General features: G+C 61.1%; 42 protein-coding genes and 1 riboswitch. Of the genes, 2 read left to right on the top strand and 40 right to left on the bottom strand.

Features of this window, described 5'->3' with window-relative positions; genetic code table 11:
• Nucleotides 1–191: 191 nt before the first annotated feature.
• The 34 genes from ACTQ3V_RS04540 to cbiQ form a co-directional block, all read right to left on the bottom strand.
• On the bottom strand, nucleotides 192–1,190 hold the full coding sequence (locus ACTQ3V_RS04540; protein WP_441466458.1) for an anti-sigma factor family protein: 999 nt from the start codon (nucleotides 1,188–1,190) through the stop codon (nucleotides 192–194).
• Nucleotides 1,187–1,789: an RNA polymerase sigma factor gene (locus ACTQ3V_RS04545; protein ID WP_441466459.1), complete on the bottom strand. Its 603-nt coding sequence runs from the start codon at nucleotides 1,787–1,789 to the stop codon at nucleotides 1,187–1,189. Before ACTQ3V_RS04545 ends, ACTQ3V_RS04540 begins: the two co-directional genes overlap by 4 nt.
• Nucleotides 1,790–1,821: 32 nt before the next feature.
• Nucleotides 1,822–2,793 (bottom strand): tRNA dihydrouridine synthase DusB, encoded by a 972-nt coding sequence (dusB, locus tag ACTQ3V_RS04550; protein ID WP_441466460.1) that lies wholly within the window; start codon nucleotides 2,791–2,793, stop codon nucleotides 1,822–1,824.
• Nucleotides 2,794–2,921: 128 nt separating this feature from the next.
• On the bottom strand, nucleotides 2,922–3,431 hold the full coding sequence (locus ACTQ3V_RS04555; protein ID WP_441466461.1) for a DedA family protein: 510 nt from the start codon (nucleotides 3,429–3,431) through the stop codon (nucleotides 2,922–2,924).
• Between the two features lie 170 nt (nucleotides 3,432–3,601).
• The gene (rd, locus tag ACTQ3V_RS04560) at nucleotides 3,602–3,760 is read right to left on the bottom strand and encodes a rubredoxin (protein ID WP_441466462.1); all 159 of its coding nucleotides are present in this window, start codon (nucleotides 3,758–3,760) and stop codon (nucleotides 3,602–3,604) included.
• Nucleotides 3,761–3,866: 106 nt separating this feature from the next.
• Nucleotides 3,867–4,124 carry a hypothetical protein gene (locus ACTQ3V_RS04565; RefSeq protein ID WP_441466463.1) on the bottom strand — a complete coding sequence of 86 codons (258 nt, stop codon included), beginning with the start codon at nucleotides 4,122–4,124 and terminating at the stop codon, nucleotides 3,867–3,869.
• 51 nt (nucleotides 4,125–4,175) lie between these two features.
• A complete protein-coding gene (locus ACTQ3V_RS04570; protein WP_441466464.1) occupies nucleotides 4,176–6,524 on the bottom strand; it encodes a SpoIIE family protein phosphatase in 2,349 nt (782 codons plus the stop codon).
• Between the two features lie 171 nt (nucleotides 6,525–6,695).
• Entirely contained in the window at nucleotides 6,696–7,475 is a 780-nt protein-coding gene (locus ACTQ3V_RS04575; RefSeq protein WP_441466465.1) for a sirohydrochlorin cobaltochelatase, read from the bottom strand.
• A 1-nt stretch (nucleotide 7,476) separates the two neighbouring features.
• Complete coding sequence (locus ACTQ3V_RS04580) at nucleotides 7,477–8,115, bottom strand: precorrin-8X methylmutase (RefSeq protein ID WP_441466466.1); 639 nt, start codon at nucleotides 8,113–8,115, stop codon at nucleotides 7,477–7,479.
• On the bottom strand, nucleotides 8,109–8,639 hold the full coding sequence (locus ACTQ3V_RS04585) for a cob(I)yrinic acid a,c-diamide adenosyltransferase (protein ID WP_441466467.1): 531 nt from the start codon (nucleotides 8,637–8,639) through the stop codon (nucleotides 8,109–8,111). Before ACTQ3V_RS04585 ends, ACTQ3V_RS04580 begins: the two co-directional genes overlap by 7 nt.
• Nucleotides 8,636–10,138: a cobyric acid synthase gene (locus ACTQ3V_RS04590; RefSeq protein ID WP_441466468.1), complete on the bottom strand. Its 1,503-nt coding sequence runs from the start codon at nucleotides 10,136–10,138 to the stop codon at nucleotides 8,636–8,638. Before ACTQ3V_RS04590 ends, ACTQ3V_RS04585 begins: the two co-directional genes overlap by 4 nt.
• A complete protein-coding gene (locus ACTQ3V_RS04595; protein ID WP_441466469.1) occupies nucleotides 10,138–11,199 on the bottom strand; it encodes a pyridoxal phosphate-dependent aminotransferase in 1,062 nt (353 codons plus the stop codon). The genes ACTQ3V_RS04590 and ACTQ3V_RS04595 overlap by 1 nt, the downstream gene beginning before the upstream one ends.
• 14 nt (nucleotides 11,200–11,213) lie before the next feature.
• On the bottom strand, nucleotides 11,214–12,182 hold the full coding sequence (cbiB, locus tag ACTQ3V_RS04600) for an adenosylcobinamide-phosphate synthase CbiB (protein ID WP_441466470.1): 969 nt from the start codon (nucleotides 12,180–12,182) through the stop codon (nucleotides 11,214–11,216).
• On the bottom strand, nucleotides 12,173–12,508 hold the full coding sequence (locus tag ACTQ3V_RS04605) for a bifunctional adenosylcobinamide kinase/adenosylcobinamide-phosphate guanylyltransferase (protein ID WP_441466471.1): 336 nt from the start codon (nucleotides 12,506–12,508) through the stop codon (nucleotides 12,173–12,175). The genes cbiB and ACTQ3V_RS04605 overlap by 10 nt, the downstream gene beginning before the upstream one ends.
• The gene (locus tag ACTQ3V_RS04610) at nucleotides 12,505–13,293 is read right to left on the bottom strand and encodes an adenosylcobinamide-GDP ribazoletransferase (RefSeq protein WP_441466472.1); all 789 of its coding nucleotides are present in this window, start codon (nucleotides 13,291–13,293) and stop codon (nucleotides 12,505–12,507) included. The genes ACTQ3V_RS04605 and ACTQ3V_RS04610 overlap by 4 nt, the downstream gene beginning before the upstream one ends.
• On the bottom strand, nucleotides 13,290–13,820 hold the full coding sequence (locus tag ACTQ3V_RS04615; RefSeq protein WP_441466473.1) for a bifunctional adenosylcobinamide kinase/adenosylcobinamide-phosphate guanylyltransferase: 531 nt from the start codon (nucleotides 13,818–13,820) through the stop codon (nucleotides 13,290–13,292). Before ACTQ3V_RS04615 ends, ACTQ3V_RS04610 begins: the two co-directional genes overlap by 4 nt.
• A gap of 22 nt (nucleotides 13,821–13,842) precedes the next feature.
• Nucleotides 13,843–14,901, bottom strand: coding sequence for a nicotinate-nucleotide--dimethylbenzimidazole phosphoribosyltransferase (gene cobT / locus ACTQ3V_RS04620; protein WP_441466474.1), 1,059 nt, complete (start codon nucleotides 14,899–14,901; stop codon nucleotides 13,843–13,845).
• Between the two features lie 6 nt (nucleotides 14,902–14,907).
• Nucleotides 14,908–16,248 carry a cobyrinic acid a,c-diamide synthase CobB gene (locus ACTQ3V_RS04625; protein WP_441466475.1) on the bottom strand — a complete coding sequence of 447 codons (1,341 nt, stop codon included), beginning with the start codon at nucleotides 16,246–16,248 and terminating at the stop codon, nucleotides 14,908–14,910.
• Nucleotides 16,238–17,431, bottom strand: a complete 1,194-nt coding sequence (gene cbiE, locus ACTQ3V_RS04630; RefSeq protein WP_441466476.1) for a precorrin-6y C5,15-methyltransferase (decarboxylating) subunit CbiE — start codon at nucleotides 17,429–17,431, stop codon at nucleotides 16,238–16,240. Before cbiE ends, ACTQ3V_RS04625 begins: the two co-directional genes overlap by 11 nt.
• A 122-nt stretch (nucleotides 17,432–17,553) precedes the next feature.
• Nucleotides 17,554–18,834 (bottom strand): glutamate-1-semialdehyde 2,1-aminomutase, encoded by a 1,281-nt coding sequence (gene hemL, locus ACTQ3V_RS04635; RefSeq protein WP_441466477.1) that lies wholly within the window; start codon nucleotides 18,832–18,834, stop codon nucleotides 17,554–17,556.
• The gene (hemB, locus tag ACTQ3V_RS04640) at nucleotides 18,834–19,820 is read right to left on the bottom strand and encodes a porphobilinogen synthase (protein ID WP_441466478.1); all 987 of its coding nucleotides are present in this window, start codon (nucleotides 19,818–19,820) and stop codon (nucleotides 18,834–18,836) included. Before hemB ends, hemL begins: the two co-directional genes overlap by 1 nt.
• On the bottom strand, nucleotides 19,821–21,305 hold the full coding sequence (gene cobA, locus ACTQ3V_RS04645) for a uroporphyrinogen-III C-methyltransferase (RefSeq protein WP_441466479.1): 1,485 nt from the start codon (nucleotides 21,303–21,305) through the stop codon (nucleotides 19,821–19,823).
• A complete protein-coding gene (gene hemC / locus ACTQ3V_RS04650) occupies nucleotides 21,302–22,165 on the bottom strand; it encodes a hydroxymethylbilane synthase (protein ID WP_441466480.1) in 864 nt (287 codons plus the stop codon). The genes cobA and hemC overlap by 4 nt, the downstream gene beginning before the upstream one ends.
• Nucleotides 22,162–23,367 carry a precorrin-6A reductase gene (cobK, locus tag ACTQ3V_RS04655; protein WP_441466481.1) on the bottom strand — a complete coding sequence of 402 codons (1,206 nt, stop codon included), beginning with the start codon at nucleotides 23,365–23,367 and terminating at the stop codon, nucleotides 22,162–22,164. Before cobK ends, hemC begins: the two co-directional genes overlap by 4 nt.
• Complete coding sequence (gene cobJ / locus ACTQ3V_RS04660; RefSeq protein WP_441466482.1) at nucleotides 23,364–24,092, bottom strand: precorrin-3B C(17)-methyltransferase; 729 nt, start codon at nucleotides 24,090–24,092, stop codon at nucleotides 23,364–23,366. The genes cobK and cobJ overlap by 4 nt, the downstream gene beginning before the upstream one ends.
• On the bottom strand, nucleotides 24,089–25,294 hold the full coding sequence (hemA, locus tag ACTQ3V_RS04665) for a glutamyl-tRNA reductase (protein ID WP_441466483.1): 1,206 nt from the start codon (nucleotides 25,292–25,294) through the stop codon (nucleotides 24,089–24,091). Before hemA ends, cobJ begins: the two co-directional genes overlap by 4 nt.
• Nucleotides 25,291–26,340: a cobalt-precorrin 5A hydrolase gene (locus ACTQ3V_RS04670; RefSeq protein ID WP_441466484.1), complete on the bottom strand. Its 1,050-nt coding sequence runs from the start codon at nucleotides 26,338–26,340 to the stop codon at nucleotides 25,291–25,293. The genes hemA and ACTQ3V_RS04670 overlap by 4 nt, the downstream gene beginning before the upstream one ends.
• Nucleotides 26,337–27,092, bottom strand: a complete 756-nt coding sequence (cobM, locus tag ACTQ3V_RS04675; RefSeq protein ID WP_441466485.1) for a precorrin-4 C(11)-methyltransferase — start codon at nucleotides 27,090–27,092, stop codon at nucleotides 26,337–26,339. The genes ACTQ3V_RS04670 and cobM overlap by 4 nt, the downstream gene beginning before the upstream one ends.
• Complete coding sequence (cobI, locus tag ACTQ3V_RS04680; RefSeq protein ID WP_441466486.1) at nucleotides 27,089–27,781, bottom strand: precorrin-2 C(20)-methyltransferase; 693 nt, start codon at nucleotides 27,779–27,781, stop codon at nucleotides 27,089–27,091. The genes cobM and cobI overlap by 4 nt, the downstream gene beginning before the upstream one ends.
• On the bottom strand, nucleotides 27,778–28,908 hold the full coding sequence (gene cbiD / locus ACTQ3V_RS04685; protein ID WP_441466487.1) for a cobalt-precorrin-5B (C(1))-methyltransferase CbiD: 1,131 nt from the start codon (nucleotides 28,906–28,908) through the stop codon (nucleotides 27,778–27,780). Before cbiD ends, cobI begins: the two co-directional genes overlap by 4 nt.
• Before the next feature lie 69 nt (nucleotides 28,909–28,977).
• Complete coding sequence (locus ACTQ3V_RS04690) at nucleotides 28,978–29,310, bottom strand: energy-coupling factor ABC transporter substrate-binding protein (RefSeq protein WP_441466488.1); 333 nt, start codon at nucleotides 29,308–29,310, stop codon at nucleotides 28,978–28,980.
• Nucleotides 29,307–30,056 (bottom strand): energy-coupling factor ABC transporter permease, encoded by a 750-nt coding sequence (locus tag ACTQ3V_RS04695; protein WP_441466489.1) that lies wholly within the window; start codon nucleotides 30,054–30,056, stop codon nucleotides 29,307–29,309. The genes ACTQ3V_RS04690 and ACTQ3V_RS04695 overlap by 4 nt, the downstream gene beginning before the upstream one ends.
• A gap of 147 nt (nucleotides 30,057–30,203) precedes the next feature.
• Nucleotides 30,204–30,397, bottom strand: a riboswitch (cobalamin riboswitch).
• 160 nt (nucleotides 30,398–30,557) lie between these two features.
• On the bottom strand, nucleotides 30,558–31,391 hold the full coding sequence (locus ACTQ3V_RS04700) for an energy-coupling factor ABC transporter ATP-binding protein (RefSeq protein ID WP_441466490.1): 834 nt from the start codon (nucleotides 31,389–31,391) through the stop codon (nucleotides 30,558–30,560).
• A 20-nt stretch (nucleotides 31,392–31,411) separates the two neighbouring features.
• Nucleotides 31,412–32,200, bottom strand: coding sequence for a cobalt ECF transporter T component CbiQ (gene cbiQ, locus ACTQ3V_RS04705; protein ID WP_441466491.1), 789 nt, complete (start codon nucleotides 32,198–32,200; stop codon nucleotides 31,412–31,414).
• Between the two features lie 213 nt (nucleotides 32,201–32,413).
• On the opposite strand from cbiQ, the gene ACTQ3V_RS04710 reads away from it, so the two are divergent.
• Entirely contained in the window at nucleotides 32,414–33,961 is a 1,548-nt protein-coding gene (locus ACTQ3V_RS04710) for a nitrite/sulfite reductase (protein WP_441466492.1), read from the top strand.
• Between the two features lie 84 nt (nucleotides 33,962–34,045).
• Here ACTQ3V_RS04710 and ACTQ3V_RS04715 read toward each other — a convergent pair whose 3' ends face one another.
• From ACTQ3V_RS04715 to uxaC, 6 genes are all read right to left on the bottom strand, one after another.
• A complete protein-coding gene (locus ACTQ3V_RS04715) occupies nucleotides 34,046–35,665 on the bottom strand; it encodes a mannitol dehydrogenase family protein (RefSeq protein WP_441466493.1) in 1,620 nt (539 codons plus the stop codon).
• Nucleotides 35,666–35,755: 90 nt separating this feature from the next.
• Complete coding sequence (locus ACTQ3V_RS04720) at nucleotides 35,756–37,057, bottom strand: TRAP transporter large permease (RefSeq protein WP_441466494.1); 1,302 nt, start codon at nucleotides 37,055–37,057, stop codon at nucleotides 35,756–35,758.
• Between the two features lie 3 nt (nucleotides 37,058–37,060).
• The gene (locus tag ACTQ3V_RS04725) at nucleotides 37,061–37,555 is read right to left on the bottom strand and encodes a TRAP transporter small permease (protein WP_441466495.1); all 495 of its coding nucleotides are present in this window, start codon (nucleotides 37,553–37,555) and stop codon (nucleotides 37,061–37,063) included.
• A gap of 15 nt (nucleotides 37,556–37,570) precedes the next feature.
• Complete coding sequence (locus ACTQ3V_RS04730; protein WP_441466496.1) at nucleotides 37,571–38,599, bottom strand: TRAP transporter substrate-binding protein; 1,029 nt, start codon at nucleotides 38,597–38,599, stop codon at nucleotides 37,571–37,573.
• A gap of 60 nt (nucleotides 38,600–38,659) precedes the next feature.
• Nucleotides 38,660–39,709 carry a mannonate dehydratase gene (gene uxuA, locus ACTQ3V_RS04735; protein ID WP_441466497.1) on the bottom strand — a complete coding sequence of 350 codons (1,050 nt, stop codon included), beginning with the start codon at nucleotides 39,707–39,709 and terminating at the stop codon, nucleotides 38,660–38,662.
• 20 nt (nucleotides 39,710–39,729) lie between these two features.
• Nucleotides 39,730–41,136: a glucuronate isomerase gene (gene uxaC, locus ACTQ3V_RS04740; RefSeq protein WP_441466498.1), complete on the bottom strand. Its 1,407-nt coding sequence runs from the start codon at nucleotides 41,134–41,136 to the stop codon at nucleotides 39,730–39,732.
• 184 nt (nucleotides 41,137–41,320) lie between these two features.
• Between uxaC and ACTQ3V_RS04745 the strand changes: the two genes are divergently transcribed.
• The gene (locus tag ACTQ3V_RS04745) at nucleotides 41,321–42,181 is read left to right on the top strand and encodes a helix-turn-helix domain-containing protein (protein WP_441466499.1); all 861 of its coding nucleotides are present in this window, start codon (nucleotides 41,321–41,323) and stop codon (nucleotides 42,179–42,181) included.
• Nucleotides 42,182–42,834 lie beyond the last annotated feature (653 nt).

Raw genomic sequence — 42,834 nt, forward strand, 5'->3', positions numbered from 1 at the left:
TGGCAGCAATCTCCGGCATCATCGCGTTTCACCCGCTTTCGCAGGTGCCTTTATAGATTACTACAAGCATTTCCCAAAGTCAAGCGTTTACACAAATTTTTTGCAATTTTTTTGTGAAACCCTCCGAAAATTCCGCGGTGCAGAAAAGCGGTTCGGAAGCGATGCCTTCCAAACCGCCTTTATCTGCGTGTTTACGATACTGTTTGAACAATCAGCAGCCACGAAGTCGCCTTGCTGTCGATGGTCAAGCCTACGTTCTCGTATGCCGAAACCGTAAAGCCGGCATCCTCGAACCGCGCGAGCGTGTCCTGCAAAGTAGACATGGTGTTATCCAGCAAAAACCACGAAATCCCATCTATTGTGGCAACCAATTGCCCATTGATATCCGGTATCTCTTTTCCACCGCCGGCAAAATAGCAATGCGCCACACTGGTACCGCTCAGCGAACCGGGCAGTTTGAGTACCGGCTGCGCTTCAGCCAGCGCGATATTCTCCCGCGGCTCGACTTGCTCCGCGCCATCGCCCGCTGCATTCTTTGTATTCGGCTGAAGTTCATCCCAAGCCTCGCCGTCGGCTGGCGCGGCCGGTACACTCCCGCCTGTCGCCCGTTCCAGCGCGCTTTCCGCGCTGTCGTTCGGTACGGAAGCATCGCTCTCCGGCACGCTGTTGCGCGGCTGCACGGCCTGACCACCCTCAGGTGGCACAGCCTGTGCGCCTGCGTTTTGCTGACTGCCTGCTGTCAGTCCTGCGTCCTCCGCGGCGTCCGCCACCGACTGACCGGCCGCCGCATCGGCGGCTGCGACCCCGTCCGATCCCGCGGACGTATTGGTGTTGCCGGTGCTGTCCACCGTACTGAACGCAGGCATCAGCCCGCCGCCGAGCACCACCAGCACCACAACGGCAGCGGCCGCCACCATTGTGAACACCGGCATGCGGCGCGCCGGCTTTTCCGGCTGCACCACGCGCAGCTTGGTTTCCTGCTCCAGCCGCTGCATGATGCCCTCGTGCAGACCTTCGGGCAGCTCGGTCTCTTCGGTAAGCCATGCCCGCATCTGCTCCAAATCCTGTTTCAGCGCGGCGCACGAGGGGCACTCCGCCAGATGCTCTTCCAGCTTTTCCCGCTCGGAATCGGTCAATGTGCCGTCCAGACTGTTGGACACCAACTGCTCAAAATATTCTTCATCGCTCATGCGTCCCCGCCTCCTTTCGATAGGTTAGACGCGACAGACAGAAAAAGGTTCCCTCTGCGCAGCAAAACCTTGCGCAGCGCAATGCGTGCGCGCGAGAGCCGGGACTTGACCGTGCCTTCGCTGATCTCCAGCACCTCCGCGATCTCGGTATAGCTCATGCCGGACACATCGCGCAGCAGTATAATGCGGCGATGCTCCTCGCTGATTTCCTCCAAAGCCGCCGCCAGTTCGCGCCCCAACTCGCGGTTTTCCAGATGCTCCTCGGGTGTCGGTGCGGGATCCGGCATCGGACGCTCATTTTCCTCCTCGTCCACAATGGACTGCGTTTGCGGCTGGGTATGCTTGTGACGGGCAAAATCCACACACATATTCATCGTGATGCGAAACAGCCAGGTGGAAAAGCCGCTGTCCCCGCGGAAAGACTCGATTGACCGCCAGGCACGCAGAAATACCTCCTGCACAATGTCGGCGGCATCCTCCGGACTGCCGGACGAGCGCAGCGCAACCGCGTATACCCGCTTCTCATACCGGCGCACCAGCTCTTCAAAGGCATCCAGCTCACCGCGCTTGGCCCGCGCCAGAATATGCTTTTCGTCCACAGCTTCCGCCTCCTTCTGATGTCAAATATCCTTCAGCAACCGGCAGCGCGCTTCATCTCCTCGGCCAAAGGATAAAGCTGCTCGAGCCGTTCGAGTGCACAGATACGCATTTTGAATGTCTTCAGACCGCTCTGGCCCTTGAGATACCAGTTAACATGGCGGCGCGCCTCCAGCATCGCCACACGCTCACCCTTTTGCTCTGCCGCCAGTTCGATTTGCCGGACTGCCGTGTCAATCCGCTCGGCGAAGGGCGGCAGCGGCGGGCATACGCCGGTCTCCAGCAGCGCGTTTGCCCGTTCGAATATCCACGGGTCGCCCAACGCCCCGCGCCCAATCATCACCGCGTCCGCGCCGGTATGCTCCAAGATGCGCGCCACGTCCTCCGGCACGGCCACGTCGCCGTTTGCAATCACCGGAATGGATACTGCCTGCTTGACCGCGCGGATTGCGTCCCAGTCCGCGATACCGCTGTACTGCTGCGCGCGCGTGCGGCCATGCAGCGCAACTGCCGCCGCACCAGCCTGCTCGGCCATGCGCGCAAATGCCACAAAGTTGACGCTTTTCTCATCCCAGCCCTTGCGGAATTTGACCGTCACCGGCACATCCACCGCACGGCTGACCGCCTCAATCACCCGCGCGGCAAGCGCCGGGTCGCGCATGAGCGCTGAGCCGTCGCCGTTATTGACAATCTTGGGCGCAGGACACCCCATATTGATGTCAATGATGTCGCAGCCGGACACCGCACGCGCAATCTTTGCGCCTTCCGCCATGGTTTCCGGCTCGTGGCCGAAAATCTGCGCCGCTGCGGGATGCTCGTTTTCCGCCAGCGCCAGCAGACCCGGCGTTTTTTTATCCCCATAGGTCAGCGCCTTGGCAGAGACCATTTCGGTCACCGTCAGCGCCGCGCCGTGCTCGCGGCAAATCTGCCGAAAGGCACGGTCGGTCACGCCGGCCATCGGCGCGAGCACCATCCGTCCGGCAAGCGTTACGTTCCCGATTTGCATCAATCTCCCCCTCTGCGCATAATTTAACGCTGTATATTGTAACATACAGCCCTACTGATTGCAACTTGCAAAGTGGTGACAAAATCACATCGCGCCCGAAACGCGAAAAGCTCCCTTACGGGAGCTTTTTATAACACCATGGTCAATATTTTTTCACTGAAGAAATAGCCAAACGAAATCAGCACGGTGTTCCACGCCGCAATGCCGAGCGCCGACCAGCCGACAAACCACTTGACCGGCATGCGGATCAGTCCCGCCGGGATGGATACAATCGTGCGCAGAACCGGAATAATGCGGCACAGCGCCAGTCCGCGACCATGCTGCGCATCGATATACGCATGGCAGCGTGTGACAAACGAGCGGAATTTTTCGCTTTTGCCGAACAGCTTTTCCATAATGGGCTCACCGCCCCAATAGCACAGACCGTAGATCACCAGACTGCCCAGCACGCCGAACACCACGCTCAGTACAAGCGTCAGCACGAGCGACAGCTCACTCTGCGCAATCAGCACGCCGATAGACGGCATGATCACGCCCGCCGGAAAGCCCGGCAGATTCATATATTCGCAGAAAATCACCGCACAGACCAGAATCAAGCCATACTGGTGAAACAACTGAAAAAATAATTCGGCGGTCATACGCCAAGCCACCTCTACCGTTTTCAGACTGCGCCCGGTTTGGCGCGTCTTACTGTTTGCCTTTAGTATAACAAGCCCACCGCGACAAAACAAGGGCGCGCGCCCGCAATTTGCAATCTGTTCACAAAAAGGGGCCGCTTATACAGCGACCCCCTTTGTTATCCTTGCAGTTACGCCGGCTCAAACTCGTCCTTGCCGACTGCGCACAGCGGGCAAAGCCAATCCTCCGGCAGGTTTTCAAACGCCGTTCCGGGCGCGACACCGTTATCCGGATCTCCTTGCGCAGGATCATAAATATAACCGCAAACCTTGCATACATACTGGCTCATTTGGCTATCTCCTTTTATTATGAATATTTGATATTAATATACCGTATTTATCATTTAATTTCTATCGGAATACTATACAATATTGTCGCGGCTTTTTCGCTCTTTTTCAGACGAGCAGCCAAAGCACAGCCCAAATCCCGCTTGCCGCCACCGCGCCGAGCGCAAATGCAATCGCCGGACGCAGCCATGACGAGCGCCTGTGGGAGCCGCGCCCCACCAGATAGCGGTTTGCAATGCGGCAGGCCTCGCGCACCGCATCGCTGCGCGGCACGGTGCAGTCCCGCACCAGAAAAATCGCCTGCTCAAATACCCCGTGCTCATCCGGCCGCACCACCACCACACGACGGCTGATTCCTTTTACCATAGCAAATCCCTCCCTTTTGCAGCAAGTATTGCCAAAAAGGGAGGGATTTAATCATCCCATTTTTTCAACGCGCATCACCAGCGCCGTGCGGTCGTCATCATGCCCGCGGCCCACCGCGCCCGTGACCAAACGCATCGCCAGCTCCTTGGGACTGTCCTCCGCATGCGCAAGTAGGGTCTCCCGCACCCAGCCGTCATCCATGCCGTCCGAAATACCGTCGGACAGCAGAATACACAGGTCGCCGTCTCCAAAACGCAGCGGCACCGGCGCACCCAGTGCGTCCTCCTCGGCCAAGCCGATGGGCAGCGCCTTGCTGGTCAGCATCTTCCACTGGCCGCCCATGCGCAGGTAGGAGGGCGCTGCGCCGCACTTGAGGCTTTCCGCCTGTCCTGTAAACAGGTCAAGCGTAAGCGCGTCGAGCGTGGTAAACCGCGTCCCGTCTGAGCGCAGCCGCAGCGCGGGAGACACCGCTTTCAGCGCATCCGCGATCGTGATGCCCGCGCGCAGGAAACGCTCGAGCGAGGTAATCAGCATGCGGCTGTCCTGCTGCGCAGCCGTGCCCGACCCCATGCCGTCGGACAGCAGCAGGCAGGCAATGCCCGCATCGGTCAGGAAGTAACAGCCGCTGTCGCCGGAGACCGCGGATTCCTCCTTCTGCTGTCGGCCGATGCCGACAATCGCGCGAAAAGGCGCGCGCTCACGCATTTCCACATGCGGACCAAGCTCGTCCTCCACCCGTTTGGGGGCAGTCAGCGTCACACCGAGCAACGCGCTCAGCCCCGCGGAAAAGCCCTCGCCCTGCCGCAGCACATCCTCGATGCCCTCGCCATACAGCTCGATTGCCAGCCGGCCTTGCGCGTCCCGCACCGCGCACACGCGGTCAATCCAGCCGAACGCCGCCGCATACCGCCGAATCTGCCGCTCCATCATGGGCTGGGCTGTCAAATCCTGCGTCGCCTCCGCGCCCAGTTGACGAAGAATATCCGTAATGCCCGCATATTGGCGCGCAAGCAGGCTCTGGTTTTCCTCCTGCTGTCGCCGAAGGCTTTGGCGCTCGCGCAGCGCAAACAACGCGCTGTTGATAGCGCGCATCAGCTCGGGCAGATGCACGCAGCGCGAGGCAAAGTGATAGGGAAAGTCGGAAAGTTCCGCCCGTCCGCGTTTGAGCATGGGCTGAGTCACATCGTTGAGCGCGGCCAGCGTCGTCACATAGTCGCGCTGCCAGCACTGGGAGCACAGCACACAGTTTTTGCACACCCGGTCGCTCGCGCGGTCGAACACCGCGCGCACATTCTGGTCGCCCGCTGCCTTGCCCTCGCTAATGCCGTTCAGCATCGCCAGATACAGCTCGTAAAACGCCTGCGCCGCTTCGGTGGCGCACTTGCTCGCCGTCTGCCGCACCGTGCGGTGCGCCGCCTCGCCCATGAGCGTGTCGGGCAGAAAGCTGTGGCGCATCGCATCCCATACCAGCGGCGGCATGACGGCGAACCCCGCTACCGCACAGATGAGTTCGAGAATCATCGGCACAAACAGCACATGCTCCACGCCCAGCATCGCCGCACACAGTCCGGAGCCCAGCGCGCACAGCGCAAACCAGCCGCGTCCGCTGTCCCGGAACAGACCCGCGACCAGCGCGCACAAGCCGTAACAGCAGGTAAACAGCGCGCCGTAGCCGCAGGCGATATCCATCGCGGCGCCCAGCGCCACGCCGGTCGCCGCGCCGGGCGCCGCCCCGCCGAGATAGGCTGCCGCAAGCGTCAGCAGGAGCGCTGCCACACGGGCAGGCGAGAGCAGAGCAAACAGGCTCAAATCGGACAGCGACAGCAGCACAGTGGCCACCAGCACCAGCAGCGTCGCCGGTCGCCGCCAGTCATTTTCGTCCCGCGGCGGCGAGAGGGCCGCGCCATAGACGCGGCATGCCCCGAGCGTCAGCAGCTGCACGGCGGCAAACGGGAGCAGCGCCGAAAGGGTAAGCGCCGCGCCCGACGGCAGAAACACGAAGGTACACGCCGCCCCTGAAAGCGCCGCTACGACCGGCGCAAACCACGCCGTGCGCACGATGCGCAGACCTGCGCACACGCTCATCACGCACAGAACCAGCAGCACCGCCGCAATGTACACGCCGCTTTTCATCCCGCCGCCCAGCAGCATCAGCCCGCAGACTACGCCGCCAACCGCACTCAGTCCCGCGCCGCGTGCCATCAGCGCCGCCGCCATCGCAAGCCCGAACGGCGCATAGCCGCCAAACACCGTGCCTCGTGCGAGCACCGCGCACAAAATAAACCGCTGCACACCGGTGATTAAGATGTGCAGATGCTCTTCGTTCCACAGCCGCGCCAGCCATGCCGCCGCGCGGCCCAGCACAAGCGGCGCAGCCCGCTTTGTTTTTTGCTTGTCCATTTTCGCTCTGCCTCCCTTGTTTTCCCAGTATAGCCCAAAGAATTTGCGGGCTTTGCCGGAAAATAAGGGCGGGAATAGAGCTTTTACAGTTTTTCTATGCGTCGCCTCGGTTATGACAAAAAACACGGCGGGTGACCGCATGCACCCGCCGTATTCCCGTATCCATTTCCATTACATTGTCTCCGCGGCGCGGCAATGGTCGGCGAAAATATCGCCGACGGCATCCATCTCGCCGAGCCCGCGCAGATGGGTTTCGACCGTATAGTCCTCGCCCTCCAGACGGCTCTTCCAGCTATCCTCTTCTTCACCGGCAAGGTCGTTGTGCGTATGGTCGCCCGCCACAATCATCAGCGGCGCAAGGTGCACATGCGTGACCTCGTGCGCGTCCAGCCGCGCGAGCACATAATCGAGATGTGGAAAGCCCTCGACCGTGCCGACATACACCCGCTCGGCGCGGTGATACCGGAAGCAGTTCTCGACCAGCGCGTACGCGGCGTTTGCCGGATGCTCGGTGCCGTGCCCCATGAACACATAGGCTTCATCCTGCGCAAGCCGCGGCATTTCGGCCAAAAGCGACCGTGTCAGCCGCAGGTAATCCTCGGTATCCCACAAAAGCGGCCTGCCGATGAGCAGCCGCGCAAACCGACCGCGATACGGGCGCAGCTGCGCCAGCAGCTTTTCGTATTCCTGCCCGAAGATAACATGCAGGCTCTGGCAGCGCACCTCCTCATACCCTTGCTCTGCCAGCCGCTCCATCAGCTCCTCCGGCGCAGGGATGTACACACCCTCCTCCCGCTCGATTTTGCGAGCGACCATGCGCGAGGTAAAGGCGCGGAAAAAGTCATACTCCGGGAACGCCTTGTGCAGCCGCTGCTCGATTTTCTCGATTGCGCTCCGCGCCTGCGGCATGCTGGTGCCAAAGCTGACCACCATCAGCGCTTTTTTTCCCATATCAAAATCCCTCCCGTTTGACCATCTGATACAGCAGCGCGTTGACGATAGCTGCCGCTACGTTCGAGCCGCCCTTTCGTCCGCGCGCGATGATATACGGCGTATTCCCACCGAGAAACAGCTCCTTGGCCTCGACCACGTTGACAAATCCGACCGGCACGCCGATGACGAGCGCGGGCTCCACCGCGCCCTCCCCTATCAGCTCATGCAGACGGATGAGCGCAGTAGGCGCATTGCCGATGGCAAAAATCAGCGGCCCGTCCAGCTTTGCCGCGTGCTCCATGGAAACCGTCGCGCGCGTCACGCTACGCGCTTTGGCTTCGCGTGCGACCTGCTCGTCCGCCATCAGGCAGAGCGCGCGTCCGCCGAGCTTTGCCAGCGTCGCCTTGCTGATGCCCGCCAGCGCCATATTGGTATCGGTCACGACGGTTGCGCCCGCAGCGAGCGCCGCCTTTGCCCGCTCGATGACGGTTTCGGAGAAACACAGATTGTCTGCGTAGTCAAAGTCCGCCGTCGTGTGGATGACGCGTTTGACCACTTCGGCCACACCCGGCGCGAAGGTTCGTTCGCCGAGTTCGGCGGTGATCATCTCAAAGCTGCGCTTTTCTATCTCGGCGGGCGCCATGCGTCCGTTTACCATTCGATGCCCTCCCTTGCGGCCACACCATCGTCAAAGGGGTGTCGGTGTTTGACCATTTCTGTGATATAATCCGCGCGCTGCTGTAGGGCTTCGGACGGGTTTCGTCCGGTCAGCACAACCTCGAGCGTGTCCGGTCGACCGTCCAGAAAATCCAGCACCGCTTGCTCGTCCAGAAAGCCGCAGGAAATGGCGGCGCACACCTCGTCCAGGATGAGCAGCCCCGCGCCCTCGCGCACTGCGTAGCCGGTCGCGGCGGCAAAGGTACGCTGTATCGCGTCCGCTGTTTGCTTTTTCTCGTCGTCTGTCATCTGGAAAGAGAATTTGCGCACCGGATTGGCCGCGAGCATGGTCACCGTTTCAAGCTTTGCCAGCGCGCGGCACTCGCCTGAAGTACCGTCCTTCAAAAACTGCGCCAGCACTACCTTGCCGCCGCGTCCCGCAAACCGCACCGCCAGACCGACCGCCGCGGTCGTTTTTCCCTTACTGTCGCCGCAGTATAAATGCACACAAGCCTTGTTATTCATGCGTTTCCCTCCAAAATTCGGTAAATCAAATCCATATCGAGCGCCCGTCGGACGGTATCCGCCAAACGGTCGTATTCCTGTTCCTTGTATCCCGCGGTATCCAGCACCGTGTCCTCCAGCGAAACACCCTTGCGTCCGGCAAGCGCCTGCGCCAGCCCCAGCGCGACCCCCGGCGCGTCAAACACGCCGTGCAGATAGGTGCCATAGGCGTTTTCCGCCTGACATCCGTCCGAAACCGCTGTGCCGTCCACACGGGTAAGCGCGGCAAACGGCAACGCCTCCGCGTCTCGCCTCGTTTCGCCCATGTGGATTTCGTATCCCTCGACTGCTGCGCCCGACAGCTGCGTCAGCACACCGGATAAATGCCCCACCGTGCCGTGCGCCTGCGTTGTGGTCTTGCGCGGGCGAAACACCGTGTCCACGGGCAGCAGCTCAAGGCCGCGCAGGCTGCCGCCGCCCTCAGTGTTCTCCGGGTCGGACACCGTGCGCCCCATCATCTGATATCCGCCGCACACGCCAAACACGGGTATACCCGCCGCGTGCTGCTTGAGCATCTGTGCCTCCATGCCGCTCTCGCGCAGCCATTTCAGGTCGGAAAGCGTCGCTTTCGTGCCGGGCAGAATCATCATATCCGCCCCTTCCAGCTGCGCGGGCTTGTCCGCGTAATAGACGCCCACGCCCGGTACACGGCCCAGCGCGGCAAAGTCCGTGAAATTGGAGAGCCGCGGCAGCCGCACAACCGCGATCCGCACCGCCGCGCCGCGCGCATCACCATCCAGTTGTTCGGATAAGCTGTCCTCGTCATCGATATCAAACCGTCCGTATGGCACCACGCCCGCGACCGGCTTGCCGGTCAGTTCTTCGAGCTGCGCCAAACCGGGACACAAAATCTCCACATCGCCGCGGAATTTGTTGATGATGAGCGCACGGATGCGCGCCTGTTCGTCCGCGTCGAGCAGCTTTACCGTTCCGTAAAGCGAGGCGAACACGCCGCCGCGGTCGATATCGCCCACCAGCAGCACGGGCGCATCCACCAGTTTCGCCAGCCCCATATTGACGATATCGTCCTGCTTCAAATTGATTTCCGCTGGACTGCCCGCACCTTCGATGACGATCATGTCATACTCGCTTGCCAGACTGTCATACGCCTGCTTGACCACCGGCAGCAGCGCCTTTTTATCGCCCCAGTATTCGCGGGCGGTGCGATTGCCGCGCGCCCGACCCATCACAATCACCTGCGATCCAACGTCGCTCGTTGGCTTGAGCAAAATCGGGTTCATACGCACGTCGGGCGCGATGCCCGCCGCCTCGGCCTGCACGACCTGTGCGCGGCCCATCTCGCCGCCGTCGGCTGTGATAAACGAGTTGAGCGCCATATTCTGCGCTTTAAACGGCGCGACACGCCAGCCGTCCTGTCGCAAAATACGGCAAAGTGCCGCGCACAGCAGGCTTTTGCCCGCGTTTGAGCAGGTGCCCTGCACCATAATGCACCGCGCCATCAACCTTCCTCCTTCTGCACCGCATCGAGCGCCGCAAGCAACGCGTCGCTCTCTTTCCGCGTCTTGACCGCCGTGCGGTAGTATCCTCGTGTTAAACCGCGGTAATTGGAGCAGTCGCGTATCAGAATACCGCGCCGCGCGAGCTTGTCCTGCAAGTTGGTATCCTGCGAGCGAAACAGCAGAAAATTTGCTTCTCCCGCACAAACCCACAGCCCACGCGCGGCAAGCTGCGCAGCCAGATACGCGCGCTCACGCGCAATTCGCGCGGCGCTCTCCTGTGCAAAATTACGCTCACGCGCGCATGCCACCGCGCATGCCTGCGCCACCACCGACACGTTCCATGGCTGCCCCGCGCGGTACAGGCCCTCTATCAGCGCTTCGTCCGCCGTCATGCACCAGCCGAAGCGCACGCCCGGCACAGCGTACATCTTGGTATATGCCCGCAGCAGGACAAGCGACGGAAATTCGTCCAGCAGCGGCACGAGCGTGCGCTGCGCACCGTCCGCCACAAAATCGAGAAAACACTCGTCCACAATCAGCCGCGCGCCTACTTGTGCGCACCGCACGGCAATCTCGCGCAGCAGCGCGGGAGCAATCGTGCGTCCGGTCGGGTTGTTGGGGTGGCATAGATAGACCGCGTCCAGTTCGGGCGTGATATCGTCCAGAATCCGCTCGGTGACGGCAAAACCCTCCTCCGCGTGCAGCATATGAAAACATAGCCGCGCATCCGTGAGCGTGCGCTCGTATTCCGCGAAGGTCGGCGCGAGCAGCAGCGCGGTTTTGGGGCGCAAAACCGCCGCCAGCCGGTCGAGTACGTCCGCCGCACCGCTGCCGCAATAGATGCGGTCGGGGTCGACGCCCTCCGCCGCGCCGATCGCCTGCCGCGCCGCGCGGCAAAACGGGTCGGGGTACTGCGTACAGGCGTCGACCGCGTCCAGCATTGCCTGTTTGACGCGCTCCGGGATGCCATAAGGGTTGATATTGGCCGATAAGTCCACCGGCGCGCCGCCAAAGCGCGCGGCAAACGTATACACATCGCCGCCGTGTACATATGCGGGCATGGGATTCCTCCTTTTTATCCAAGCGGCGGCCATGCAAAAAGGAGCCGCAGCATCGCGCACAGCACAAGCGCGAGCGCGCTCGCCATGCTCATCAGGTCGCAGGTCTGTAAGATATCCGTGCGCCGCACCACACGGTCGGGGTCGCCGAACGACGCTTTTTTGACCGTTTTCCCAAAATAGCTTGCATCCCCGCCAAGCCGGATATGCAGCGCGCCCGCGCAAGCGGACTCGGTCTGTCCGGCGTTCGGGCTTTTATGTCCGTTCCGGTCGCGCCGGCAAATGCGCAGCGCGTTGCGGTTGTCGAGTCCCAGCATACCCGCCGCCGCAATCAGGCAGACAGCAGCCAAACGCGCGGGGACAAAATTAAAAACATCGTCCATGCGTGCGGAAAACTTGCCGAAATACTCATATTTGTCGTTGTAGTAGCCGACCATCGAATCCAGCGTGTTGACCGCCTTGTACAGCAGCCCCAGCGGCGCGCCGCCAATGAGCAGGAAGATGAGCGGCGCGACCACGCCGTCTGTCGTGTTCTCCGCGACCGTCTCGACCGCCGCCTTAATAACACCTGTCTCATCCAGCTGACCGGTATCGCGGCCCACATACATCGCCACCGCCTTGCGTCCGTCCTCGAGCGACTGCCCGAGAGCACGATATACCTGTTTTCCTGCATCGGCAAGGCATTTTCGCGCCAGAATCAGCCAGCAAAGCAGCGTTTCGGCTGCAAAACCCAGCCAGAAATTCACCCCGCGCAGCCAGCGCAGCACGAAAAACGGCGCGGCAAAGCTGATGCCGCACACAATCAGCCACAGCAACACGCCTGCAACCGTTTCACCGCGGCGGGTTTTGAAAAACAGCCGCCGCAGGATTTTTTCGGTCAACGACACCAGCCGCCCAATGAGGCACGCAGGATGCAGCGCGGTGTTCGGGTCGCCCAGCACAGTGTCCAACAAAAAGCCGAGCAGCACGGCACAGGTCAGATACATGGTTTGTCTCCTTTAATGTATTGCGGAATGCCTGCCGTCACACGCACGACCGCGTCGGCCTCGGCTGCCAGCGCGCAGCACAGCCGCCCGACCGCCTCGCGGTAGGCTTCGTCCATACGGTCGATCGGCACCACGCCGCAGCCGACTTCGTCGCAGGTGACCGCATGGCCGCGTAAAGCGTCCAGCAGCGCCATCGGGTCGCGGCCTGCCGCAAGCACCTCCCGCACGCGAAGGTGCAGATTTTCCGCAAGTGGCAGCGCGGGATACAGTGCACGCGCAAGCGCGGCCTTGCCTTGATGCGCCCCGCCAATAATGAGCACGGTCATATTATCATTCCTCCCAACGCGGCGCACGCGATCGCCAAAAGCTCGGATACCGAAATGAAAAATCCGGCCAGGTCGCCCGTGATGCCGCCGAAGATACGGCGGGTCATCTGTTCATGCACGCCGTACCACGCCAGCAGCACGATGACAAGCACCGTACCTGCCGTCAAACCGTGCGGCACGGCATACAGCAGCAGTCCGGCTGCGGTCAGATAGAGCACAAATTCCAGCAGCAGCGCGATGGCAACCGCTTTTTTGTCACTGTTTTCCGCAAACAGGTGCGCAAGGCCGGAATCCTTCGCGCAAGGCGTAAGCACGACCTTGCAGCCGCCCAGCGTGCGCGCGAGTGCAAATCCGGCAAGCACCAGCGGCAGCAGCGCGGGCGCGCGGTACACCTGCGCAAAGCAGCCGACCTCAGCCAGCAGAAAAGCCATCAGCCACATCGGGCCAAATGCGCCGACGTGCGGGTCCTTCAAAATCGCCAGCCGTTTTTCCCGGTCGCCGTAGGAGCAGAGCGCATCACAGGTGTCGCACAGGCCGTCCAGATGGATGCCGCCCGACACAAAAAGCGGGATAAGCGCCGCTCCGACCGCATAAAACAGCCCGTCGGCGGCAAAGTGCGTGCAGAATATCAACCAGAGCCACTCGAGCGCGCCAATCAGCACACCGACCAGCGGCAAAAAGCCGAGCGCCCAGCGCATCGTCCGCTTTTCCCACCGCACCTGCGGCACAGGCACGACCGAATACATGGAAAACGCGACCAGCAGGCCGCTCCACGCGCTTTTCATGGCTCTTTCGCTCCTTTCAGCGGCAGTAAAATGCCGCATACCGACTCATATACCGCCTCCGCCCGCGCCGCCAGCGCGCGGTTCAGCGCCGCAAGGTCGCAGATATACCGTTCCGTCTCAGGCGGATAGCCTACGCCGTCGGAAAAGATTTCGTCCGTCACCACGACCAGCGTTTCGCAGCAGTCTTGCAAATGCGCTATTCCTGCAAGGATGCTGCCGAACGCCGCGTCGCCCGCGCCTTCGGGCGCAAAAATTTCATTTGCCAGCAGATTGCCCAAATCCTCAAGCAAAATCCCGTCATACCGCCGGGCAAGCGATAGATTTTGCAGCCCCAGCGGACACTCGACCGTCTCAAAGCCTTTACCCCGCCGCAGCGCGCGGTGCCGCGCGATGCGCGCCTGCGCCGCCGCACCAAAGGGCTGCATGGTTGCCAGATACAACCGGGAGGACGGCGCAGCTTCGCACAGCAGGCGCTCCGCATGTGCGGATTTTCCGCTTGCCGCGCCGCCGGTGACCAAAATCAGCATATGCTCGTCCTTCCTTCTGTGTTTATGTTAGCGGCTGATATGCCTCGACCCCTGCCTCGGCAAAGCTCGGCATGCCGTCATAGGCTGCAAACACCAAATCGAGCAGGCTGACCGCCGCAACCGCGCCCGTTCCCTCGCCCAGCCGCATGCCCGCCGTGATAAACGGCTGAAGTTCCAGTTCGCGCAGCAGCAAAGCGCCCGCGGGCTCCTCCGAGCGGTGTCCCGCGAGCAGATACCCGCGCACGGTGGGGCACAGCCGCACCGCAACCAGCGCCGCCGTGCACGAAATCACGCCGTCGAGCACGACAGGCAGTCCGCAGGCCGCCGCGCCGAGATACAGTCCGGCCAGCCCCGCGATATCCAGCCCGCCAACCTTGTGCAGCACGTCGAGCGGGTCGTTCGGGTCGGGTCGGTGCAATGTCAGTGCGGTTTGAATTGCGCGTACTTTGCGTTCCAGCCCTTCCGAGGATAGACCCGCGCCGCGGCCGGTCACGGTTTGCACGTCCGCGCCGGTCAGCGCGGCGGTCACGGCGGCGCTTGTCGTCGTGTTGCCGATGCCCATTTCGCCGCCACACAGCAGGTCGTACTCCTGCGCGGCGCACCACTGCGCCAGCTCCATCCCCGTTTCAACCGCCCGCACGGCCTCTGCCCGCGTCATAGCAGCCTGTTTTGTCATATTCGCCGTACCGTATCGAATTTTGCGATGCAAAATCCTCTCGCCCTGCACGTCGCGCGCCACACCGATATCCACCGGGAAGCTGTCCATGCCGATATGCCGCGCCATCAGACAGACCGCCGACCGGCCGCGTCCCATATTTTCGGTCACGGTCGCGGTAACCTCCTGCCCGCACTGGGTCACGCCCTCGGCGACCACGCCGTTGTCCGCGCAAAACATCACAACCGCGCGCTTGGCAATCGAGGGGCGCGGCGTGCGCCGGATGGCGGCAATCTGCGCCACTGCGTCCTGCAATAGCCCCAGACTGCCCAGCGGCATCGCAATATCGGAAAACCGCTGTGTCGCCTGCGCGCGGCTCTTCTCGCAAGGCGGACGCACCGCCGCAATGCCCTGCTGCAAATCCATGGTGTATCATCCTTTCTGCGCACAGCGGCGCACAAACTGCGCGGCAAACGTCGGGTTTGCACGAAAATACAGGTGCGGGAATCCCGCATACAGCGTATCGCTTGCGTGAATACACGCCCACGCGCGGCCATTCGGCTTGCATGCGTCAAAATCCGCGCCCTCGTCGCTCGACACCGCATAATGAAACGCGTGCGCGCGAATAGACTCCCCTGCGCGGCACAGCAGATTATCCCGCCGTGCGGTCAGCGTCACATAGCCGAAGGGCTGTAGCTTTTTGGTCAAATGCGCGTCTCCATCGAACACGCCCGCCATTGCCGCGCCGTCCAGCGTGTGGTGCAGGTAGAGGAAGCCGCCACATTCCGCAATCGTCGGCAGACCGCCGCGCACGGCAGCACGGATGCTGTCGCGCATGGTGCGGTTTTCCGACAGCCGCGCTGCGTGCAGTTCGGGATATCCCCCGCCAAGATACAGACCGTTCACGCCGTCCGGCAGTTTTTCGTCTGCAAGCGGAGAAAACGGCACCAGCTCCGCGCCAAGCGCGCGCAGTACATCAAAATTATCCACATAGTAAAAGCAGAACGCGCGGTCCTGCGCCACCGCAATACGCACCGGCTTATCTACCGCCGGTATCAGCGGCGCGGTTTCGTCCGCAAGCGGCAGCGCGGTACGCGAAAGCGCCAGCAGACCGTCAAGGTCGAGTCCCTGCGCCGCCGCGTCGGCCAGCCGGTCGAGCTTGTCCGATAGATCCCGAATCTCGGCCGCAGTCACAAGACCGAGGTGCCGGTCGGGGATTTCCGCGTCCGGAATGGGCGGCAAAAAGCCATAAACCGGCAGGCCCGCTTTTTCCGCGATTGCCCGATAAAACGGGTACATTGCCGCGGTTACACCGTTGAGAATGACCCCGACAAGCGTATTTGGCGCAAAATCCCGAAACCCCTGTATCTCCGCCGCAAGCGACAGCGACTGCCCGCGCGGACGGACGATCAGCACGGCGGGGGTATGCGTCGCGCGGGCCAGATGCGCCGCCGAAGCCGTATCGGTCGTGCCGGACACGCCGTCATAAAAGCCCATCACGCCCTCGATGATGCCCACGCCATCCGTCGGAATGTGGCGCGCCAGCTGTCCACGCACCTCGTCTTCGTCCACGAAAAACAAATCGAGGTTGCGGCTGGCCACACCGAGCGCCTCGGTGTGGAACATCGGGTCGATGTAGTCCGGCCCGCACTTGAAGGCCGCAAGCGGCGCGCCGCGACGCTGCAAAGCGCGCAGCAGCGCGGTAGTGACCGTCGTTTTGCCGCAGCCTGAGCCGGTGCCCGCCAGCAGCAGGCGTGGTGCGTTATTCTGCATCTTGTCCGCCTCCCGACAGGATAAAAACCGGATTGAGCGCAGTCATCATGGTATACGGCCCGACCGCGCGACCGCGCGCGGCGGCCAGCTGCGAAACCTCAACATTCGTAAAGCCCAGTTCCACCAGCGCACGCCGTGTTTCCTCCAGCGTTTCCAGCGCAATCGCGGTGACCACCACGCGCACAGAGGCATTTTTCTCCTGCGCAATTTCCAAAATGCGCCGCATCGCGCCGCCGCTGCCGCCGACGAACACACAGTCCGGTGCGGGCAGCGTCTCCAGCGCTTGGGGCGCGCGCCCCGCTATGATTTGCACGTTATATCCGCCTAGCTTGCGGCGGTTTTCTTCCAGCAGTGCCAGCGCGTCCGCGTCCCGCTCGACCGCGTATACCGTGCCCTCGCATGCGCGGCGCGCCAGTTCGAGCGTCATCGCGCCCGTACCCGCGCCCACATCCCAAACCGTGTCGCCCGGCTGCACTGCCAGCCGTCCGCACGCTGTCCAGCGCACTTCCTCCTTGGTCATGGGGACGTTCCCGCGCGTGAACATGCTGTCGCGCAGGGGTTCGGCCGTATTGACCGCGTCCGGATGCACAATCAGCAGCACGGCGAGGTCGCCGCAAGGCTGCGCGGCCAGTGCTTCCGCCGTCGCTGTCTGTACGCGCTCGGTTTCCATGCCGAGATTTTCTCCCAAATGCACGGTCAGCCCGCCGAGGCCCGCATCCGCAAGCGTCCGGCATACGGTCTGTGCGTTCTGCGCTCCACCGGTCAGCACAAACACCTTTTTGTGATAGCTGACCGCGCCGAGGATGCTGCCCGCGCGCCCGTGCAGGCTGCGCACGCAAACGTCATCATAGGAAACGCCCAGCTTTGCGCAGAAATATTGCAGGCTGGACAGGCCGCACACCAGCCGCACGTCCCCGTGCGGTGCAAGCTGCCGCCGCAGCCGCGCCGCCGCGCTGAAAAAGCCCACGTCGCCCGAAACCAGCACCGCGACCGTTTGCCCATTTGCATCCACCGCGCGCGCGGCCAGTTCGGTAAACGGGCAAATCTCCGTCTCCGGCCCGATGGAGGCCAGCCGATGCGTGGCGAGCACTGCGTCCGCCGCGCTCAGCACACGGCGGGCTTCACCGGTCAGCGTGTCCGACGTACCCATCCCCGCGCCGATGATATAAAATGTACGGGCCATATCCTTCCCCTTTCTTAACATGTGCGGCATCTCTCGCGCGCTTGTCCGCCTGCGGCGCGCAGCCGCACCGTTCCCCGTCCGCAGACGGCGTCTCCCCTCTGCAAAAGGCATGTTGGTACCCTTTACATCAGCGCCATCGTCTCCTCAGCCGCCTGCACCGTGAACGCCAAGTCCTTCTGCGTGTGCGCGGACGAGACAAACATCGCCTCAAACTGGCTGGGCGCAAGATATACGCCTCGCAATAACATTTCATTAAAATACTTTGCGTATTGCTTTGTGTCGCTCGTTTTGGCAGCGGCAAAGCAGTCCACCGGCGTATCCGTAAAGTACGGACACAGGAGCGAGCCGACCTGATTGACCTGCATCTTGATCCCGTGCTTTTCCGCGCTTGCGCGCAGATGATTGGCCAGATACTGCGCCGAAGTTTCCATGACAGCGTAAATCTCCGGATGGTCGGTCAGAATTTGCAGCTGCGCCAGTCCCGCCGCCATGGCAACCGGATTACCCGACAGCGTGCCCGCCTGATAGACCGGCCCGCACGGCGCGACCTGCTCCATGAGCACGCGGCTGCCCGCATACGCGCCGACCGGCATACCGCCGCCGATGATTTTACCGAAAGTGACAAGGTCGGCGCGCACGCCGAAATATGCCTGCGCACCGCCCGCCGCCAGACGAAAACCCGTGATGACCTCGTCAAAAATCAGCAGCACACCGTGCTTATCGCACAAATCGCGCAGACCCTGCAAAAAGCCGTCCTTTGGCGGCACAACGCCCATATTCGCCGCGACCGGCTCGACGATAACCGCCGCAACCTCGCCCGGGTTCGCGTCCAGCAGGCGCTCGACCGAGGCAAGGTCGTTATACTGCGCCATCAGCGTATCCTGCGCCGCGCCGCGGGTCACCCCCTTGGAGTCCGGCTCGCCCTGTGTCAGCGCCCCGCTGCCCGCGCCGACCAGCATGGCATCCGAATGGCCGTGATAACAGCCCTCAAACTTGATGATTTTGTCGCGTCCGGTCGCGCCGCGCGCCAAACGCAGCGCGCTCATCACCGCCTCGGTGCCGCTGTTCACCATGCGCACCATTTCGACATGCGGCACCATAGCGACCATCTTTTCCGCCATTTGGACCTCGAGTGCGGTCGGCGCGCCGAACGACAGGCCGTTCACCATACGGTCATACACGGCTTTCAGGATATCGGGATGGCTGTGGCCCAATACCATCGGCCCCCACGAGCCAACGTAGTCGATATATTCCAGTCCGTCCTCGTCGAGGATGTGGCTGCCCAACCCCTTGACGATAAAACGCGGGCTGCCGCCCACCGCGCGAAACGCGCGCACCGGCGAGTTGACGCCGCCCGGCAGCACCTTTTTGGCGCGCTCGAACAGCTGCTCCGACCTCGTCATCAGCCGATATCCCCCTTCCGGATCGCGTCCGCAAGCTCACAGGCGTAGTAAGTAATCAAGATATCCGCGCCCGCACGGAAAATCGACACCGCACTCTCGCACATCACGCCGTATTCGTCAATCAGCCCCGCTTTTGCCGCAGCCTTTATCATCGCGTACTCACCCGAAACCGCGTATGCTGCAACCGGCAATTCAAATCGCTGCTTGCACTGATACACAAGATCAAGATAGCTCATCGCGGGCTTAATCATCAGGATATCCGCGCCCTCGGCAACATCGAGCGCGCACTCGCGCATCGCCTCTCGGCTGTTGTGCCAGTCCATCTGATAGGAGCGGCGGTCACCGAAGGACGGCGCAGAGCCTGCCGCGTCGCGGAACGGGCCGTAAAAGGAGGAGGCGTACTTCGCGGCATAGGACATAATCGGGACACCCGTAAACCCGTTCTGGTCGAGCGCACCGCGGATGGCTGCAACACGGCCGTCCATCATATCGCTCGGCGCGACCATATCCGCGCCCGCCGCGGCGTGCGACACCGCAATCTGCGCCAGCCGTACAATCGTCTGGTCGTTATCGACGTCGCAGCCGCACAGGATACCGCAATGTCCGTGGCTGGTGTACTCACACATGCAAACATCGGTGATGACGTACATCTCTGGGGCCAGTTCCTTAATTTTACGGATGCCCTGCTGCACGATACCGTCCTCTGCCCACGCGCCCGAGCCGATTTCGTCCTTTTCCTTCGGCAGACCGAACAAAATCACGCGCGACACGCCGTGCGCGCGGGCGCGCTCGACCATGCGGTACAGCTGGTCAGGGGAATAGTGATACTGACCGGGCAGCGAGGGAATCTCCTCGTAGATACCCTCGCCCTCCATGACGAAAATCGGCCAAATCAGGCTTTCAGGCGAAAGGCGTGTCTCGCGTACCATACGGCGCAGGCCGTCCGATGTGCGCAGGCGGCGCGGGCGAATGTTGTCATGGAACATTTATATCTCCTCCTTGATGCAGGCGACCAAGTCGTCTATGGTTGCATTTTTTGCGATTTTCACGTTGTTATAGTGCTGTTTTGCGGCATCTGCAGTTTGTTTTCCGATGCAGAACGCGGTAACGCCAGTACAGTCCGCGCCGATGGCCTCGGCAAAGCCCTCGACCGTTGAGACGCTGGTGAACGTTACCCCATCCACCTTGCCTGCGGTGAGCCGGCTTCGCAGCGTGTCTGCTTTGTCGCAGCGGTGCACGGTGTCGTAGAGCGGCACATCGGTCACGCGGATACCCGCGGCGGACAGCCTTTCGGGTAACATCTGTCCGCCCTGTGCCGCGCGCAGCAGCAGAGCCGAACCGCCCTGCGGCATCGCGCCAATGAGCGCATCCGCGAGGTGTTCCCCGTCGTACTGCGCGGGAAGCAGGTCGGCGGTCAGACCGCAAGCCGCCAGCGCATCCGCTGTGCCTTTCCCAATGGCCGCGAGCTTCATGTTGTACAGCGCGCGCAGATCGCGGCCGAGCCGCCGCAGCGCGTGTACCGCCGCGGGCACACCCGCAGGACTCGTAAACACCGCCCAGTCATACGATTGCTCCAGCGCCGCTGCCAGCGGCTGCGTGTCCTCGCGCTCGACAGTTTCGATACATGGCGCTTCGATGACGTTTGCGCCCAGCGCACGCAGCCGCGCCGCGAGCGTACCCGCCCGCGTTTTCGGTCGGGTCACGACGATGGTTTTGCCGTGCAGCGGCAAGGGGGTAAACCAGTCGAGCGCGTCGCTCAAACCGCACACCCGACCGACCACGATGAGCGCGGGACTTTGCAGCCCCGCTTGGCGCACCGCGCCGGCAAGATCGGCAAGCTTTGTCACCACCTTGCGCTGCGTGCCCCGCGCGCCGTTTTCGATGACGGCGGCGGGCATGTCGGACTGCATCCCTGCGCGCAGCAGGCCGTCCGTCACCCGCTCCAAAGCGGTCAGTCCCATCAGGAACACCAGCGTGCCGTCCAGCCGAACAAGGCTGTCAAAGTCGATTTTGAGCGACTTTCCCACGCGCGCGTGCGCCGTGATGATGTGCACCGACGAGGTAAAATCCCGATGCGTCACCGGAATGCCTGCAAACGCAGGCGCCGCCAGCGCACTCGTCACGCCGGGAATGACGCGAAACGGCACGTTGTTTGCCAGCAGGTGCTCACACTCCTCGCCGCCGCGCCCGAACAGAAAGCAGTCCCCGCCCTTGAGACGCACGACATTTTTCCCTTCGCATGCCAGCCGCACCAGAATGTCGTTTATCTGCTCCTGCGGCACGGGATGGTGATGGTTTTCCTTACCAACGCACACCTTTTCCGCATGCTTCGGAATGAGGTCGAGAATGTCCTCTCCCACCAGCCGGTCATATACTACCGCGTCCGCCCGCGCAATCGCCTGCGCGCCCGCTGTTGTCAGCAAGCCTTTATCGCCCGGCCCTGCGCCGACCAGCGTTACCGTTCCTGTCATAGTTTTCCCTCCGCCTGATGTTTGAGTTGCAGCGCGAGCGTGCGGCCAAGGGCGGTAGCTTCCGCCCGCCGTCCGGTGACCGCGCCTCGCGCCATATGCTGCTCGTCCGCCGACACATACAGCCCGCGCAGGTGCAGCGTATCGCCCTGCACTTCAGCATACGCTGCGACCGGCGCAAAGCATCCGCCGCCGAGCGTGCGAATAAACGACCGCTCTGCCGCCGCGCAGTCGCGCGCATCCGCATCGTCGACCAGCCGCACCAGTTCTTCCCATTCCCCCGCGCGGCCCTGCACGGCCAGAATCCCCTGCCCCGCCGCCGGAATGATTTCATCGGGTGAAAAATACCGACGGATGCGATTTTGCAGACCGAGCCGGTGCAGCCCCGCCGCCGCCAGCACCAGCGCACCATACGCGCCGCTGTCGAGCTTTTTAAGCCGCGTCTGCACGTTGCCGCGCACGGGCTGCACGTCGATATCGGGAAACAATTGTTTCAGCTGCACCCGCCGCCGGGCGGACGAACAGCCGATGGGTTTTGCCTTATCCCAAACGCAGCCTTCCGGCAGCACCAGCACGTCGCGCGCGTCCTCGCGCTTGGTAAACGCCACAAGCGGCAGACCATCCGGCTGTTCCATCGGCACATCTTTCAAACTGTGCACGGTCAAATCCACCCGCCCGTCGGCCAGCGCGCGGTCAAGCTCCTTGACAAACAGCCCCTTGCCGCCGACTTTGTCGAGCGTTTTATCCAGAATCCTGTCGCCCGTGGTTTTCATGGTGATGAGTTCACAGTCGCCCAGCGCGCGGCAAACCTCCTCGGCCTGCACGACCGCCAGACGGCTGTCTCTGCTGCCCACTCGAATCATGTCGTTTCCTCCAATACCGCACGGATGCGCTTTGCCGCCGCCGCTGTTTTGCCATGCGCCGTGCCGTCCGACACCACGCCTGCGATGAGGCCCCCGCCTTCGCACACGGCGGGAAAGAAAAAGGTCGACTCCGCCGCGCAGTCGGCCACACTGCACGGAATGTGCAAATCCGCGCAGTCCGCCGCGATACGGTGATTGACCTGCCGGTCATTCGTCGCCGCGACTGCCAGAAAAGCCCCCGAAAGATCGCTTTTCTCATAGCCGCGAACGACATCGACCTCGATATTCGCCGGGCTTTCCGGCGCAACCACCGTCACCGCCGCGCCGAAGCGCCGCAAAACGCCGACGCGACGCGCGGCGATTGCTCCCGCGCCGAACACGACGCACGTTTGGCCCGCAAGCGAGACAAACAGCGGAAAACGCGGCGCAGGTTTGCACCGTTCCGGTACCGGTGCCGTCCAGCCGAAGCGCGCCGCGAGAAACGCCTGCACTTCTGCCAGCGTTTTCCCCTTTTCCTCACGCGGGCGGGCAATCACCAACACAGTCGCGCCTGTTTCACGCACCGCCGACAGCTTTTCCGCAAAGCCGCCCGCTTTCCCGGTGTCCTTGGTGACCAGAATGTCCGCACGCGTCTGACGCAGCAAAGCGACGTTCATTTCCTGCGAGAACGGCCCTTGCATCGCAACAATCTGCGCGCCCGCAAAGCCAAGCGACGCGCACTGCTCGAGCACGGAGACGCTCGGCAGCACCCGCGCGACCAGCCGCTCGCGCCAGCCCTCCACCGCCGTAAACGCCTCCAGCTCCTTGCTGCCGGTTGTCAGCAGCACGCGGCCGGGATGCGCGTTCAGCCAGCGCACCGCAGCGGCGGTATCGGGCACGGTCATCACGCCCTCGCTGTCGAGCGCGGGGCGCAGCAGACGTTCGTATTGCGCGCCGGTCTGTGCGCAGGCCGCGCGCAGATTATCCGAAACCAGCGCGGCATACGGATGGGTTGCGTCGACCAGCAAGGTGTCCCCGTCCAGCACGGCCTCCATCGCGTCCGCGTCCAGCCGCCCCTCGTTCACCGTAATGCCGCGCAGCGGCTCCATAACCGCCGCGCCGTAGTCGGTCGCAACATAAACATCCGCGCACCCGCCGCAGGCCGAAACAAAACGGCACAGCGCGTGTCCCTCGCTCGTACCCGAGAAAATCACGAGTTTCATACGCCGCGATACCCCCGCGGCGTCACCATGCGCCCGCCAATCACCCGTGTACAGCTGTTGCCCACAAACACGGTCGTCAGCATATCGGCCTGCGTATCGCGCAGCGCGCCGAGCGTCGTCAAAGTATATGTTTCGCCTGCGCGGCCGATGTTGCGCACCATGCCGCATACCGTCTCAGCAGGCAGCGTTTCCAGCAGGATATCGCACGCGCGCTGCAAATGGTCCACCCTCTTTTTGCTTGCCGGGTTATACAGCGCAATGCAGAAATCGCCCTGCGCCGCGCCGCGCAGGCGTTTCTCAATGACCTCCCACGGGGTAAGCAGATCGGAAAGCGACACGCAGGCGAAATCATTGGTCAGCGGTGCGCCGAGCACCGCGCCGCCCGACAGCGCCGCCGTCACACCCGGAATGACCTCGATCTCAATTTCCGGGTCCTGTGCACACACCTCAAACAGCAGTCCCGCCATACCGTACACACCCGCGTCGCCCGACGAGACAACCGCAACCGTATGCCCCGCCTTTGCCGCGTCGCGCGCCGCCGTACAACGGTCGACCTCGCGCGTCATGCCGGTCTGGATGCGTGTTTTTCCCTCAATCAATTCTGCAATCAGGTCGAGATACAGCCCGTACCCCGCCACGCAGTCGCACTGCTCGAGGGCGCGCACCGCGCGCAGCGTCATCTGCTCCGCGCCCCCCGGCCCGATGCCGATGCAATACAGCTTCATCTGCCGCTCCCCTTTCTCATATGCGCAAGGCACGCCTCCAGCCTGCCCGCGTCCACCAGTTCCTTCATGCCGCCCAGCAGCAAATCTACCGTTTTGCCGACCGCAAGTTCCATCAGTCCGTCCATATCGCCGTCCCGGTACAAATCATCGTAGGCGTGGTCAAAATGCAGGCGGCCCAGCGCCGTATCTTTGATTTGGGCGATCACGGGCAATGCCTGCCGATAGGCATGCCACCGATAAAATTCCGCCTGCGCTTCGTCCAGAATACGCGCCGCCGCCTGTTTCGCCGCGGCGCTATGCGAATCATCCAAATCGCCTAAATCGTCGAGGTTGTACAGCGTCACGCGCGCGTCCTCGCCCGCCGCCTGCTCAATATCGCGCGGCATGGCAAGGTCGAGCAGCAGGCGCGGGGGGTGCCGCAGCGCGGACACCTGCCGCGCGGTGAGGGTAAAGTGCGGACTGGTTGTCGCGCTGATCGCCAGATCCGCGCCCTCGAGCACCTCGCACCGCCGGTCATACGGGAACGTATCGCACCCGGCGGGGACAATCGTCTCTCCGTGATGGTAACTGCGCAGCGTGACCGTCACCGCGCAGCCCTGTGCGCGCAGCGCCTCCGCCGCGCGACGGCCCATCTCGCCGTTGCCAATGACAACCGCGCGACGGCCTTCCAGCGCACCGAAAAAATCCTGTGCTCGCCGCACACCCGCCGTTGCCGCGGACGCGGGTACCCCGGTCAGCCTGACCTCGGTGCGCACGCGCTTGCCTGCGGTCACCGCGCGCCGAAACAGTGTGTCGAGCACGCTGTCCATGGTCTGCGCCTCTCGCGCGAGTGCTGCGGCATCGCGCACCTGCGTGAGAATCTGGTCATCCCCGAAAATCTGGGATTTCAGCCCCGCCGCGACCGCCATCAGATGCTGTACGCACGCCTCGCCCGTGCGGGTCACACTCAGGCCGCGAAACGCCGCCGCGTCAAAGCCCGCCGCGCGGGCAAGCATAGCAAACGGGTCGAGCGACACGCCATCCTCACCGTGCAAATACAACTCGGTGCGGTTGCAGGTCGCCAGCAGCACACAGCCTGCAACGCCCGGCATTTCGGCCAACTGCGGCAATAATGCCTGCACCTGTCCGCGCACGAACGATACGCGCTCCCGCTCCTTCAGCGGCGCATGCACAAAATCTATTCCCATCATCGTGAGGTTCACAGCTTTTTGCCCTCCAACTGTTTTTCATCAAATTCCACGCGCCAGTCCCGCTGTGCCAGCGCTATGGTCACGCCGTTCTGCGCGGTTTTACGGCAGATCAGCCGCCCACCGGAGGCGGCGCACACCGCCGCGCGCTCGCACACGTTATCCACGCCGACCGTGCACGCGACAAAATCCGAGGGCGTAAAGTCGCCCGGCACGTTTTGCAGCGTCTCCGCCGAAAACACGGTCAGCGGCAGGTCGTGCGCTTGGCAGAACCGCAGCAGCCCCGGCTCGTTTTGCTTTACGTCAATGCTCGCAATGCCGCGCACCGCTTCCCACGGCACGCCCGCAGCATCCAACGCGGCCTGTGCGGCCGCTTCAATCGTTTGCGCGTCCGTTCCCTTACGGCAGCCGATACCGAGATACGCAATGCGCGGCACCAGATGCAGCGTATGGGCAAACGGTGCGGCTTTGGTGTCAAAGCCGACCACAAAGCCGCTGTCTGCGGCGTAGTCCAAGCTGACCTGCGCGGGCAAGCGCCCGCACACCGGAAAATCCGACCCCAGGCCGACCGTCTCGCCGCGCAGCAGCGCACCGGAAACGTATTTGATGTTTTCCGGGTCGATTACTGTGCAATCATGCGCCGCCGCCCATGTATCGACCGCGAACGCCGCGCGTGTGTCGGTCGCAGTCGTGATGACCGCCTGCGCGCCGAGACCACCCGCCAGCCGCTGCGCAAGGGCGTTCGCGCCGCCGAGGTGGCCGGACAAAATCGGGATGACAAACCGCCCCGCCTCGTCGATGACCAGCACTGCCGGATCGAACGCCTTGCCCGCAAGATACGGCGCGACCGCGCGCACCGCGATGCCCGCCGCACCGACAAACACGATCAGGTCACAGTCCACCATCGCCTGCTGCGCAAAGCGCGCAAGCTGTGTGCCCGCAAGCGAGGGGTCCACCGTGCGGGCGTACCGCTCGGTCAGGAAGTCGGGCAATAGTGCCGCTGCTTTCTGCGCGGTCTGCGCGCCGACGGCGGTGAACGAGACAAACTTCGCGTGCTTCATCGGCTGGCCTCACGAAAGCCCGTGGAAAACGACGGGTCGTATAGCTTTGACCGTTCATAGTCGTCACCCAGAAAACCGCCGACTGTAATCAGCGCGGTTTTGGTCACGCCCTCGCGCGCCGCAGCCTCGGCCAGCCCCGCCACCGTCGTGCGAATGACCTTCTCATCCGGCCACGTCGCCTTATAGACGATGGCGGCGGGCGTTTCGGGCGCGTATCCGCCTTGAATCAGCCTCGCGGATAGTCTTTCCAGCTGTCCCGCGGACAGGAAAATCACCATGGTCGCACCGTGCGCGGCAAGGGCTTCGATTTGCTCTTTTTCCGGCACGGGCGTGCGCCCCTCCATGCGGGTCAGGATGACCGTCTGGCTGACGCTTGGCAGCGTATATTCGGCTTTTAAGGCCGCCGCCGCGCCGCAGAACGAGGAAACCCCCGGACAGACCTCGTATGCCAGCCCCAGCCGGTCGAGCGCGTCCATTTGTTCGCGGTGCGCGCCGTACACGCACGGGTCGCCCGTGTGCAGCCGCACAACCGTCTTGCCCGCCTTGGCGGCAGGCGCCATCACCGCGATAACCTCCTCAAGCGTCATCTTGGCGCTGTCGTAGACGGCGCAGCCGTCCTTTTTATATTCCAGTAAGGCAGGATTGACCAGCGAGCCCGCGTACACAATCACGTCCGCTTGCGCAAGCAGCTTTGCGCCTCGTACGGTAATCAGGTCGGGCGCGCCCGAGCCTGCGCCGACAAAATAAATCATGCCTGCCCCTCCTTTACCAGAATGATGGAAAAATATCCGGTCGGCTCGTCCAGCTCCGCGAGGTCGGTCACAACGCGCTGCCCTTCCATGCCGCATCGCTCAACCAGCGCCGCGTTTGCCAGTTCGCCGCGCGCGGCCAGCGTGTCACGCACCTCGAGAATCGACTTGCCCGCCTTCATCAGCACGCGGCTGCCGGGCAAATCGAGCGCCGCGTCCAACCCACCGTGTGAGGCGGGAATGATGTGCAGCATTTCATTGTCCTCGCACAGCGCGCGACCCAGTGCGGCCGCCGCCGCGCAAAAGGACGGCACACCCGGCACGATTTCGGTCGCGTAGCCGCGCGCTTGCACGCGCCGCAGCACATACCAGCAGGTCGAATACACGGTCGGGTCGCCGAGCGTCAAAAACGCCACGGTTTTTCCCTCGTCCAGCAGCGCGCAGATATCGTCTGCCGCGCGGTCGTGGCAAGCGTCGCGTTTGACCTTGTCACGGGTCATGGGCATGTCACAGTGCAGCACCGGCTTATCCCCGATGTGCCGCGCCGCGATTTGCAGCGCGGTCTGCTCGCCCGCGCCCGACTGCGGCACCGCGATAACGTCGCTCTCCCCCATCACGCGGATGGCTTTGGCCGTCATGAGTTCCGGGTCACCCGGACCCACACCCACGCCATATAGTATTCCCGTGCTCATACTGTCTCCTTTAACCGCTTGCACAATGCCCAAGCGCCGGGCGACTGTGCCAAAATCCCGTATTTTCCCGTAAATAGGATAAACTCCACCTGTGCTTTGCCGCGCAGCCGCAGACGAAGCCGCTCTTCTATCGCCCTGCCGATGCGCGAGAGCACCGCCTCCCGCAGACCAGCTGCGTCCAGCAGGTCGATGCAGGCTTCGACCGAAACCGCGCCCATCAGACCTTCGAGCGTCTCGCGCCCCGCGCCGCAAAGCGCGGCGTGCGCGGTGAAAATCTCCTGCCGCCCGTCCGCGACCGACGAATGGGTATTCATTACTCCCGCGGCGAGTTTGACCAGCTTGCCCGCGTGTCCAACCAGCAGAATATCCGCAAAGCCGCGGAAAGCCGCGTGGTCGAGCGTCTCTCCAATGTAGTTCGAGCACTTGACCGCGCGTTCCAAGTCCAGACCCAGCGTGTCACGCGCAAAATCTGCGCCGTAGTTGCCCGGACACAGGAACGCGATGCGCTGCCCCGCGGCATACAGGCTGTCCAGTTCCAACCGGATAGTATCCAAAAGCGCCTTTTCACTCATCGGTTCGACCACGCCGCTTGTGCCGAGAATGGAAATGCCGCCCACAACGCCCAGATGTTCGTTGTAGGTCTGTTTGGCCAGTTCCTCTCCATTTTCCGCCGAAACGACGACCGAAAAGCCGCCCGTGTAACCGGTTTCGCGCGCGGCGCGCTCAATCGCCGCTGTAATCTGCGCGCGCGGTGCGGGATTGATGGCAGCCTCGCCCACAGCAACCGAAAGGCCGGGGCGCGTGACGCGTCCGACGCCTGCGCCGCCCGCAATGGAAACGCCGCTTTCCGCACGGCGCACCGCCGCCGAAATGCGCACGCCGTCGGTCACATCCGGGTCGTCGCCCGCGTCCTTGCACACCGTGCAGACCGCCGCGTCGTCCTCCCACCGCGGCTGCTCAACCGAAAGGTGGAAGGTCAGTCCTGCCGGGGTTTGCAGCGCGATTTCAGCAGGAGCCGCGCCCGTCAGCAGCAGCATTGCCGCCGCCTGTGCCGCCGCTGCCGCACACGAACCGGTCGTCCAGCCGCGCCGCAGCGCCCGCCCGCCCTGATAGGTCATATTCTCCATGTTATTTCGGTCACCTCCCCGCAGAAAGCAGTGGCAGGACAGGCCGCAAACCCGCCCTGCCCGCTTTTCTCATGACTCCTTTTGCGCCTCGCGCACGGTTTCCTGCTTTTTCCGCTCGACGAACCGGCCGAGGAAAAACGCAATGACACCCACGCCCACACCGGTTTGCACGCAGAACAGCAGGCTTTCCAGCTCGCCCGGTAATTCCCCGCCGAGCAGCTGCTCAAACACCGGCGTTGCCCAAGGCTCGTATGCCTCGCCCGTGATTTCCGCCACCTTTTCACTGCCCGCATCATCCGAGCCGCCAAACTCCGCACCGCGCAACGCCAGCACAGGTGTGACAATCAGCACCGCGCAAAGCAGAAGCAGCACAATCATCAGCGTTCTGTCCTTTTTTGTCATGCGCTCGCCTCCTCAAATCCGACTGCACGCAGCTCGGGCTGCGCATAAGCCTCGAGCGCCATCATAATAATGACGGTCAGCACGCCTTCCAATACCGCCAGCGGCAGCTGCGTCGGCGCAAACACGCCGAGAAATTCCAGCACCGAGCCGGAAATGCCGCCCGTTGCGGATGGATAAGCCACCGCCAGCTGTACGCTCGTCACGCAGTAGGTAATCAGGTCGCCCAGCGCCGCCGCCAGAAACACCGACGCTTTTTTATTCACCTTGAGTCGGAGGCACAGCCTGTAAATCCCAAACGCGACAAACGGCCCCACGACCGACATGGAGAAGGTGTTCGCACCCAGTGTAGTCAGACCGCCGTGCGCAAGCAGAATCGCCTGAAACAGCAGCACAATCACGCCCAGAATGGACACCGCCGCCGGTCCAAACAGAATCGCGCCCAGCCCTGTGCCCGTCATGTGCGAACACGAGCCGGTCACCGACGGAATTTTGAGCGACGAGATGACAAAGATGAACGCGCCCGCCATCGCCACCAGCGTCACCGCGCGTCGGTCGCGCGCCACGGTTTTCTTGAGCGAGAAATACCCCGCCAGCAGAAACGGCAGCGCAATCACGCCCCACAGGATGCACATGGACGGGGGCAGAAAGCCCTCCATGATGTGCATGGCGCCCGCCGTCGGCACCACACCGCACAAAAGCGCGGCACAGGCCGTCAACCGAACCAGTTTTCGTTGTTTTTGTGTCATATTTTCTCCTTTCCCGCGAAAAACTGCGGATACAAAAATACGCCGTACCCCGATGCTTCCCACACATCAGGCCGGCGCTGAACGCCCGCCTCCCCCTTTGCCGGAGAGCCGGGCTGACGCACAACCGGCCATCGCTCGTAGCCGTATGCGCTTCCGTCCCAAAAGGCAGGTATTCTGGCTTGGGCGTCCTTGCACGCAGCCGGTCTTCCCGAGCCTTCGGGCTCAGTGACGTATTCGGCGGCGCGCTCTTCCCTTACAGCGGCGGGACCGCAGAGGATTTGCACCTCTTTCCCTATTCTCCTGCCGGAGAAATGGCAGGCACCCTTTGGTATCCGGACGCATGCGCCCGGAAGAAGCATATTCATTATATCACGCTCGAAACCGCTGTCAACACAAGCGCTCCGCATTGTATCGAATTCTTCCAAAATCCGCAACATTTTCTCAAGGCAACACCGCACAATTCACACGCAAATCATTCTTGCTGAATGACGCGATATTGCCTTAATCCTGCTGATGGTCCAGCAGCCGGGTAAGCTCCTCCGGCGTGCGCGGGCAAGGCGCGTCCTGCGGCACCAACTCCCGCGCGCGCAGCGCGTCCCATACCTCCAGCAGCATGGGGCGGCGCAGATGCGCCTGCCGCAGCACGGCTTGGTCCGCCAGCACCGTCTGCGGCGTACCGTCGGCAAGGATACGCCCCGCGGAAAACACCACCGCGCGCGTCGCCCAGCGAAAAGCAAAATCCATGTCATGCGTGGAAATGAGCAGCGTCCGTCCCTCGTCCGACAGGCGGGCAAGCACGCGCTCGAGCCGTTCCTCGCCCACAGGGTCAAGCGAAGCGGCCGGTTCGTCCAGCAGAATGATCTCGCTCTCCATCGCCAGAATATCCGCGATAGACACGCGCTTTTTCTCCCCACCGGACAGGTCATGCGGCGGGCGCGCGCGAAACGCCTGCAAATCCATGTAATCCAGCGCGTGGTCGACACGGCGCGCGACCTCCTGACGCGGCAAGCGCAGGTTCATCGGCCCGAAGGAGACCTCGGCCGCGACGGTCGATGCGATGATCTGATCGTCCGCGTTCTGAAACACAATTCCGACCCGCTCGCACAGCGTTTTGCGCATTTTTTTGTCAACCGGCTTACCCTGTAGCACGATCTGACCGCTCTCCGGTGTCAGCACACCGTTCAGGCACAGGAAAAAAGTGGACTTTCCCGCTCCGTTCGGCCCGAGTACCGCAATGCGTTCGCCCGCATGCACATCGAGCGACACGCCGTCCAGCGCGGGCGCGCCGGAATCATAGCAGAAACGCAGGTTCTGTGCCTGCAAAATCGGCTGCATCTATCCCTTCCCCTCCTTTTTTATATGGCAAGCGCCACAAGCACCGCCCAGAACAGCAGCATCCAGGCGATTTGCGTCCCGCGCACCGGCTTTTCCTCTTCCAGAAAGCGCAAATCTCCGTCATAACCGCGCGCGGTCATCGCGTCCGCGTAAACGCGCGAGCGGCGCAGCGCCAACACCAGCAGGTTGCCCGCCGTACCGCCGAACGAACGGCACGAGCTGCGGAAATCCCGCCAGCCCAGCCGCGCGCCCGCAGCCTGCCGCATACGCCCGTACATATCCAGCAGTACAAACACAAAGCGGTAAATCAGGTACATCAGTTCGCACAGCAACGGCGGCAGATGCGCGCGGCGCAGTACGTCCACCAGCTCACAAGCCGTGGTCGTCAGCGCCAGCAGATACATGGCGCTCACCGCCCCCAGCGCCTTGAGCACCAGCGCCGCGGCAAAGCGGACGCTGTCCGCGCTTGCGCACAGGTAAAACCACGGAAGGGGCAGATTCCAGTCGCCCGCGGGCGCGGCAGAGACATCACACGCGACCGCCGCGCCGCCCAGCAGGAGAAACGTGAGCGGCACAAGCAGCAGCCCAAGATAATCCTGCAGCGGCAGGCCGCCTTTGCCTTTTTGCAGCGCCGCCAGCGCAACAATGACCGCGACAGACACCGCCGGCCGGTCGGCTGCCAGACAAAGCACCAACGTACCGACTGCCAATGTGGTCTTGAACACCGGATTCCAGCCGCCCATACCGGATTGATACGCCAGCCGGTCGATTGACCGCGGCCCGTGCCCATGCCCATGCCGATGATTCATGCCTTGGCCTCCCTCCTTGCAATATGTGACATTGTATCGTCTGGGCCGTGGTTTGTCAACCGAATCCATCTGCGCAAAAATTTTTGATAATTAGCGCGGATAAATTGTCATCCTGCGTGAAATATCGTATAATAAGGATAAAACGATCAGTACCCCGCTGCATGCTGTCGCACAGGGTCGGATTTTGTTTGCAATGAAACAAGGAGGATATCCATGAACACCATCAATCCCCAGAGTTGGAAAGCGGACCTGCCCGCCTTCCGTGAAAAGACTGCGGCATTTTACGCAGGTGAGATCACGCTCGGCGAATACAAAGGCTTTTCCGGCTACTACGGCAGCTACGCTCAGAAGGGCGGCAAGGCCAGCATGCTGCGCCTGCGCATGCCCGCCGGCCGCGTGACCCGCGAAAGACTGGCGTTTGTCGCGCGGATGCTTCGCACCTATGACGTACCGCGCGCACACTTTACCACCTGCCAGACCATCCAGCTGCACGACCTCGGACCGGATACCGTGTATGCCGTCATGGAGCAGGCGCTCGACGCCGGCATCGTGACCATGGGCGGCGGCGGCGATTTTCCGCGCAACGTCATGTGCTCTCCGCTCTCCGGCGTACAGACAGATGAATATTTTGACACGCTGCCTTGGGCAGAAGCCGCCGGCAATTACCTGATGGGCTTTATCAAGGCCGAAAAAATGCCGCGCAAGCTCAAAGTCGGTTTTTCCAACTCCCCGGCTAACTTGACGCATGCAACCTACCGTGACCTTGGCTTTGCAGCCCGTCCGGATGGTAAATTCGACGTATACAGTGCCGGTGGTCTGGGCAACAATCCGCGCTTTGGCGTTCAGGTTGGAGAAGCGGTGGAACCCTCGCAGATTCTGTATTATATCAAGGCCATGTGGCTGACCTTCCGCGCTTACGGCAACTATGAAAACCGCGGCAAGGCCCGCACCCGCTATATGGTGGAGACGCTGGGCGGGCCGGAAAACTATGCCAAGGCGTTCCGCGAAAAACTGGACGAGGTCTATGCCTCCGGCGAGGAGTTAACGCTTTCGGTAAAGCCGCAAGTGATTACCAAAACCGGAGACGGCACGACGGTCAGCGGGCCGCGCATACTGCCCCAGAAGCAGCCCGGCCTATACACCGTCGTCTGGCATCCGATTGGCGGACAACCCGCGCCCGCAACGCTTTGCGCACTCAGCGACCTGCTACAGGACATGCCGGACGCAGAAATACGCCTTGCGCCTGACGAGGCCGCCTATATTGTCAATCTGACTGGCACAGAGGCCCAAAAGGTGCTTGCTGCCACACCGGACAGTGCACGCACGTTGTTTGAAACCTCGGTCAGCTGCATCGGCGGCACAATCTGTCAGGTGGGCATGCGCGACTCGCAGGGCCTGCTCGGCGCATGTGTTGCAGCGGTACGCGAGGCCGGCCTGCCGGACGGCGCGCTGCCGCAGATGCACGTTTCCGGCTGCGCCTCCTCGTGCGGTACGCATCAGACCGGCTCTATCGGTTTCCGCGGTGCGTCCAAGCTGGTGGACGGCAAGCCGCAGTCCGCTTTCACGCTGTTTGTCGGTGGGTGCGACTACCAGGGCAAGGAAGTGATGGGCCGCGAGCTGGGCGTCATTCTGGAAAGCGAAATTCCCGCTTTTCTGGTCGAACTGGGCAAGACCGTCGCCGCTTCCGGAAAGGATTTCGCCGCATGGCGTGAGACCGATCCCGAGGGCATCGACCGCATCGCCGCACCTTATCTGGCCTGATTTCATCGAAATAAAAAATGCGCCGCAGGGACAAGCCCTGCGGCGCATTTTTATGGATTTTAGGCAGTTTGTGTCAGAAAGAAATCATGATCCGTGCAGGTATTCCCGCAGGGTGGCGCGCACCGCGCCCGGTCCGGCAATCAGCTTGCCGAACATGGTTTCGATTTTGTCGGCCAGACCGTTTTCCACCAGATCGGCGGCGAACACAGCCGTATTGGACAAAATCGGACGCAGCTTATCGCCTACACTTTCGGGCTTGCCCAGCTCGATGCCGGCCAGCTGCTGCTGGAGGGTTTCCAGCATCGGGTCGGCGGAAACCTCCATCCTCTCGCCCTTATCGTCCACGCCCAGCAGGTAACGCAGCCAGCCCGCAATTGCCAGCGGGATGAACGTCAGGCTCTTGACATCCAGCGTATCGGACGCGATATAGCTCTTGATGGTTTCGCCAAAGCGAATCGGGATCTTCTGAGACGTGTCGGTGGCAATACGCTGCGGCGTGTCCGGAATGAACGGGTTGGGGAAACGCTGGCCCACGACCTCGGCGATAAAGTCCGCGGGCTTGATGATGCCCGGGTCGGTCACCACCGGCATGCCCTCGTCATAGCCGATGCGCTCAATCAGGCCCTTCAGTTCGGTATCCTGCATTTCCGCCGCAATGCTGGTGTAGCCCAGCAGGCAGCCGTAAACCGCCAGCGCGGTGTGCAAGGGATTGAGGCAGGTCGTAACCTTCATGCGCTCGGTCTTGTTGACCGTATCGCGGTCGGTCATATACACGCCCGCCTTCTCCAGCGCGGGACGTCCGTTCGGGAAGTTGTCCTCAACCACCAGATACTGCGGAATCTCCGCATTGACAAACGGCGCAATAAAGGTGTTGCGGCTGGTGATAATCGGCTCCATATCCTCGATGCCGTCGGCCAGCAGCGCGTTTTCCACTTCCTTGGCCGGACGCGGGGTGATCTTATCGATCATGCTCCACGGAAACGCAACGCGCGTTTCATCCTGCATATACGCGACAAACCCATCATCCACCAGACCGTTTTTCTGCCATGCCTCAACGATTTCGAGCACGCTGCCGCGCAGCTTTTCACCGTTGTGCGAGCAGTTGTCCATGCTGGCCAGCGCAATCGGATATGCACCGGCCTTATAGCGCTCATACATCAGCGCCGCGACCATGCTCATCGCGTGACGCGCGCCCGACGGGCCGGCCTTCATGTCCTCGGCAACCACCGGCATCAGCTCACCCTGAATGTTGCGCAATGCGTAGCCCTTTTCGGTAATCGTGAAGCTGACCATCTGCAGAGAGGGGCTGACAAAGATTTTGCGCAGCTTTTCCATCTCAGCCGCGTCCGTGCTGTCCGCACAAACGCTGTCCGCGATGGATGCCACGATTTCACGCTCGGTCGTGCCGTCCGGCTTGAGACCAACCATCATGGTCAGTTCGTCGTGCGGCTTGTAAATCTTCTTGATAATGTCGTAATCGAAGGTGTCGCCCGCAATGATGCCGCAGGTCGCCTCCCCTTTATTGAGCAGCTCCTGCTGCAGCATCGCCACAAAGCCGCGGAAAATGTTGCCCGCGCCGAAATGTACCCAAACCGGGGTTTCCGCGGTCTGCGCACGCGTTTTCTGCACGTCAAACTGCGGCAGCTTGACGCCGACTGCCTGCCAGCCTTCCTTATCCTGCAACGCTTCCAGACAGAGTTTCATATTACCATTCCTTTCGCAACTATCAGATGGTTTTGCAACGGTACCCGCGGCTATCCTGCCCGTGACGCAGGATAGCCGCAGCATATCAATTTAAATCAGTCCGGCTGCCATCGGCAACCCAAGGCTGACTACCGGCACATAGGTGACCAGCAGCAGGCCTAACAAAATCGCCACATAATACCAGAGCATATACGGCATGACCTTGGATAGGCTTGATCGCCCGACCTTGATGGCAACAAACAGCGTATTGCCGACCGGCGGGGTGATGTTACCGATGCACAGGTTGTACACCAGAATCAGGCCGAACTGCACGGGGTCCATGCCGAACGTCTTAACGACAGGCAGGAACAGGGGTGTGAAAATGAGAATCGCGGGGGTAACGTCCATAAACGTACCCGCAATCAGCAGGATAACGTTCATAATCAGCAAAATAATGATAGGATTCTGGGTCAGACCGAGCAGCGCCTCGGAAATCGCCTGCGGAATCTGCGTGAACGCCATCACCCAGCCGAGTATGTTGGACACGCCAATCAGGAACACGACCATGCCGCTCATCTTGGCGCTTTCCACGACAATGTTCCAGAAGGACTTGAGCGTAATATTCCGATAGCAAATGCCCAGAATCAGCGCGTAGACCACCGCGATGGCCGACCCTTCGGTGGCGGTGAAGATGCCGCCGATGATGCCGCCGATGACAACCACAATCAGGGACAGGGACGGAATCGCCTTCAAGGTGCACACGCCGAGGTTTTTCCAATCAAATTTGCCGGGCATGCCCTTGTAACCCTTTTTCTTGGCAATGATAATCGCCACCGCCATACAGCACAGCGCCCAGATGATGCCGGGAATATAGCCGGCCATGAACAGCGCCGCAACCGACGTACCGCCCGCTGCGAGCGAGTAGGTAATCAGCGCGTTGGAGGGCGGGATCAGCAGACCGGACGGGGCGGATGCGCCGTTGGTTGCCGCACAGAGCGCCTTATCATAGCCCTGCTCTTCTTCGCCCTTTTCCACCATGCTGCCGACCGCGGCGGCCGCGGCGGAAGCCGAACCGGAAATCGCGCCGAACAGCGCGTTTGCGCCGATGTTGGTCACCAGCAGCGCGCCGGGCAGCTTGCCCAGAATCGCCATAACAAAATCGACCAGCCGCTTGGCGATACCGCCCTGATTCATCAGGTTACCCGCAAGGATAAAGAACGGGATGGCGGTCAGGCTGAACTTGCTCATGCCCACAAAGATACGCTGCGCGCCGGTTATGACCGAGACATCCAGTGAAACCGTCTGCAAAATCGCAATCAGCGAGGAAATGCCAATCGAATACGAGATCGGCACACCGATGACCAGCAAAACGGCCAGCACGCCGATGATAATTAGCAAAGACTGCATTGCCATATGTTACGCCCCCTCCTTCTTTGCGTCCAAGCCGGTACCCTTGCAGATATCCGCGATATTCAGGACGGTATAAATCATGTTCAGCACACCGCACAGCGGCATGACGACATAGAATACGCCGACCGCAACGCCCAGCGAAGAGGTCATCTGGCCCATCGCAAGCTGCGAAATCTGCACGCCGCCGTACACCAGAATAATCAGGGAAAACGCAAAGGCAATCAGCTCACCGAAAATGCCCAGCGCTTTCTGCATCGCAGGCTTCATCTTCTCTACCAGAATCGGGATGTTCATGTGTCCGCGCTCACCGGTGACCAGCGACGCGCCCAGCAGACTTGCCCATGCAAACAGGTAGGAAACCAGCTCCTCCGACCAGGAGGACGGGTTTTTCAGAACGTAACGCGTGAATACCTGCCAGCAGGTCAGTACGACCATGGCGATAAAGCTCACGCCGGCCAGCACATTGAGCAGCTTGGTCAGAGCGTTTCTGAGTGTTTTCATTTGTTACGCACCTCCTCAGGATTCGGTCGACGGATACTGCTCGTTGTACACCTGAATCGCGTCGTAAATCGGCGCAAGATTCGGATACTGCGCGAGCATGTCCTCGTGCATTGGTGCGCAAGCCTCTTGGAACGGCTTGGTGTCGGGGTACAGGAACTGTACGCCCTGCTCGTTGGCCGCGCGGTCCTTCGCTGCCGCGACTGCGTCCGTCCACTCGGTCCGCTGCACCTGATTGACCAGCTGGAAGCCCTCTTCAAAAATCGCGCGCTCCTCCTCGCTCAAAGCGTCGAGGAAGGCGATGTTGCCGATTAAGATGTCCGGAATCATCTGGTGCATGTCGTAGGAGTAATATTTGCACACGTCGCCATGTCCGTTATCGGTCAGGGCCAGCTCATTATTTTCCGCACCGTCGATAATCTTGCTCTGCAGCGCGGTATATACGTCGCCGAAGCCCATCGGCGTGGCCGAGCCGCCCAGCAGACTCATCATCTGCACGTTGGTCGGCGACTGCTGCACGCGAATCTTGAGACCCTTGAGGTCGGCGGGTGTCTCAATCGGGGTGCTGACCGTATAGAAGTTGCGGGTACCGGCATCCAGCCATGTGACTGCCTCAAAGCCCGCCTCCTTGGTGGACGCAAAAATCGGGCCGGTGATGGATTCATCATCCATTGAGGCGTGATATGCCTCGGCGCTGGCGAACAGATACGGCAGGTTAAACAAGGTGTAATTCGTGCTGAAGGTTTCCAGCAGCGAGTTGGATGCTACGCAGAAATTGATGGCGCCGGTCTGTGTCAGCTGCACCATCTCGTTCTGCGAACCGAGCAGCTCGCTCGGGAACACCTCAACGTCATACTTGTCGCCGAGCTTGCTTTCAATAAATTCTTCAAATGCTGCCAGTGCAATATGGGTGGGGTGATTGGTCGACTGGTTATGCCCGATTCGGATGATCGTTCTCCCATCCGAGCCCTGACCGCAGCCGGTCAGTACCGCCGCTGACATCACCGTTGCCAGCGCGAGCGCCAGCACTTTTTTGAAGGTTTTCATCGTGCAGACGTTCCTCCTGTCCATTCTCTTTTACGCTTTCACTTTCTCTCCGCTGTCCGCTTACTTGGACAGCGCCTTTTCACAGGCCTCAAACAGGCCGTTGAGGTATGTCGCGCCCAGCGCGCGGTCATACAGGCCGTAGCCCGGCTTGCCGGTCTCACCCCAGATCATGCGGCCGTGGTCGGGACGGACATAGCCGTCAAACCCGGTCTCGACGAGTGCCTTGACAATCTCATACATATCCAGACTGCCGCAGCCGGACAGATGCGCGCGCTCCTCAAACGAGCCGTCCTCCATGATTTTGACGTTGCGCATGTGCATAAAGCCGATACGGTTCATGGCAGAATACTTGCGTACCATCGCCGGGATGTCATTGAACTTTGCGCAGCCCAGCGAGCCGGTGCACAGGCACAGCGCATTGGCCGGCGAATCGACAATGGACAGGTAACGGTCGAGGTTCTTCTCGCAGGTGATGACGCGCGGCAGACCGAAAATCGGATACGGGGGATCGTCCGGATGCAGCGCCATCACAACGCCGCACTCCTCGGCCACCGGAATGACCTTCTTGAGAAAGATTTCAATATTCTTCCACAGACCTTCCTCGCCCAGCTCGCCATATGCACGAATCAGGTCGCGCACCTCATTCTGCGTGTAGCTGGCATCCCAGCCCGGCAGGTTGATGTCGTCCGTCAGCGGATCGAGGCCCTTCATCTGCTCCCAGTACATGACCAGACTGGTCGAGCCGTCCGGCGCCTTTTTATCCAACTGGGTACGCGTCCAGTCAAAGACCGGCATGAAATTATAGGTCACGCACTTGACGCCGTATTTCGCGCAGCGGCGGATGTTCTCGCAGTACACATCGATATGTGCGTCGCGCTTGTCCGTGCCGAGCTTGATATCCTCGGATACCGGGATGGATTCCACCACGTCAAAAATCAGGCCGTTTTCTTCACACTGGGCCTTCATCTTGGCAAGGCTCTCCTCCGGCCACACTTCGCCGGGCTTTACGTCATATACCGCCGAAACAATCGAGCGCATGCCCGGGATCTGCCGGATGTACTCCAGCGAAACCGGATCGGATTCTCCATACCAACGGAACGATAGCTTCATATTGATTCCTCCTGAAAAAATTACTGATTTAAGCCAATGAACGTTTCCACATTGCGGAAACAAATATCCTCAATCATGCCGCCGAGCAGATTATAATCGGCGGGCGCCATGCCGTCTGCAACCCAACTGCCCACCAGATTGCACAGAATCCGACGAAAATATTCGTGACGGGGGTAGGACAGGAACGAACGGGAGTCGGTCAGCATACCGATAAATCGGCTGAGCACACCGATGTTGGCCAAGCTCTTCATCTGCGCAATCATGCCGTCATAGTGGTCGTTAAACCACCATGCCGAGCCAAACTGAATCTTTCCGGCAGCCGTTGCATCCTGGAAGCAGCCCGCTGCGGCAATCAGTTTGTCGTTATCCGCCGCGTTGAGCGTATAGAGTACGGTCTTGGGCAGCTTGTCCCGCACCGCCAAGCGGTCCAGCAGCGCTGCCAGCGAAGCGGCAGCAATCGGGTCGCCGATGGCGTCGCCGCCCACATCCGCGCCGAGTGCGCGGTACAGCTTGGTATTCAGGTTGCGAATCGCGCCCATATGCAGCTGCATTGCCCAGCCGCGGTCCGCGTACTGCTCGCCAAGAAAGTCCATCATCAGCGACTGGTAGGCTGCAACCTCGTAATCCAGCAGCGACTCACCCGCCAGCGCCTTGCGCATGGCCTCTTCCGCCGCGCTTTCGTCCCAAACCGTAAAGTCCGGCGAGCCGAAGGAGTGGTCGGACAGTCGGCAGCCGACCTGCGCGAAATATTCCACGCGCTGCGCCAGCGCCTGCTTGACGTCGTCAATCGTGCGGATCAGAATATTGGCCGCCGCGCCCAGCTTCTGCAAATACACCGGATAGCCGGGGTCGACGATGTTGAGCGCCTTTTCCGGTCGGAAGGTCGGCAGCACCTTGACCGCAAAGCCCGTATCCGCAGCCAGCTTTTTGTGCCACTGCAAATCGTCAATCGGGTCATCCGTGGTGCAGAGCGCACGCACATTGCTCTCCTGAATGAGCGAACGAGAAGAGCCGGCCGGGCTTTGCAGTTTAGCGTTAGCCTTCTCCCAAATCGCGTCCGCCGTGGTCGGGTCAAGCAAATCGTCGATCCCGAAAAAGCGGACAAGCTCCAAATGCGACCAGTGATAAATCGGATTGCCAATCAGGCGAGGCATCACCTCGGCATAACAGTCAAACTTTTCACGACCGGGCGCGTCGCCGGTGATGCAGCGCTCAGGAACTGCGTTGGCGCGCATCACACGCCATTTATAGTGGTCGCCGCCCAGCCACGCATGGGCCAAATCGTCAAAGCGGACATCCTCGTAAATCTCCTGCGGATTGAGATGGCAGTGATAATCGAAAATCGGCATTTTTTCTGCATGCTCGTGATAGAGAATGCGCGCCGCTTCGCTGTTCAGCAAAAAGTCGTCGCCAATAAATGTTTTCATATTCCTTTCTCCTTTGCTGATTCAGATAAGCAAAATGGACGAAAATACATTCCACTTTTTTCGTTTCCTGTATCTGGCTTTAGTCTACAGTAAATATTGCGCTATATCTTGGTGTTTCATGCTTGAAATGTAGTAAAAGTTGCTATATAATAAAAATGTGCATAATATTGCGAGGTTGATCTTATTGAATGTACACAAAGAAGAATTTACGCTGCGGCAGTTCATGGAAGAAAAAGATTTTGAGTTTCATCACTACCTTGACCACATTCCACCGAATGTGGAATTTAACGAGCATCCGTTTTACGAAATCTTCTTTTTCCTCTCTGGAAACGTCAATTATATCATCGAAGGACGCACCTATCAGCTGCGTCCGGGTGACATTCTGCTGACCAGCAGCCGTGATATTCACCGTCCGGTCATCACGCCCGGCAAGCCGTATGAGCGTTATGTGATTTGGATGGAGGATGATTTTTTCGCGCGCTTTCAGGACTGGGGCGATGACCTTTCCGCCTGCTTTAACGACACAGCCCGCAAGAAATACCAGCTGATCCGACCGGACAGCCATTTGCTTGCCCGTCTCAAGCAGCACGGCGCCTATATGGCGCAGATCAAGGCCGAGCGTCATTTTGGCAGCCGGACCTTGCTGTATGCCTGCCTGCTGGAATTTCTGGTCTACCTCAACCGCGCGTATTTCGACACACCGGACTCCATCCGGCATGATATTACGGAAAACGAAAAAATCAATCAGATTGTGGCTTATATCAACGACAATCTGACCGAAAACCTGTCGCTTGACCACCTTGCGAGCGTCTTTTATATCAGCAAATATTATCTGAGCAATCAATTTAAGCAATATACCGGCTTGACGCTCTATCAATTCATTATAAAAAAACGTCTGACCGTTGCACGCAATATGCTGCGCACCGGCGTACCAGTCACCGATGCCTGCCTGCGCTGCGGTTTTAACGATTATTCCAACTTCCTCAAGGCCTTTAAGCGAGAGTTCGGACATAATCCGAGCGACTATATCAAGCGTCTGCAATAAGAATCCCAGCATAGAACAATCTGCTTGTAAACCAAGCAGCATCCGAAGCGTGCATGTGACCCGCGTTTTGCAGCATGGCCCCGGACATCCGGCATAAAATTGTCGGCTATGCGAGCATCTACAGCCAACCGGAGTTTGTCGTGTCCGCGCCAAGCGGCTCATCATCCAAAAGCAGAATATTTTCCAGAAAAGACTGGTTTATGCCACATTGACGAAGCTGTTCTTTTTGTTATTATGGCTCCATAAAACAGCCGATATTGCGTCCGTTGGACAGCAGTATCGGCTGTTTTTCTGTTTATCTGGCGGCAGAGTACCACGGAAGGAGATCGTTCCGTGAAGATATCACCACAAAATGTAGACTCCTTGCAAACCTTTGCAAAAAATGCCCATCGTTGCTACATAGTTTAGCTAAAGCGCAACAAAGTAGATGGTTCAGCTTTCCGCAGAATCGGTGATATTCAAGGGCACTTTTTACCTTACTCATATCCAGATTAATTCCCTAAAGGCAAATCAACAAGCAGAACCGGGGGGGGGGGGGGGGGGGGGGGGGGGGGGGGGGGGGGGGTGGTGGGGGGTGCGGGGGCGGGGCCAGTCTAGATGGCCCTGGGGAACACCTATCTATACAATTTCAAGACCGCTTTAAGCGGCGATCC

The organism is Candidatus Agathobaculum pullicola, from assembly GCF_052117205.1.
In the GTDB taxonomy this organism is placed as follows: domain Bacteria; phylum Bacillota; class Clostridia; order Oscillospirales; family Butyricicoccaceae; genus Agathobaculum; species Agathobaculum pullicola.

Excerpts from the sequence above, each read along its gene's own strand:
- ACTQ3V_RS04540 (WP_441466458.1), bottom strand. The coding sequence starts at position 1,190 with ATGAGCGATGAAGAATATTTTGAGCAGTTGGTGTCCAACAGTCTGGAC.
- dusB (WP_441466460.1), bottom strand. The coding sequence starts at position 2,793 with ATGCAAATCGGGAACGTAACGCTTGCCGGACGGATGGTGCTCGCGCCG.
- ACTQ3V_RS04555 (WP_441466461.1), bottom strand. The coding sequence starts at position 3,431 with ATGACCGCCGAATTATTTTTTCAGTTGTTTCACCAGTATGGCTTGATT.
- rd (WP_441466462.1), bottom strand. The coding sequence starts at position 3,760 with ATGAGCCAGTATGTATGCAAGGTTTGCGGTTATATTTATGATCCTGCG.
- ACTQ3V_RS04565 (WP_441466463.1), bottom strand. The coding sequence starts at position 4,124 with ATGGTAAAAGGAATCAGCCGTCGTGTGGTGGTGGTGCGGCCGGATGAG.
- ACTQ3V_RS04570 (WP_441466464.1), bottom strand. The coding sequence starts at position 6,524 with ATGGACAAGCAAAAAACAAAGCGGGCTGCGCCGCTTGTGCTGGGCCGC.
- ACTQ3V_RS04575 (WP_441466465.1), bottom strand. The coding sequence starts at position 7,475 with ATGGGAAAAAAAGCGCTGATGGTGGTCAGCTTTGGCACCAGCATGCCG.
- ACTQ3V_RS04580 (WP_441466466.1), bottom strand. The coding sequence starts at position 8,115 with ATGGTAAACGGACGCATGGCGCCCGCCGAGATAGAAAAGCGCAGCTTT.
- ACTQ3V_RS04585 (WP_441466467.1), bottom strand. The coding sequence starts at position 8,639 with ATGAATAACAAGGCTTGTGTGCATTTATACTGCGGCGACAGTAAGGGA.
- ACTQ3V_RS04590 (WP_441466468.1), bottom strand. The coding sequence starts at position 10,138 with ATGGCGCGGTGCATTATGGTGCAGGGCACCTGCTCAAACGCGGGCAAA.
- ACTQ3V_RS04595 (WP_441466469.1), bottom strand. The coding sequence starts at position 11,199 with ATGCCCGCATATGTACACGGCGGCGATGTGTATACGTTTGCCGCGCGC.
- cbiB (WP_441466470.1), bottom strand. The coding sequence starts at position 12,182 with ATGTATCTGACCTGTGCCGTGCTGCTCGGCTTTTTGTTGGACACTGTG.
- ACTQ3V_RS04605 (WP_441466471.1), bottom strand. The coding sequence starts at position 12,508 with ATGACCGTGCTCATTATTGGCGGGGCGCATCAAGGCAAGGCCGCGCTT.
- ACTQ3V_RS04610 (WP_441466472.1), bottom strand. The coding sequence starts at position 13,293 with ATGAAAAGCGCGTGGAGCGGCCTGCTGGTCGCGTTTTCCATGTATTCG.
- ACTQ3V_RS04615 (WP_441466473.1), bottom strand. The coding sequence starts at position 13,820 with ATGCTGATTTTGGTCACCGGCGGCGCGGCAAGCGGAAAATCCGCACAT.
- cobT (WP_441466474.1), bottom strand. The coding sequence starts at position 14,901 with ATGGATTTGCAGCAGGGCATTGCGGCGGTGCGTCCGCCTTGCGAGAAG.
- ACTQ3V_RS04625 (WP_441466475.1), bottom strand. The coding sequence starts at position 16,248 with ATGCAGAATAACGCACCACGCCTGCTGCTGGCGGGCACCGGCTCAGGC.
- cbiE (WP_441466476.1), bottom strand. The coding sequence starts at position 17,431 with ATGGCCCGTACATTTTATATCATCGGCGCGGGGATGGGTACGTCGGAC.
- hemL (WP_441466477.1), bottom strand. The coding sequence starts at position 18,834 with ATGACGAGGTCGGAGCAGCTGTTCGAGCGCGCCAAAAAGGTGCTGCCG.
- hemB (WP_441466478.1), bottom strand. The coding sequence starts at position 19,820 with ATGTTCCATGACAACATTCGCCCGCGCCGCCTGCGCACATCGGACGGC.
- cobA (WP_441466479.1), bottom strand. The coding sequence starts at position 21,305 with ATGACAGGAACGGTAACGCTGGTCGGCGCAGGGCCGGGCGATAAAGGC.
- hemC (WP_441466480.1), bottom strand. The coding sequence starts at position 22,165 with ATGATTCGAGTGGGCAGCAGAGACAGCCGTCTGGCGGTCGTGCAGGCC.
- cobK (WP_441466481.1), bottom strand. The coding sequence starts at position 23,367 with ATGAAACTCGTGATTTTCTCGGGTACGAGCGAGGGACACGCGCTGTGC.
- cobJ (WP_441466482.1), bottom strand. The coding sequence starts at position 24,092 with ATGAAGCTGTATTGCATCGGCATCGGGCCGGGGGGCGCGGAGCAGATG.
- ACTQ3V_RS04670 (WP_441466484.1), bottom strand. The coding sequence starts at position 26,340 with ATGAAGCACGCGAAGTTTGTCTCGTTCACCGCCGTCGGCGCGCAGACC.
- cobM (WP_441466485.1), bottom strand. The coding sequence starts at position 27,092 with ATGATTTATTTTGTCGGCGCAGGCTCGGGCGCGCCCGACCTGATTACC.
- cobI (WP_441466486.1), bottom strand. The coding sequence starts at position 27,781 with ATGAGCACGGGAATACTATATGGCGTGGGTGTGGGTCCGGGTGACCCG.
- cbiD (WP_441466487.1), bottom strand. The coding sequence starts at position 28,908 with ATGGAGAATATGACCTATCAGGGCGGGCGGGCGCTGCGGCGCGGCTGG.
- ACTQ3V_RS04690 (WP_441466488.1), bottom strand. The coding sequence starts at position 29,310 with ATGACAAAAAAGGACAGAACGCTGATGATTGTGCTGCTTCTGCTTTGC.
- ACTQ3V_RS04695 (WP_441466489.1), bottom strand. The coding sequence starts at position 30,056 with ATGACACAAAAACAACGAAAACTGGTTCGGTTGACGGCCTGTGCCGCG.
- ACTQ3V_RS04700 (WP_441466490.1), bottom strand. The coding sequence starts at position 31,391 with ATGCAGCCGATTTTGCAGGCACAGAACCTGCGTTTCTGCTATGATTCC.
- cbiQ (WP_441466491.1), bottom strand. The coding sequence starts at position 32,200 with ATGAATCATCGGCATGGGCATGGGCACGGGCCGCGGTCAATCGACCGG.
- ACTQ3V_RS04710 (WP_441466492.1), top strand. The coding sequence starts at position 32,414 with ATGAACACCATCAATCCCCAGAGTTGGAAAGCGGACCTGCCCGCCTTC.
- ACTQ3V_RS04715 (WP_441466493.1), bottom strand. The coding sequence starts at position 35,665 with ATGAAACTCTGTCTGGAAGCGTTGCAGGATAAGGAAGGCTGGCAGGCA.
- ACTQ3V_RS04720 (WP_441466494.1), bottom strand. The coding sequence starts at position 37,057 with ATGGCAATGCAGTCTTTGCTAATTATCATCGGCGTGCTGGCCGTTTTG.
- ACTQ3V_RS04725 (WP_441466495.1), bottom strand. The coding sequence starts at position 37,555 with ATGAAAACACTCAGAAACGCTCTGACCAAGCTGCTCAATGTGCTGGCC.
- ACTQ3V_RS04730 (WP_441466496.1), bottom strand. The coding sequence starts at position 38,599 with ATGAAAACCTTCAAAAAAGTGCTGGCGCTCGCGCTGGCAACGGTGATG.
- uxuA (WP_441466497.1), bottom strand. The coding sequence starts at position 39,709 with ATGAAGCTATCGTTCCGTTGGTATGGAGAATCCGATCCGGTTTCGCTG.
- uxaC (WP_441466498.1), bottom strand. The coding sequence starts at position 41,136 with ATGAAAACATTTATTGGCGACGACTTTTTGCTGAACAGCGAAGCGGCG.